This is a genomic window from Mycoplasma sp. Ms02 (assembly GCF_019720735.1).
Taxonomy (GTDB): domain Bacteria; phylum Bacillota_I; class Bacilli_A; order Mycoplasmatales; family Metamycoplasmataceae; genus Mycoplasmopsis.
Genome location: NZ_CP081302.1, coordinates 692,059 through 749,729 on the forward strand (window position 1 = coordinate 692,059; position 57,671 = coordinate 749,729).

Below are 57,671 nucleotides of genomic sequence, written 5' to 3' on the forward strand. Positions count from 1 at the left end.
CTAACACATCAAACGTTCCAAATAAAAACGCTGATGCAAACAATACAAACACACAAGGCAATGATGGTGCCAACGGTCAGGGAAACGCAAATACATCTACAGAAAACACAAACGAAACTGTAGTATCTTATAACTTCGATACTGTTAACGACAATATTATTGATATTACAGCAGGTTTCTCTAGAACAGGTGCTCAAGGGCAAGCCTTAGAAGGAGTTGTTGACTACTATAACAAAAATGTTGCAACAGAAGGAAGTGGACTTTACAAAGTAAGAATCAGAAGTACAAGTGGTTACAGTGTAGATCCAATCGTTAAAGAATTTAAAGTTGGTGCCCAAACAAAACAATTAACAAATTTAGTGCTTAACTACCCAGCAGCAGTTTCAACATTTTTATTCTACAAAATGGGTCTTGCTCTAAATGATGTAGAAGGAACTGATAAATTTCAGCCAGAGTTCCTTGAAATTAACAAACATATTTCGGGGTCAAAAAACAAAAATGATATTTATTCAATACCTGTAGGATCATCGACTTCTCTAGAGTACATCAATTTAGTAGTTCTAGGTAAAATAATTTCTGACTTCGAAAGTATGAATGCAGGAGTTCAAATCCAAGGAAAAGACATTGAAGGAAGTGCTATTAAAAAAGCAGTTGACAAATGAGCATCTGCTGATCAAGCTGAGAAGGAAGTTGTTAAAAAAGTATGAGACGGAATGCATGTTTCAACAGAGTGAGAGAACTTTAAAACTCAAAACTCAGAATTATTATCTTCATTTGTTCTAGATGATGAAACATTCAATAACTATGAAGATTTAATGAAATTTGCACTTATCGTTAGAAAATTCTATTCTTCTAAGGTTGAAGCCCCTGTAGCAACAGATGCCTTCCCTAATGATTTTTACACTGTTGTGGATTCTTTAGGTAAACACTTTATAACAGAAGTTCCTGGAAGAACAGGAGTTTATGACTATAAAGCATTTAAAAAGAACGGATCAGAACAAAATCAAGCATTTAAAGATGCGTTTTCAGTTTTTGATAAAGCGTTCTCTGAAGCCTCAGTAGCAGTTGGTGGTGGAGGAGTTTACGCAAGTGCCGACTTTATCAAACATAGACACGTAGTATCTTTAGGATCTTCTGCAGGATATAACAAAAACTTTATTTCTGGAAGTTCTAATATTACAGAGTATGTTTTAACTGTAGACGGACAAGATCTAAATATTACAGACAAGCACTCTCAACAGCTAACACACTACCCACTCTTAAAAGAAGGTTCTGATTACAAAATTCAAAGTGGTAGACACAAAAACCCTGTTCAGTTATCAACTGCACAAGGCGATGTTCCACAATATTCTTACAGATCAAAATCAGCAGAAGTTGACGCTAAATTGTCTGCTTTAACACCTGCAAACGGTGATCGTATTATTTTTGAAAAAGTTTCTAATACACCAGTTCTTTCAGTTCAGGGCTCTGTAGTGAAAATGAATCAAAAAGATGTTTCAGGAATTCAATCAATTGGTTTAGTTGTTAGTGACAGAGGTGAAGACTATAATGTTTACTTTATGCCATCAGGATCATACAAAACAATTTCATTCTCTGCCTCAGTTAATGTAAACGAGAGCGATATTGACTTTAGATCTGCACCTGCCAAGGCAAGAAGATCTTCAGAAACAAAAGTTTATGTATCTCAAGGACCATCAATAATTGGTATTCATAACAATGCAGAAGAAGATGCTCAAGCTAAGAAATTCATTACTTGATTACTAACAAATACATTGGAATCAATTACAATTTCAGGTAAAACTTACAGCAACGTAACACCTTTTGCTGCTTTCGGACAACATGGAGGATACTTCACTCCTCTTAAAGAATATCTTTCAGGAGAAAAACCAGCGCACATCAAGAAAAATTCAGATGTTTTAGTTTGAAACATCTTTAAAAATGTAGTTAATGATCCTGAACACAACATTTTAGGTCAAGATATTCCTTCTAGATTATCGGACACATTAAGAAAACAAATTGAATCTTCTGCAAAAAGCGTTTACAACAAAGCTGTTACAACTTCAAAACCAAGCTACTCTTCTGAGTTCTTAAAAGAAATTTCACTAGCTTAATATGAAAATTCAAAAAATAAAAAAAGCTGCCTTTTTCTTGGGCGCTTTTACTATGCCGTTAGCAGCTTCACTTATTTCTTTAAGTTGTTCTCAAAGTGCTGCTTATAATGTTGTTGATAAAAAAACAATGAATACAAATGGTTCAGAACAAAATGGTTCGGAAAATAACAAAAATACTTCTGAACAAGAATCAGAAACAAAAAAAGAAATAGTTATAAACGAAGCTTACTTTAATGGTTTAAGCGAAGATTTAAATAAAACATATTCTTACCAAAGAAGAGCCAGACCAGGATCTTCTGAAACTGTCACCAAAACAACTTCACTTCTAGATTCGTTCTTGAATGTCTCGGCAGATACCGAAAGGTTTGCAGACGGTGACACTATTAGTTTTAGGTTCACAAACGAAGAACAAATTGAGAAAGCAAAAGAGAACTTTTTCCCTGTCAACTCTTTCAATGGCATTCCATTTTCAGTTAGGGTTGTGTTTATAGATACTCCTGAAGCCTATACAGGCGACGCATATGGTGTAAATAGAAGAGAAGTTTCTAACGCAACTCACAAAGAGAGACTTTCAAAAATGTCTTCTAATGAACAAAGGGAGGAATATAAGAAAGGCTTAATGATTTCAAGATTGGAAAGACTTTTATCTCATGAAGACACTAACTTTGCTAAACAGTTATTAGCTGGAAAGGATATAAGAGTTGTTTCTGAAAATTGAAACAATAAGTCTTATGACAGATTAACTGGAAGTGTATTTTTTGCAGATAAGGGTCAAAATAACTGAAAATCTCTTGCTGTAGAAATGCTAAAAAATGGTTTCACAGCACCTAGATTTGATAAAAAAGAAGTAGAGTCTTATTTATTCTATAAAGAAAGTGTTGAAGCTGGCGAAGAAGTTTCGGCAGATGATATATCAGCTAGCGACATCCAAATACCTTACATTATTGCAGGACTTCACTATGGTATTGCAAACAAAAAAGGGTTCTACAGCAGAGAAGTTTATGAGCGTGTTCTAAATAAATTTAAAGAACTTTATACAAACAATGCTGAAGACGTTTTACACAACTACGAAGGTATAAACGAGTTCCAACCTCTAAATACTCTAGACGACTTATTAGTTTACTATTCAGAGCATGGATCAGGAATTGCTGATGCAACAGAAACGGCTACAGCACTTCCAGACAGAGCTAAACAACTTTCAGAAGCAGAAGAAATTAATTACTGACTTCGTTTAGGTTTCACATCTAATAAACAAATAAAAATAGAAGAATAAAAGAAAGGAAAAATGAATACAAAAGATCACAAAACACCAGCAATTGAACTTAAGAACCTTGTTATAGACTTTGGTACATCGGTTGCTGTTGATAACGTTTCTTTCAAAATCCAAGAAGGTGAGTTAGTTACACTTCTAGGGCCTTCAGGTTCTGGTAAAACAACTACACTTAATGCTATTTCAGGTCTTTTAAGACCAAGTAGTGGTAAGATTTTCTTCCATGGAATTGATGTTACAAAATACTCTCCTCAACAAAGAGAATTAGGGTTAGTGTTCCAAAACTATGCACTTTATCCTCACTTAAACGTTTTTGATAACATTGCCTTCCCTTTATACAATGATAAACACTGAGAAAGCGATTTCATTCTTGCAAGAGAAAAAGCGATCAAAGAAGTGATTAAAACATACTTAAAAAGCAAAAACGCTAAAAATGAAGAACTATCTGCAATTGACACTTTATTTGACAAGAGAAACGATCTTAAAGAAAAAGACAGAGTTGAACTATTAGCTCTTAAAGCTTCTTTAGGAGATGTTTACCAATCAGAAGCAAATGAATTAGAAACATATGAAGCTAAATCTGCTGCTGATAATAACAGTGTTGTTAAAAACTCTCTAGATAGATATAAAAAAGCAAGCGAAAGACTTGAAAAGACAATTCCTTATCGTGAAAATGTTTCAAAAACAGTTGATCTTTCAAGAGCCAAAGCAGAAGTGCAATCAATTTATGAAAAAGCACTTACAAAGATTTCTGGACTTGCTCAAAAGCTACAAAATGAATTTGAATTAGTCCAAAAACAAGACAAATCTGAGGCTGCTTCAAAATACTCAAATTACAAAGAAGATTCAGAAAAATTATCTAAATTAAACGATGACGTTAACAATTCAAAAATTCCTGAGTCAAAAATTGATGCTTATAAACAAGCGCTAAGACAAAAACACTTTATCTTAGAAAACTACTTTGATAAATTAGAGCTCTTAGAAGATGACTTAGCAGTAGCTTACGCAGATTTTAGAGACGAACTAAGAGAACTTAAAAAAGAACTTTACAAAGGTGTTGTTGCAGTAGACTCTTCAGACATCGTTTTCCCTGAAGAAAGAAAAATGGTTTCAAAAATCAGTGAGGTGATTTACAAAGCTTTACACAAATATACAAAAACCAAATATGCAAAAATTAACGCCGTTCTTAAAAAAGAGCTTAAGTTTAAGAAATCAGTTTCTAGAACTCACAATCTAGTCAAAATGATTTCTGAAAAATCAAGATCCCTAAAACAAAACAGAAAATCACTGGATCTTGAATATGCAGGTTATCTAAAACAAATGATCGTTAAATATCTTGCTCCTTATAAAGATGTTAAACGGCTTTTAAAAACAAAAGATAATGAGCTTTATTTAGATTTATCTGTTGAAGATAAAACTTACATTGAAGATCAGAAAAAAGATATTTTAACAATGAAGCAAGCAATCACAAGAGATGTACTTGAAGTTGCTTCGAGAGTTGATATTACTAAAAACTTAACAAAACTTCCTACACAACTTAGTGGTGGACAACAACAACGTGTTGCAATCGCTCGTGCCCTTGTTAAAAAACCAAAAATTCTTTTACTTGATGAACCTCTATCAAACTTAGATGCAAAACTAAGAATTTCAACAAGAAAATGAATTAGACAATTACAACAAGAAACAGGTATTACAACTGTTTTCGTTACTCACGACCAAGAAGAGGCTATGTCAATCTCAGACAAAGTTATCTGTATGTCAACAGCAAAAGTTCAACAAATGGGATCACCAATTGAGCTTTACAGAAAACCAGCAAACGAATTCGTTGCTAAATTCCTTGGAATGCCAGAAATGACTGTATTTAAGGCAGATGTAAAAAATGGTGATGTTCTAGTTAATGGCAAAGTTATTGCTAAAGTTGAAAATTACAACAAACCATTTATTCACGCAGGAATTAGAGGTGAAGATCTTGTTGAAGCACAAGATGGTGTTTTTGCAGGTACAATCAAAAATATTGAATACTTAGGTAAAGAAGTGCAATCGCAAGTATCAATTTCAAGTCCAGAAATGGTTGCAAATGTTTACTTACATAAAAAAGATGAATACAAGATAGGCGAAGTTGTTTCGTTCAATGTTTCAAAAAGTGAAAGAGTTCACTTGTTTGACATTGATACAACAGAAAGAGTCTAATGAAAACATTACAGCTGTTTTTTAGAGCTAAATATGGTTCTAAAAAAGGTAATACAAGCTTAAGAATCATTGATTCAAAAGCCGAATTATGAAAACCAGCTTTATTATTACTTCCTTCTATCTTAATCATTTTACTTTTTACAATTGTTCCGTTCGTTTTAACAGTTATTGAATCATTTAGAGTTGCTGACGAGTTTGCAGAAACAATAGATGATTATTCTTACGGTTTAGGAAACTATGCCTTACTTTTTGATGAGGATAATGGTATTGGTACAGAATTTAAAGTTGCATTAAGAAACTCAATTCTTTACTCAGTCTTCTCACTCCCAATTTCTCTAACAATTTCGATCCTTGTATCATCAGCGATTTTCCACATCGTTAATAAACACACAAGAGGGTTAGTTCAAACAGTGTTTTTCCTTCCATACGTTACAAATGCAATCGCTGTTGGTTCAACTTTCTTCTTCCTATTCGGTGGAACAGGAGAATCAAAGGGATTAGTTAACCTTGTCTTTGGTTCTGAAATTAGATGACTAAAAAGCGGTGATAAAGAATCAATCTACCCACTAACAGTTATTATTGCTAGAGGGGTGTGAGGTAACTTAGCCTTCCAAATCTTAATCTTAACTTCTGCAATGTTAGGAGTTAACAAACAACTTTATAAATCTGCTTCAATTGATGGGGCATATAAAGCAAAACAGTTTTTCTTAATCACATTACCTTCAATTAAGAAAACAATTTCATTCTTAATTACAGTCGGATTAATTGGTGGAATCAAAGTTTTCCCACTTGCTGTATTCAACAATAACGCCGATGTTGCTGTAAATAATGGTGGATCATCAATTATGCTTTTAATCTATCGTTATGTACAAAGAGCCGACTATGCAAAAGCAGCTGCTTTATCAGCTTGTTTAGTTATTCTTGGAGTTTCTGTGTCTTACACACTAAGAAAACTAGTTTACTTATTATTCCTATACGCAGGAAAGAGAGGAGTAAAACGTGTTCAAAAACAAATTGCTAATAAAGCAAATCTTTCTTAATCGTAGATTAACAAAAAAACAAGATCGTGTTGGTAGTCAAATTGAAACAACTAAGCTTTACAGCAAACTATTGCTTTTAATGTTCAAGATCTTTGTACTAGTGTTTTTTGGAATTGTTGTTTTATTCCCTTTCTACTACATGATTTCAACATCATTATTCTCAAATGAACAAGCAGAAGCAACAAATGATATTCACCTTGTTCCAAGAGATATCAACACTGGAAAAATTCAACTTTACTGAGAAAACTTCAATAAAGCTTTCCAAAACGGATACTTTAGAGCTTTAATTTTTACAGCTGCTGTAACGGCTTTAAGTGTTTGTGGAAAAACTTTCTTCTCAATGACTTTTGGTTATGCCTTCAGCCTCAAAAAATGAAGATTTAAAGAAGCTGCATGATTCTTCTTCTTATCTCTTCTAGTTCTGCCTGAACTTGCACTTCTTTCGCAACAATATATTATTGTTTCGCGTCTAGGTTGAGCTGGATCAGAAAATAACTTCTATATTCTTATTTCACTAACAATTCCTTTCGTAGCCAGCGTCTTTTCTGGATTTATGTTTAGAAACGCATTCGAAGGGATTAGTGATTCAGTTAAAGAAAGTGCAAAAATTGACGGTGCTTCTGAATTAAAATTCTTTGTCAAAATTGCCGTACCAATGATTAAACCTACAATTTGAACAGTTGCGATCTTAACTGCTTTTGCTTCTTGAAACAGCTACATTTGACCTTCTACAATTTTTGCTGGAAGTACAGAAGCTCCCGTTCTATCTGTTTGATTATTCAACACAGGTAAAGACGAAACATTAGGTACAGAAGCAAGATTCTTTGTAAACATCAGAATGGCTGGTGCAATTCTTGTAATTATGCCTCTTCTTGTAGTTTACGTTGTGATCAGAAAAAGAATTATGGCTGCTATTTCAAGACAAGGAACAGCAACAAAAGGATAATATATGTACTGATACTACATCAAAAACTTTATTAAAAAGGATTTAGTAAAAATACTAAAATCAATCCTTATAACTTGTTCAGTTTTAGCATTCATAACTTTCTTAATTATGGTTGTGACAGGTATTGTAAGCCTTCCAACAATTTTATAAATAAAACCAGGATTAATCCTGGTTTTTTATTATTTCGGTTCTAAATGCTTTAATAAAAGTTCTGTAGTTCTAGATTTTCCAATTGACTCAGCAGCTTTTTTACTCCCTAGCATAGCAAACACTTCTTTTGCTCTTGAAACAGCAACGTTTATGATATTAGGATTTTGATCACCTAACACCCATCTTATGCTGCCTTTATTTGATCTAGCTTCTTTGGAATTAGGATCTGATGTAATTCCTAATACATAAATTACGACTTTTGTTTCTTTTCCTTGAAATGTATGTGTTGTACCTATTACATTATTAATCAATGTTTTATCACAACCTTTTTTAATAAAGTGACTTTTAAGTCTATTTTTTAAATTTAAGAATGGAGTAATGATAAAAATATCATTATTCTCGAACTTGTAATTTCTTTGTAATCCCTCTATGTCACTAATCACAAACTCTAGGTTTTTAAAAATTTTATCAAAATCCGATTCATCTGAATCATATCAATAACCATTGCTTTTCTTGATTCCTGAGCCTTGAACCATATTGTTCTCATATGAAAGTTCATTACAAATGTCGAACATAGGAGACCCACATCTTCTATGTACTCAAAGTGGAATCCCTATACGCTCCTGGGAACCCTGAAAGCCGTATTTACTTATTTGATCAAATTTTGTCTGTGCTGATTCTCCAATTTTTATATTATAAGACTCAAAAAGATTAGTTCCTTCAGGACCTTCGTTCACTATTGGTTCTATTTGTTTTGGATCACCGACAGCAGTAACTTTTTTACTCCTAAATATCGATCCAACCAACGCTCACGGGTTTACTTGCCCTGTTTCATCAATGATTAAATGACCAACATATTTTTTATCAGTAGTATCTTCATTGATTTTCATCATCGACTGCACGGAAGCTGTTGTAGAACTTATTACAGGAATAATAAAGTTAAGTCATCTAAAAAGTTTTGCGTCTGAAAACAAATTGTCTTTATCTGTCATAATCCTTTTAATAAATTGCTTATTTTTTATTAAAAATAATTTTCTTATTCTTAAAGATTCTAAAAACAGTTTCGTTTGTAGCTCTCTAAGCCTTTCGTTAGTTCAAGGATTGTCAAAATTAATATCCTCATATGTTCCTAAATGATAAAAATTATCATAACTCCCTTCAGAATCAAGGTCTTTGTTTTTGATAGTTTCTATATCGTTTATATTTGTTTTAAGCTCTGCGTCTTTTTCGCTTAGTTCGTTATTCAATCTATCTAAGTTTTGAGTTATAAGCACCAATTCCTTTTGAAGAGTTAAATATTTTTCTTTTTTAAATTTCAGGTCTTTTATATTTTTAAAGTAGTTTTTAGAAAATATCTTAAAAAAGGATCAAAGAAGGCTTTTTTTCGTTTTGAATAACATTGAATTTATCGATTTAACAGGATTTTTTATATATTCAGAGTAACCCACATAATCAAGATCGTTATAAATGTCTTCCAATCTAGATTCTTTACTCTCTATTTCTTTATTAATATCTAATATTCTTTTTGAAATTATTATATTTCTATCAGATAATACTTTAATCCTTTTAAAACAACGCCTTATTTTGTCAATTTCAGTTTTTGTACTTCTTCAGCCATTTTTTGCAGAAACCCATTCAGCTATACTAAATTTTGCTTTATCTAATTCTTCAAGAATATTATCTAGTTTTAGTTTTAAGTCATCTAAATTTGCCTGTCTTCCACCTGCAGCAGAAATTAATGCCCAATAACCTTGATTTTCGTTAGAAAAATAATCAACATCGAATGCAAGCTGATGAAATTTTTCAGAAATGTTAGCTTTTTTAGGTAATTCTTCGACAATATTATTTACTGCCGAGTTGTTTGAACTTGTTATTAATATATTATCTTTTCAGATTTTCTCCGGGAGATCTTCCATTCCTTTTGGACCTCGATCTAAAATCTCTATTAAATGCTCTGCCTGTCTTGTTATTGAGCTTGCTATAACTTCTTTAATAAGTGTTGTTTTTCCTGTTCCTGGAGGTCCGTTTACTGACTGAACTTCTAAATCGCGATCTTTATCATCAAGAATTATATTAATTGCTGCTTGTTGCATTAAATATGGTGCATATTTCACATCAGAAGGAAACCTTCCGTTTTTATACATTTCAGGGCTTACGACTTTATAAACATTTTCTATTTCTTTTCTAATATCTAAGTTAACTCTGTTGTAACCTTCCCCCGAAAGATACCTAATTAATATTTCACTATCCAATTCCTTTTTAGCTTTTTTAAGTTCCTCTAAATAAAATGTATATTCAGATATCTTTTCTTTAGAATATCTAATTTCAACGTTGTCTCCTGAACCCGAATTTGAAGCTAATAATTTAATTGCACTGTTAAAAACATCTTCGTCAGACTCTTTTTCTTTACTTTTAAATAAATTAAATATTTCTTGCTTAAATCTTTTTTCTGTCCTGTCAGAAACAAGTTTAACATTAAATATTTTTTCATAATAAGTTCATAATAATTCCACGCTTCCATTAACAAAGATGTCTTTCGCTTTTTTTAATGAAAGATCACCAGAAAACTTTATTCAAAAGCCACACTTATTTTTTTGAAATTTTTTAAAATCTTTGCTAATACCTGAAATTGTAAAGTAAATTTTAAAATCCTGATTATTTTCTCGCTTATCGTTATCTCCTCCACATATCAGCGAGCAATAGTCCTCTATATCATTACTTATTTCTTCGATCTCTTCATTTTGATTTCATTCCTTACACTTTTCCAGGTAATCAATATATTTTTGAAGTTGATCTTCTGCTTTTCGCCTCATATCATCAGTAACTCTTGACATATAGCCTCCCTCGAATAGATTTAATATACTAATAATTATACGTTTTTGTAATTCATTTTTTAAAATTGTATATTTGCTGAGTTCTTTAGAAAACTAATAAAACTAGGACTGAAAAATAGCAATTTGAGATCTTTCTGTCCTAGTTTAAAAACAATAATCTAAAAATAAATTATTAGTATAAGATTTATATTATTATAAAACGTTTTTAATGTATTGTTTTTTCAGGAATCGATATATAATCGCTTACAAAATTATTAGCCAAGGGGTCGCATGAATCTTATTTATTATTTTTTTGATTTCAAATTTCTTGTCATGCATTTTCTTTTCTAATTTTAATAGTTTTCTTTTGTTCTAAAGGAATTTGCGAATATAGAGAATTTAAAAAACGAAATTTGGAAACTAAAACTTCAACTAATAACTATAATTTAAAACTAAAAGAAAATGGGTTCAAAGAAGTGTTTTTTCTTAAGCAAGATAAAGATTTTTATGAATTATGTGTAAATATTTTAGAAATTTTAAATTTTTGATCTATAGCGAACCAAAAGGAAAGAAAAGATTTTGTTTCTTTTTTCTCTATTTCACTTCTTTTAATTCTTATATCATCTATAGTTTCAATTGGATTGTTTATTGTGCTTTTTTTAATCAATTTATACCCAGTGGATTTATTAATTTCCATGACAAAAGACACTAAAGAACTTTCTAAACTATTAGATAAACGTACAACCATATTGGTATCACAGGTCTCTATAACTTCTATTTCGGTTTTTTTATCATGCCTTTCATTTATTTTTCCATATTTACAATATAAAATAAAGATCACTTTTTTTGGCGAAAAAATACCATATTATATAAACAGTTTAAATGTTTTGATAAACAAAGAAAGAAGTTATGATTTAATGGATTTATATTTATTAGAAAAAATTTTTATTTGATTTGAAGACGGAACTGCAGACAAAATTTACAATAAAATCAATGATGAAAATTGTAGATTTTTGTTTCTTATAAAGATGAAAGAAGCCGAAGAAATGTACTACACTTTAGTTAAGAAAATTAAGGATTCTGTTCCACAATAAAACGGTTTATAATTAAAAAAAACAGCATTTGCTGTTTTTTATTTAATGAAACGTGATTTTTGAAAGTTTTAATATTTATACTCTTTCACTCAACAGTAATAAAAAAGGTTTTATAATTGCATTTTTTAACATTAATAATTCTCTTATAAAGTTTGATAAGTGGAGTTTTAATGATTATTAAATTAAGGCTAGATAAAATAATTACTTTTTTAACCAGTTAATTTATATTTTATAATCTGTAACTATAAATGGTCTTATTTTCTGATAAAATAGAAAATATAACCATGGACCCAAAAATGCAACTCAGTTACCAAAAGCTTTGAAGAAAAATAAAAGAAAATAATTTTAACAAAACTCAGTTTAAAGAATTTGTCAATATCAGTAATCAAACATTATCTAAACTAAGCAAAAACGAGACAGTAAGTCTTGAAACGCTATGTAAAATTGCTGACTTTTTTGGTTGTTCGATAACTGATATTTTTGAGTACAAAATTGAAAAAATGAAAGAAAAATTATTTGAATCTTCTGATTTGAAGGTAGCGAGCTTTTTTGCTGGCATTGGTGGATTTGAGCATGGTATTCAACAGTCTGATTTGATCGCAAATTTTATTCTTGCTTCAGAAATTGATAAGTTTGCCCTAAAGTCTTACAAAGCGAACTTTCCTGATACAAAATTAATGGGCGATATAAGAGAAATTGATGAAACTGAAGTTGAAAATCATGATTTATTAGTTGCTGGTTTCCCTTGTCAAGCTTTTTCAATAAGTGGGAAAAGAATGGGTTTTGAAGATGCTAGGGGAACGCTATTTTTTGAGCTAGCAAGAATTATTAAAGCAAAAAAACCGAAGATTATTTTGCTTGAAAATGTTGAAAACTTAGTTGGACATGATCGTTCAAATACGATTTTAACAATACTCCAAATTTTAAGTGATTTAGGTTATTCAGTTGACTTTTCTGTTGTCAATTCTTCAGAAATGAATGTCCCTCAAAATAGATCTAGAACTTATATTGTTGGTGTATCGAACTGATTTATAGAGGAATACAACAAAGATAACAGAAGCATTAAGGTCACAAAACTTAAAAAAGAAATAAATGAAAGACAAACTATAAAGTCATTTAATTTTTTTAATTATCTAGAAAGCAAGGATCAAACACTATATATAAAAAGCATTTTAAGCAATGATGTCGATCAAAAATATTTTTTAAGAAGTGATAAACTGCATAAATTCATTGCTCAACAAACAATTGAAAATAATCTTAGAGTTGAAAACAAAATTTTAAAAGTCTTTGATCTTCCTAAAGAGATTCACAATGACCAAGAGAGACAAAGAAGAGTTTATTCAATTTATGGTATATCACCAACGTTATTAGCAAGATCTGATACTACTAAAATTTTAATAAAAGACAGTCAGGGATATAAAATCAGAAAATTAACACCAAAAGAAAACTTAAAAGTTCAAGGTTTTTCTGATCATTTTATTGATAATTTATTGCACTCGGGAATGAGTGATACGCAACTTTATAAACAATCAGGTAATGCTGTCAGTCCACCCGTAATAAAGGCAATTTGTAACCTTATCAAAGAAAGAATATTAGATAAAAAGGAAGAAAATGAATAAATTAAAGTTTATTGATCTTTTTTCAGGAATTGGTGGTTTTAGAATTGCTCTTGAACAAAATGGAGCTCAATGTGTATTTTCAAGTGAAATTGATCCTTATGCAGCAAAAACTTATTTCGATAACTTCAACGAGATGCCCAGTGGCGATATCACCAAAATAGAAACCTCTAAAATTCCTGATCACAATATTCTTTGTGCAGGATTTCCTTGCCAACCGTTTTCATTAGCAGGCAAAAGATTGGGATTCGAAGACACAAGAGGAACACTTTTTTTTGATGTCGCAAGAATCATAGAAGCAAAAAAACCCGAAGCAGTAATTTTGGAAAATGTTTCAGGTATTACAAATCACAATGGCGGAAAAACGCTTCAAGTAATTGAAAACACATTAACCGATCTGGGATATAAAATTACTTGAAAGCTTTTAAATTCAAAAGATTTTGGAGTTCCCCAAAACCGAAATAGATGATACTGTGTAGCAATTAGAAATGATATTGAAGTAGATATCTCAAAAATCTTTCCGGAAAAACAAGAACTAAAAACAACTCTTGACAAAATAATTGATTGAAATCTTAAAGAATCACATGAAATTTCAGATATAGCTCTTAAAAACATAAAACTTCATATCGATAAATATGTTGGCAAAAATAATTCAAAAATAAAGAATGAACCGATAATAGCCAACAATATCAGACCATCCAAAGTTTTGTTTAGCTCGAGCGGTGTTTCTCCCTGTTTGACGGCTAAAATGGGAACAGGTGGTAATAACGTTCCTGTGATCTATGATCTAAAAAGAAAGCTTACGGTTAAAGAATGCTTAGCTTTAATGGGCTTTCCTGAAAACTTTAAAATCAAAGAAAATTACAGTCAAAGTTATAAACAACTTGGAAATAGTGTTGTTGTTCCTGTTTTATCGATGATTGCTCAGAATGTGATTCATGTTTTAAAAAGAAAATAATGCTTAAGATGGCTTAAAAATTATCGTGTAGATACCTCTACTTCTTCCTGATCCGTTATCAATTCTGTAAGGATTAAATGATGCTTTTGTTAGTTTACCTTCGATGTAAACAAATGAGGAATAATAAGGATCTTCAATTCAACCCTTACCAAGAAAAATTGCTTGTTTAATTTCTATATTATTGTCAATCACATTTTTTAATTCATCCTTAATTATTGCATTTATCTTTTTGATATTCTCAAAGTCAAGAAAATTTTTAAGACCAATGTTTAAGTAACGAGAACAAAACTCTTTGTAGTTTTGTTCTTTTAATTCAAGATTTTTGGCAATTTCTGGATTAAGGTCGACCTTTTCTTTTGTTGAATATAAAACTAAACTTTTTGTTTTAATATCGATATCATCAACATATTCAGCAAAAGCATTTTTGAATGATTCAATACTCATTTTTGTAATTGTATATGACTTGGATTTTTTCATTTTTACTGATATTCCAGATTCAGGAACCTTTTGATATTGAATATTTTCTTTTTGCAAAGCAGACTCTGTAATGATATATTGGTTTTTCAAAAGAAAAGTTTTATGGATTTCTTTGCTAGTACAAATCAGTATCAAATCAGATTTTGGACTAACTTTTTTGTTAACGTTTTTTGAGTAGACTTTTGAATTTACATGAACTGCATAATAATTTTTGCTTTCATCTAAAGAGATGTTGTCAGAAAGCGTTTTTCAGTATTTAGATTTTTTGTTCTTGTTCAATGTTTGACAAAGTTTTTCTTCTTGGGTTTTACCTTGTAAGGAATCCATGTTATTTTCGACAAAGAATAACAAGTCTTGGATGTCGCTCAAAAGGCTGCCGTATTTTAGCTGCACTTGACCACGTTTTCTAGAACCGACCTTTGTTGCCATTAAATCGGAATTATAGATTTGGAATGTCATTCTCCCGATATTGAAAGTGCTCTTAAACAAAGGGTTTTCTAAATTATATTTCAGCAATTTTTCTTGACTTATTCAATGACCTCTTTCAGATGTTCCGTGATAAACATAATCGACCTCTCTTTTAGATTTGCCCTGAAAAAGAGCTCTTTTTATAATAAGCTCTTGATTATCTTGTAATAGTTTTTCGATTTTAGCATGCCTTTCAGGATATAAGTGTTTAAACTCCTTAGTTGTGAATCTGCCAATAACTTTACCTTCTGAGTTTTTCTGAATCTGAGAACTTCCATCTAAACTTCCATCAGCTCAAATGAAAAATCGCAAATCATCAAACACAGACTGATCATGAATAACTGCTTTATCAGAACCTTGCAGTCAACTTATAAAAGACTCAACACTTTCTTGGTGAATGCTATTGCCTGATCCAAGCTTAGTGCTTATTCCAAAACAAATGTTTCTTATTTTTATATAAAAGTCAGGCTTAACGTTTATTCTTTTTCCTGTTTGTGAATCAATTTCATATTTGCTAAGTTCAGCTTTGATTATTTCGCTTTCAGAAATTTCTATATTATTATCTTTACAAATCTCTTTTATGAATCGTTTTAAATTTGCATTTAAAATATTTAGACTTTTATTATTTATATTTTCAACAATATTTATTTCGTTTGTAAATCCGTGTGAATTATTTCCTACCATTTCAAACCTCTTTAAAATAATTACTTTAATTATATCGAGGCTATTTTTGGATTACATATTTTTGGATCAAAAATGGAAATAATTCCATACTTAAAATTACAAATCAGTATCGATTTACTACTAAAACTCTTTAACCCTAAGTTTGCTAAAGTTATAAAATATAACTATGAATAATCGTTACAAAACAATTGACTTGTTTGCTGGATTAGGCGGTATTAGAAGAGGTTTTGAAAAAACTGGAAAATTTCAAAATCTACTTTCGGCAGAAATTGACAAATATGCCTGCTTTAGTTTATGAATATCTTTATGGCGAAAATCCTTATAACGATGTTACAAGTGATGAGTTTAAAGCAAAAGTAAAAAAGACAGAGTATGACGTTTTACTTGGCGGTTTTCCTTGTCAAGCTTTTTCAATCGCTGGTCTAAAGGCAGGATTTGAAGATAAAACACGAGGAACGTTATTTTTTGACATTGCACAAATTTTAAACACAACAAAACCAAAAGCCTTTTTACTTGAAAATGTTCAAGGGCTCTTGAGCCATAATAAAGGTAATACTTTTAAAGTAATACTTGAAACTTTGGAAAGTATCGGTTATCAAGTTGTGGGTGCAAACGACTTTTCACAAACACCTCGAGATGCTTACAAACCTAAAAAAGAAAACTTTGTTAGAACTCCTCTTGAATTCGGGATTCCTCAAAAAAGAGCAAGAGTTTTCTTGATGGGTTTTAGAAAAGATCTTTTACCTGATGGCTACGTATTGCCAGAACTGCCTTATGGAAAACCACAATCAATATACAAAGATTTGACTGAATTGTTAGATCAAGATGTTGATTCATCATTTTATCTTTCGCAAAAAATGATGAAGACACTTAAAAAGCACAAAGAAAAACACCAATCTAAAAACTCAGGTTTTGGTTTCCAAATTGTAAACCTTGAACCAGATTCGGTTGCAAACACAATCATGGCAACAGGTGGTTCAGGAAAAGAAAGGAACCTTATATATCAACCAAAACAACATAGTTTAGAATTTTCAAAAGATAAAAATGATCAAGGAATCAGATACATGACTCCAAATGAATGAGGGAAACTGCAAGGGTTTGTTAATTATGCTTTTATAGAAAACGGCATTGACAAATTTAGTATCCCTGAATCTATAAGCAAGACACAAAGATATAAACTTTTCGGTAACTCGGTATGTATTCCTGTTATCGAAGAAATGGCAAAAACAATTTTTAGTGTTTTGGAAGACATTAATAATAAATAAGATTTTGGATTAAAAAGACCAAACGATTTTTTTAAAAAACATTTTTTAAATTTGTTATATAATAAATTAGCCAAGCGCATGAATCGATAAAAAAACTTAAAAAAATATTATCATTCAAATTTTTTAATGCTATAATTAGAAAGCAAACACGGAGAAGTAGCTCAGCTTGGCAGAGCGCTACGTTTGGGACGTAGTGGTCGCAGGTTCAAATCCTGTCTTCTTCACCATTTAATGGGGGGTTAGCTCATTTGGCTAGAGCGCCTGCCTTGCACGCAGGAGGCGGTGGGTTCGAATCCCATACTCTCCACCATTATGGCACTGTAGCTCAGTTGGTTAGAGCATCCGGTTCATACCCGGAAGGTCATGAGTTCGACTCTCATCGGTGCTACCATACGGAATATAACTGTAATTAACAGGACCTATAGCTCAACGGTTAGAGCAACCGGCTCATAACCGGTCGGTTACCGGTTCGAATCCAGTTAGGTCCACCAAGGGTGATTACCCAAGTCTGGCTGAAGGGACTAGTCTTGAAAACTAGCAGGGGATGCAAGTCCCGCGGGGGTTCGAATCCCTCATCACCCGCCATTTGTTCTTTGAACACCAAAACTTTTTATATAGCGGAGTGGAGCAGTCGGCAGCTCGTCGGGCTCATAACCCGAAGGTCACAGGTTCGAGTCCTGTCTCCGCAACCAATGGTCCAGTGGTAAAGTGGTTAATACGCCTCCCTGTCACGGAGGAGAACGCGGGTTCGATCCCCGTCTGGACCGCCATTTACGGCCCTGTAGCTCAGTTGGTAGAGCAACAGATTGAAGCTCTGTGTGTCGCTGGTTCGATTCCTGCCGGGGCCACCAAACTGCTTTAGCTTGTGTATTCTTAATATGCAAACTAAAGCAGTTTTTTTATTTATTTTTTTAGGTTAATATTGTAATAAAAAAATCGATATTATTCAACTTTAAAGCCTTAAAAGATTATTAATTTAATATAATTTAAATTAAATATTATAGGGAGAAATATGAGCTTAAAACTTTTCAAAATCTTTAGCTTAGGATCTCTTGTGGCTTGTTCATCTTTTGCAATTATTGGTTGCGCAGATATCCAAGAAAGATATCAAAAAGATAAAGAACTTTATGAAGCAAGAGACCTCTTAACTCAAAATGACAGTGATGAGCTTAAAAAGTTAATTTCGATTAATTTTCCAAGTCAAGAAGATACAGGTTTATTGCCGCAAAAAACAAACTATACTCCAGAAGCGCTATGGGTTTTAAACGCATATCAAATTAATGGTCAAATGCGTCAAAGCGAAGTGACTCTTAATAATAAAAACTTCATATTAGAGCTTACAGATGTAAATGCTACACCAGGAAAAGATTATGCAGACTTCAGCTTCAATATTTGATCAAGTGACAAGCAAATAAAAAGAAGTTTTGATGCAAAAATAGATGGTTTTAAGCAAACACCTATAAAACACCAACATTATGCAAAACCTAAATCAGATTTAGACAAAATGCAAGACTGATCATTTGCAGAACAGTACAACGGATAGGAGAAAAAATGGATTACAAGAAAACATTAAATATGCCTCAGACAAGCTTTGAAATGAAAGCTAATTTAATTCAAAAAGAGCAAGTTTTTAGAAAAAGATGAGAAGATAATCAAATTTACAAAAAGATTATGGAACAATACAAAGATAAACCTCAGTTTATCTTGCACGATGGTCCTCCTTATGCAAACGGTGATATTCACGTAGGTCACGCTTCAAACAAAATTCTAAAAGACATAATTGTAAGATACAAAACATTACAAGGTTTTTACTCACCATTCATTGCTGGATGAGATGCTCACGGATTGCCAATTGAACACAAAATGTTAACCGAACTAAGTGCAAAACAAGAAGATTTTTCTCCTCTAATTATTAGAAAAAAAGCAGCGACATATGCTAAAAAACAGGTCGAAAGACAAAGAAAACAATTCAAAGAACTACAGTTATTCTCTGATCTTGAAGACATTTATGTGACCTTGGACAAAAAGTTTGTCGCAAAGCAACTTAAACTTTTCAAAAAAATGGCTTTAGACGGCTTAATCTACAACGGATTAAAACCTGTTTATTGATCACCATCAAGTAAATCAGCATTAGCAGAAGCCGAAGTGGAATATCGTGATGTAGTTTCTCCTTCAACATATGTTGGTTTTCCAATTGTCAAATCAGCAAACGAAAAAGTACATTTAGGTGATAGATTAGTTATTTGAACAACTACACCATGAACACTAATCGCAAATGCAGGAGTAGCTTTAGGTGAAAGCTTCCAGTATGCAAGGGTTCAATACGACGGTCAAGTTTATATTGTTGCAAATGATTTAATCGAAAAACTACAAGCCGAATTTAATTGACAAAATATCAAAGTTCTGGACGTTCTAGAAGCAAAAGAACTTGTTGGTTCAATTTATCAAACTCCAATTCTTAAAACAGAAGCTCCTGTTGTGATTGGGCACCATGTTACGCTGGAGGCTGGATCAGGTTTAGTTCATATCGCTCCTATGTTTGGTGAGGACGACTTTTTAATTGGAAGAAAAAACAATTTAGAATCAATTATGCACATTAGTGATTCAGGGATGATTGAAAACTTCTCACAATACCAAGGATTGTTCTACTCAAAAGCTAATCCAGTGATTATTGAAGACTTGCAAAAAGAAGGTCTTTTAGTACTTTCTAAAGAGTTTACTCACTCATATCCACACGACTGAAGAACAGACAAACCAATCATGTTCCGTGGAACACCACAATGATTTGTGTCATTAGATAATATTCGTCAAGCTATTTTAAACGAAGTCGAAAAAGTTAATACACACCCTGAATGAGCTAAAAAACGTCTTTACTCAATGATTGAAAACCGTCAAGACTGAACAATCTCACGTCAACGTTCTTGAGGTGTGCCAATTATTATTTTCTATGATCAAGACAAAAAGCCCGTTATCAGTGAAGAAATCTTTGACCACGTAATTGCTTTGGTTGAGCAACATGGTGCAGACATTTGATGAGAAAAAACAGCTGATGAGTTATTACCTGAAAAGTACCAAAACCAAGGATTTACAAAAGAGATGGACATTATGGACGTTTGATTCGATTCAGGTTCAACAAGTATAGCAGTTGATATCCCAAACGCCCACCCTTCATATGACTTGTACTTAGAAGGTGTTGATCAATACAGAGGTTGATTCAATTCTTCAATAATTAACGCCGTTGTTTATTATGGTAAAACACCATACAAAAACTTAATCAGCCACGGATTCGTAGTTGATGGTAATGGAGAAAAAATGTCTAAATCAAAAGGCAATACAGTCAGCCCATCTGACATTGTTAAACAAAGAGGAGCTGAGATTTTACGTTTATGAGCAGCTAACAGCGAATACTCAAACGATTTCTCGATCTCTGAAGGGATCTTAGATCAAAACTCAGAACTATATCGTAAAATTAGAAACACAATTCGTTTCATGCTGGGAAACTTAAAAGACTTTGATTATAATCCAAATATCAAAAGAGAAGGTATAGATTTATACATCAAAAACCAACTAGAAGCTCTTAAAGCAAGCGTTATTAATCATTATGACGAATACCGTTTTCTAAATGTTGTTAAGGAAATCAACAACTACATTGTTGAACTTTCAAGTTTCTATCTTTCGGTAACAAAAGATATTCTTTACACATATCAAAAAAACTCAGTGCGTAGATTAGCTGTTTTAACCAACCTATACGAAATTGTTGAGTTCTTAATCATCGCTCTTGCTCCGATTTTACCAACAACATCTGAAGAAGCTTATGATCACTTCAACAAGAAAGATAAAAAAGAATCAGTAATGTTCGAAGCATTCCCACAACCTGGAAATGTTGATCATGCTCTGCTTGATCAGTATAAAGAATTCTTTGATTTACGTGATAAAGTAAATGGAATGATTGAAAATGCTGTAAAACAAGGTTTAATCAAACGTAGCAACGAAGCTAAAATTTATTTAAACGAAAAGACTGATCTATTTTCAGAACTAGACCTTAAAACCTTATTAATGGTAGGTGATGTTGAATTTGGTCACGAAGAAGAAAAACTAGAAGTTTTTGATAGTGTTAAATGTGAAAGATGTTGAAATCATTTTATGGCTGAACAAATTCACGAAGGTTTATGTGCTAACTGCTACAGCGTAATAAAATCATTAACTTTATTAGAGGACTAATATGACTCAAAAATTAAGTTGATACAAAATGCTAAGTGCAAAAATTCACGATTTTTGAATGAATTTTGTGCAGTATACTAAAAAACATAAAAGAAGAATAATTTGATCTTATCTTGCATTTTTAACGGTATTTGCAATCCTCTTACTAATCGATCAACTAACCAAGACTTTCATTTTTAAACATGGAAACATCTTCGAGTCCAGATTATATGGTGATTCATATTATGTAACTCTTGAAAACAGAGAAGTTCCTGCTGAAAGTATATATCCATTTAATCGTGAAGATTGAATTGATTGAGGTATTATAGGTTTTAGATCAATTTATCACCGTGGTGTAACAATTCTACCCAAAGGTGTAAATATTACTTTTATTCAAATTTTAAGTGTCGCAATCTTAGTTGTAATCCTAACTGTTTTATACTTCGTAGACTGAAAAGCAGCAATTTTCTTAGCAATTATTGCTGCTGGAGACGCTGGAAATATGCTAGATCGTTTCATTTTTAAAGGACATGTAAAAGATATTTTATGAGTGCCTTTCATGGAAAAAAGCAGAAATTTAGGAACCTTTAACTTTGCAGACATCTGAATCGTTTTAGGCTGTGGATTATACGTATTGTACTTGCTTATAGAAGTATTATCAGACTACATTTCTAAGAAAACAACACAACATAATTAAAAAAACATCACATAACGTGATGTTTTTATATAGTAAAAATTTCCGATTATTAATTAGAAAACAAGAACAACTTAAATGTACATAAAAACCACCTTACAATAACTTTGCAAAGTGGCTTACTGGCTCAAAACCAGTTGGCGTCTAAATGACGACTACTAAACCATGAATTATTTATGAGAGCTAAAAAATATGCTAAATCAAAGAGTGTTTCAATAAATGAAAGAAGAATGAAGCAATGACTTAGTATATTAATAACTGGACATGTGAACCGACATGTCCTTTTTAATTATAAGTAATAGCAATTAAGAAAAAGATTTTTTCCAGTTTTTCCACATTATAAAAACAGGACTCGCCTGTTTTTTATTATCAGATTTTAATTCTCTTTTCGGGAGCTAAATACATTTCATCGCCTGGTTGGATGTTGTAGTGTTCTTGGAAGTCTGCTGAGTTCATTAAATGAACATTAGCTCTCTCTTTGGCTGGAGCATGAACGTCTGTCATTAATAACTGTTTAGCAGTTTCTAAACGATATTTTGCTTTTCAGATTCTTGCTCAGTTTTCGAAGAACAATTCTTTGTTGAAGTCATCCTCAGTTTGGGCAGCTGCATAAGCACATGCGAATCCACCCATATCAGCGATATTTTCAGAAACTGTAAGTTGACCATTTACAGGTCCAGCGGGTGTGATTCTAGTATTGAAAAGTTCAATAACATCTTTCGTTTTTTCTTGGAATCTTTTAAGAGTTTCAGGACCTCATCAATTATTTAAACTTCCGTTTTCATCAAACTGTGATCCATTGTTATCAAAAGCGTGTGAAATTTCGTGAGCGATTACAGCACCTATTCCACCGTAGTTTTCTGATGAGTTAGCATTGAAATCAAAGTATGGCTTCATTAAAATTCCAGCAGGAAAAACAATGTGATTTTTGAATGGATGGAAATAAGCGTTAACTACTGCTGCTCCCATTTCTCATAGTTTATCATCTGTTTCTTTTAGATATTGTTTTCTTCTGTAATCAAATACTACTTTTCCGATTTCGATATCATTGGCAATAAAACTTCCTTGTGCATCCACTTTAATTTCGTAGTAGTAAGGAGCTATTCTTTCAGGATAACCAACCATAACACCTAGTTTGTTTAGTTTTCTGATTGCCATTTTTTTAGTTTCTTCTTCAAGTCAATCATTGCTTTCCAGTCTTTGTTTATAGATAGCAATCATTTTTTCAATCATTTTTTCAAGCTTTTCTTTAGCCTCTTTTCCAAAGTAGTTTTCACCATATCATAAACCTACTGCATGTGAAAAGAATTTTGAAGCAACGTCATAGGCATAATCTTCAAGAGATCTAATAACAGGTATTCCTGATATTTGCTTTGTATAAGCAAACACTCTTTCACGTAAAGCTTCTGAAACCATTGATGCATATAGAACTAGGTTTCTTGTAATTAAATAATCTTTGTAAATTAAAAAGTTTTGATGGCTAAAGATTTCATCAAATTTAGCGAAGAATTTTGGATTATCAATAACAATGCCTTCAATATCTCTTTCAACAAATTCTTGCCCCATTTTTACAAGATCATATTTTTGCGAAAGTGCCTGTGAAGCAGCTAAATCTAAAGGATTATACAAAGCAGTATAGTTAGCTTTTTCTACTGATGTTAAAACGTTTGATTTAATAATTTGGTCAAAATCAAGTGTGTTTTGAGCCATTGATTTTGCTTTTTCTTGATCGATACCATATGATACTAAAACATCTTGCGCTAGTTTATTTCATTCGTTTAACAAGTTTTGAGCTTCTGGTTTTGAGTAGTATTCTACAGAAGGTAGAATTGTTCTTAGTTCAGAAAGTCAAAGCACTTTTTTCTTATTATCAACAAAATCTTCCTGTACTTCAAATTGAAATGGTAAGCTTGATAAATAACTTGCATATTTAACGTGATTTTTGGCAATATCTGCAAAACTGGTTAGATCAAAAAGTTCGTCAAAATATTTTTTAGCAGGCTCTCAAGTTTCCTTTGCCCTTTTATCACCATCTAAAATTAATTTATACAAATTAACATATTCATGAATTAGTTTCATTTCAGGTAATGTTTTTTTGCCTTGTGCTCATTCTTTAGTTGTTGTTTTTAATAAATCTTCTAAGTGCAAATCTAGTTCTGCAAAAGAAGAAATAGATGAACGGTCAGCAGGAATTTCTGTTTGTTCTAACCATTCTTTGTTTACATATTCGTAAAAGTCTTTTTTAAGTAAACTCATTATTCCTCCATTTATAGTTATTAAATTATATAAGCAAATAAATAAAAAAAAGAAAAAACAGGCAAATGCCTGTTTAATGATCGTTTTTAACGAAATGGTACGCCCTAGAGGATTCGAACCTCTGACCCAATGGTTAAAAGCCATTTGCTCTACCTGCTGAGCTAAGGGCGCAGATATTGGTGCCCAGAACTGGACTTGAACCAGCACGATATTACTACCGAGGGATTTTAAGTCCCTTGCGTCTACCTATTCCGCCATCTGGGCTTGTAATGCGTTAATTATTATAACGCATTTAAGAAAAATTTTCGATAAAAAAATGAAATAAAAACTTTTAATCTTAGTGTGCGACACTAACCACAAATGTCGCATAGTTATTTTAGCATGAAAAAAGATAACGACAAAGATTTTTTTGAATTTTTTTGAAAAAGTTTAAAAACTCTTAATTTGTTATAATAAATCAAATTATATATAAGGAGGTTTTATGGAAAACCAATTTAACTATTCACCTGTTTCTAATAAAAGTAGATTAGCCCTAGTTTTATTATCATGATTCTTAGGAGCTTTTGGGGTTGATAGAATATACGCTGGATCAATCGTATTAGGAATTTTAAAATTAATCTTCGGATGATTTACATTTGGTATTTGATGATTAGTAGATTTCATTTTAGCAGTTGCTGGAAAAATGAAAGATTCAGACGGAAACTACATTTCACAATGATAGTAATTTAAAAATAGACAGAAATGTCTATTTTTTTATACGCATTCCATAAATGTGGAAATTTTACATCTTTTGTAATACTGATGATTTCGTTTAAGAATTTCAAACAATCAAAAACATGTCTATATTTAAGGCAAATAATTTGTTGAGTAAAAAATTTTAATATTTATTAAGTTCCTATTAAAAAAATAATCATTGAAAATACTATCACGGTATTACAATTAAAATACTGACTTTAGAGTAAAGGCAGAATATATATATATATATATATATATGACCACATAAAAAGAAAAATTTAGAAATAGGAGTTTTATGAAAAAATGAAAGAATAAATCATTTTTAATTTCTGCAGGAGGAGTTCTTTTATTATCAACGCCTCTTTTTGTCTCAAGTAATTCGCAAGATTCAGGATCAACATCTGGAATGGACTTTGAAAGCTATGAGGGAGAAGTACAAAGATCTGTTCAGGAGACCGATGTAGAAAGAGAATTGTTTGAAACAGCAAACTATCAGGAAGCAAACAACTATGTTCCACATTTTATTTCAATATCAGAATATTCAGTTGCTTCTAGACAACATCCAGATCACAGATCTAAATTTTTAATTGATTCTCAAAACCCAACAAATAATTACTTATTAAATGTTAATAGACAGGCAAAAATTGAAAAAATTGACGCAAGTAATGTTCAAAGATTAGATAGCACAATAAAGGAGTTGTTTGCGAATAAAAATGGAGAATACACATTATGAAGGGCAACATTTAATCAAGGGGTGCTTCATACTGGATACTCAACAAAGAACGATCCTAACTCAAATGCTTATTTTATATATATGTCAGATGACATGAGAATGGTTCCAGGTTCAATTTTTTTCAGAACAATAAGACATGATTTCGGTAAGACTGAGGGTAGGACTTTCCCATACTATAATGATTTAGAGTTCCAAAGTGAAAAAACTACTGGGCCTGGTTCAACATGAGAGTACAAAAAAGCAATTAACATAATAGATGAATATGGAAATTTAGAAGAGCAAAGTACTAACGCAACTGGTGCTTTAGGTATTTTAAAATATGACTACAAATCAGCAAGAAACACATATAACACAAACCCTGATAAAACACTTTATGTAAATAATGACAATAATACAGATAAACTCAATGCACTTAAACAAATACATAGTGAATTAAATGACAAAGCACACTTATGAAATGAAGGACCTAAAACGCAAGAACATTTTACAGATTTAATGGAATCGCTTACATTCTTAAATGAACCTAAATTTAATAATGCTGAACTTAATGGTCCTGGTGGAGTTAAAAGTTTTTCACAAGCCTCAGTAGGATCTTATTTAAGGCTTTACCCAAAAAGTGGTTTACCTAAGAGTTCTGGAGGGATAACAGATTTAAATAATCAAAAAGTAGAAGTATTTTTCATGACTAAATTAAACAATTACTCTCCTTTCATGAATAATGTTTCAAGATCTGGAAATGGAGTCAGATTCAATAAGAAATCATATATTGGGGCTTCTGCTATAATTACTCCCAATCGGCCTGGTAATGGGGATAAAAAGGATGTAACAAAAAGTCATGTTTTAGCTTTTGATAAACAAGACAGAACTTCGTTCGAGGTCAAGATAACAAACAAAGCAGTTATACCTACTAGGGGATTGGTGACAAAAGCAACATTAGACGCAGATAGCATTAATTCTGATTTTAAGCTTTTTTATAAAAGTGAAGATGGATCTCAAGATCAAACCGAACGTGAAATCGGTGTGGTTGAAAATGTTAGAAAAAGTGGTGTTACTCGAAGTGGAATTTGAGTAAATAAATTACTTTTTTCAAACACTGAAAACAACTACGATATTTTAAAAAGAGTCAATAAATACTTTCTAAAAGCCAAGGTTAAAAACGCTGATGAAAATGTAGTTTGAGTACCTAAAATTAAAACAAGAAGTATCAATCAGTTTACAAAGGAAATTGTTGTTGATATTGACTGAACACCAGAATTAACAAGAAAAGGTATATTTAATCTTGTGGTTAAACCAGAGATTGATAAAGTAAGGCAAAACTTGATAACCCAACAACAAACTAATGGAAATTTATTTAATCGTTCTGTAAACGCCTTGTACAAAGAAGTTTTCGACGTTATGGAAAAAGCTGCAAAAGTAAGAATTTTAGAAAAATCTGATGCAGATCAATTAACCAAAGACAACGTTGAAAACTGATTAAATCAATCAGTAAAAATTGTAAATTACAGATGAACAAAAGAATCTGCAGAAAACTTAACAAAAATTTATTCACTTTTAGACGAGTCTAAGGCTGATGTTGAAAAAATGGATTCTGTGAATCAACTTTTAACTCAAAAAGAGTCTGAGTTTAATGAAATTAAACAGAAGAGCTCGCAATCAAGTTATGATAAAAGTCTTTTAGCACAAAAAATAGTTCAACTTCATAATTTTTATAACCAAAATATAACCGAAGATAAACTGGATTCTTTTGACAAAATTGATGGATTCAAACAAAAAAATGACGAAATAGATACTTTTATAAATCGAAATACAAGAACTAACCCTGCTGGTAAAATTTACGATGAACCTAAAGGAAAGGCATTTGCAACTTTTTCAGAAAATGTACTTTTTGATAATCAAAAAACAAGCTTAACCACTCCTATTGAAGAAAAAGAATTAAACTTTTCAAGACACTCAATGTCAGATATCAAAAACTATTTCTTTGTCAAAACGAATGATTTACTTTTATCATTTAGAGATAAACTTAATTCTTCGAAATTAACTATAACAAAATTGAATGAGAATTCTAATTTCTTAGACTCTCAAGCAAAAACGCTTGTAACTGAAATGATTGCTAAAATTAAAAATTCAAACAAGTTAACCAACACTTTGAAAACTTCTCTATTTGGTCAATTATTGTCTTCTCAATCTTCAAACTTCAATAACGGAGAACCAGTATCAGAAGAATCTGTAGATTGAATTCAAATTTTGGAAAACTATCAAAGTGTTTCTCAAAAATTAAGGGATTATGAACAAAAGACTGATTTAGCTAGACAGGCAATTCAAAAGTATATTGACATTAGACCTAAAAATAAATACAAGTACTCTACTGATGCTCCAAAAAACGCTTTGGACAAAAAAGTTAATGATCTAGCTAAAAAACTAGAATCTTATGAAAATACCACAACTGGTTTTCAAGGTGATGGATTCCAATCGGACTCAGCTTTTGATACTGAACATGTTAAGGTTTTGGACGCTAACATCTTAGATGACTTCTCTAATATAGTGTCTGAAGTTAATTCGTTAATTCAGGCACTTGATGGTGATAGATTGGACAAAGAAACAACTAGGCAAGATATTAACTCTTCACGTTTAGGTCAAGAGAAAAAGCATGAATTGGAAGTGCTTCTAGATTCTAAAAATACACAACATGAAGTTGATGCAATCAGACACATAGATCTCCCCCTTGCTATATTTGAAGCTGATAAAACTACCAAAAAATATAGATTAGCTTCAGATGAAAAAAGAACTGCTTTCGATAATAAATTCCAAGAATTAAAAACGAAAGCAGATCAAGCTAAAACGGGAAATAACTTTGAAGAAGTAAAAAGATTAAAAAACGAACTTGACAACTTATATAACGCTCTTGATGGTGATCAAAACTATCAAAGAGTAATTGACAAAGTTAAAGGTCAATCTCTTCCAGGTAGTCTTAATTCAGTAAACAACCCAGAAACACAAACGCCTTATCAGGCAGATTCTCAGACATTTAGCTCTGAAAATCAAACAAAGTTAGAAGAGTATCTAAATGGATCTTCTTTAGATAGTGCTTCATTCAAAAACTTAGAGAGTAAGCTAGATGAATATATTAAAAATCATTTAGATAAAAAAGCTGCTTCAGTCAAAATAAATTCTGCCAAAAACACTGACTTGTATAACTTTGAAAAAAGCGAAGCAAATAAAAACTCTTATGACGCTGCTTTAACGGAATTTAGTAATTTGCAAAAATCACAACCTGCTGTTACCGATTTATCTTCTTTAGAAAGTCTGAATAATAAATTAAGCGAAAAATTCAATGCTCTCAAATCTGCTCACGATTCATTAGATGGAAACAGAAACAAACTAGTGCAGTATCTAAATTCAATGGAAACTCTTTCAGAGCAAGAAAAAGCAGACTTTAAAACGCAAAATATTGATAATTTAGAAAAACTAATTAATGTTTCTAAGAGTCAAGAAGTTGTTTCTAAAATAAAAGAAAAAGTAAAAGAACACTTTAATTCAACAATCGAATCTAAGCAAAATCTTAGTCAAGGTTCAAAAACAAAACTTAAAGCGTTATTGGAAAACAACTCAATAACAGAAGTTTTTGACAATGGTGCAACTAAAAACGATTCTGTAGTCTCGTTGACTCTTAAAAAAGCTGATGCTATTGTCGAAATTGAATCAATGCAAGATTTAACAAGTTATCAAAAAGAAAAGTTTATAAAAGAATTGTTGGATAAAAATGATAATAATTTTGAAAGCATAAAACAAAACGCAAAAGCTTTAAATGATAAAAATAAAGCTCTTAAAGAATTAATAGCAAATCAAGACAAATCATCCAATAAATACAAATTAGCTTCATCTACAAATTCATATGACACTCTTTTACAGTTTTTAAATGATTACATAAATAATACGAATGATCAGTCGAAAGATTTAGATCTTACAGCGTTAAATTCTAAATACGATCAACTTTCTCAAAAGTGAAACGAGTTAGACGGAGAAACTAACCTTGCTACTGCAAAAGAAAATATTAAAGCTTTAAAAGAAGCTAAAAAGCTAACAGAAAATCAAAATAACAGCTTGAACTCTCAACTAGATTCAGCTATATCAAAAGATAACTTAGACTCTATTGTCAAAAATGCAACTGATTTTGGAAATGCTTATCATGATCTGAAATCTAAAGTTGCAAAAGCAAAAGAACTCAAAGAAACTCTTTTATATAAAGGGGAAACGCAGGATATAATGCAACAATTAGATTCAGAGTTATCTTCAGCTGAAGAACTCTTAGTTGAATTAGAAAAAGTAGACTCAGTATCATCCACAAATATAACAGCTAAAAAAGATTTAGCAACTACCAAGGCTTCAAGTTTACAGACAAAAATCGATGCCTTAAATGGAATTTATAAAAATGCTCAAAATAAACTTTCTAACAAATTTGAGTTTATACAAGATAATGAAAAAACAAGATTACTTAGTTTAGTGAATCAAAAAGCCAAAACAATTAGTCAACAAGATCATGATTCATATCTAAATCAAGCATTTACGTCTTCTCAAAACAACGTTAAGGCTATGATAAATGAAACGAATAATCCTATTTCAGAGCCTGAAAAGCGCCGTTTGGTTGCATTAGTAAATTCGGCTACAAAAGTAAATTTAAATCCTGAAGAATCAGGAAATGTAGACGAGCAACTAAAATCAGTAGTCACAGATCTTAATGAAACTAAAGCAAAATTCAAAGAAGTAAAAGACCTAATCAATAAACCCGATTCACCTTTAAATAATGCTCAAAAAAGAACGTTACTTAGTGACTTGAATCAAACGGAAAAATCTAATGTTGCAGACAAAAAATTGCAGACTCAAGAATTAATAAATTCAATGCAATCTCTGAAGGATTATGTTGAAAAACTTAAGACTGAGAGTCTTGTTGATCCAAAAAATAATCAAGATTTCGCTGATGCAATACCAAGTAAAAAGTCTGAGTATGATGCTGCTCTAGAACAAGCTCTAGAAGTGCTAAACTTAGAAAATGGTTCTTCTAAAAATAAAACAGAAGTTGATGCTCTAAAGCAAAGATTAGAACAAGCGAGAGAAAGTTTAGACGGAAATGAAAGACTAACTAAAGCCAAACAAGAAGCAAAAACTGATATAGAGGCATATCCAGAAAACTTTAAACGTAAGTTTGCCGATGAATCAAACAAAATGATTAATAATGCAACTAACTTAGTTGAAACACAAGCTAATAAGCAAAAAATAGACAATGTCAAAGATAAGTTTCTGAGCCTTTCTGAAACGGTTGCTAACGACTCGACATTAAAAAGCCAGCTTCAATATACAGGGGCTGATCAAAGTGATAAAGATGCTTATGAAGCAGAATTAAACAAAGCTAAAACTCTTTTATCGTCAAATCTAACACTGGATTCGTTAACCAATTTAACAGATCAAGTAAGCACTCTGAATGAAAAGATCAATGCATTAAATGGTGAGCAAAAAATCAAAGAGAAAAGAACGCAAGCACTTGCAGAACTTGAAAAATTAAACAATTTAAATAACAATCAAAAATCATCCATAACAAATCAAATCACAAACACTATCCAAAATTCAGACATCAACGATTTAATATCCAATGCAAAAGAACTAGATGCAAAAATGAAACTTTTAAATAATGAAGTTAATAAGTATGAAAAAAGTACTAACCCAATTCAAGATAAAGTGGATTATACAAATTCAAGTTCAGATCATGCAACTGAGTATGATAATGCCTATAAAAAAGGTTTATCAGTCTCAAATCAAGAAAACGGAATAGCTGAATTATCACCTCAAAAAGTTTCTGAATTAACAGAAGCTCTTAAAGACGCAGAGTCTGCTCTCGATGGAGAAGAACGGCTTGCAAAATCAAAACAAAATGCTCTTTTAGAAATAGAAGATATGAAAAATCTTACAAAAACTCAAAAAGATAAACTAAAAGCAAGTATAAATTTAGAGTCAACTAATTCTAATGCTAAAGTTGAAAATATAATGGTTAACGCAAGAGAGTTAGATCGTTTAATGAAAGATTTAAACGATATTCTTTTACAGACAAATCAAATTGCACTATCTCAAAATCCAGATTATCAAAATGCTGCACCAGAAGACAAAGAAAATATCAAAACTAAAAACGATTTTGCGAATGAGCTTATAAACAGTGTAGATTCATCAGATTCAATCAGCCCAAAAGCAGTAGAAACAGCAAGGGTTGAGCTAGAAGAAGCTCTAACCAAGCTAAACGGAAGGCAAAGAACTCAAGAAGCTCAAAAAGAGTTTAAAAATTCGTTAGAGAATTTAAGACATGTAACTCCTAAACAAAAAGAAGCTCTTCAGGCAGAACTAGATAAAGCTGAAACGCCAGAAAAAATTGCAAGTTTAACAACCAAAGCTAAAGAACTTGATGATTTAATGGAAAATGTAAATCAGACAGTGATAGATTCAGAAAAAGTTAAAAAGACAACTGATTATAAAAATGCAGATCTAGCTCTAAGGCACAATCTTTTAATTCAAGATCAAAATCTAGACAAAATTCTTAACTCAGATGATTTATTAAATGTCGAAGAAATCCAAAAAACTAATGAAGCTTTAAGAAAAGCAATTAACAGTTTAGATGGTGATGAAAGACTGAAATACGAAAAATCACGTGCTAAAAAATCTATTTCTAGTGCGCAGAACTTAAACGATAATCAGAAACTCAAATTGATTGAAAAAGTAGAAAATGCTAACTCAAACAAGGAACTGGACCAATTAATAGAATTAGTTAATGAACTAGATCAAAAAATGAAAGCTGTTAAAGATAGTTTTGAGTCTAAAAAAGATCAAAACCTTTCAAAAGATCAAATTCAAAATTATCAAGATGCGTCATCTGATAAAAAAGAGATGTATGGTGCCGTACAGAATCAAGTTTCAGAATTAATAAATAACGATCCAAATATCGATCTGAATTCAATAAAAAATCTTTTAGATGACTATCAAAATGCTTTTGAGTCCCTTGATGGTTTACAAAGAAGACAAGTACTGCTAGATCAACTGCAAAAAGAAGTTAATGGATCGCAAGAAGTGCTTAATACTCAAGACTTTGCAAACAGTTCCTTAAAAGATCAAGATAAATACAAAAAAGCTGTTAATGATATCAAAACAATCTTAAATAATTCTTCTGATTTAGTGATTGAAGACCTTCAAAATGCATTAGATAAAGTACAAAATGCTAAAAAAATAGTTCAACCATCATTAGAAGATGCACTAGAAATTCTTAATGAATTGACTAACATAAGCGATAGCGATAAAAAAGCATTAACTAAAGAACTTCAAGAAAATGCTCAAAATCACAACTTAATTTATACAATAAACAAAGCCACGGAATTAGATAATAAAGTGCAAGAGTTTCTTGATTTAGTAGATTCTCTTGACAATTTAGGATCGAAAGAAAAAGCAGTAATCAAAGCATTATTGAAATCTACTCCTAGTTTAAACGAAGGAACTGTCGATACAACGAAGTTAAGTAACATACTCGAAAATGCCAAAGATCTTAATGATAAGGTTTCTAATTTTGAAAATGAACTTAAAAAATACATTTCAGGAAATCAAAAAAATATTTCGAATGTGAAAAGTGCATTTGATGAAATCAAGAAAAACACTTTAGCAGCTGTAGACCAGTATCAAAAGGTTGTTGATTACCTTGAATATCTTAAAAAGTCTCAAGATCTTTTAAAAGATTTACAGGATTCGGATTCAAGTTCAAAAGACTATTCAAAACTTGTAAATGATATTAAAAAACACGTAAGCAATCAACCCGAAAATGCTGATTTATCTTTAAATGTTGAGTTAAACAGAATTGCAAATAATGCTGTAGAACAGTCTCAAAATACAAATGCAATTTTAAATGCTTGAATTGAATTAGTTCACTCAATCCAAATTAAAGATAAAACAAAGTATGATCAATCTCTGAATGTTTTAATCGAAAAAGTCTCTGATAAAGAAGTGTTAGTTAAGATTAAAGAACTAAACTTAATTGAAATATTAAGTAATAAAGAAAACACAAAAGATAAGATTAAAAATTTAACAAACATAGTTCAAGATCCAAAAACAAATGAATTATTGAAATCTACACTAAAGAACTTATTTCCAGGTGTACTTCCTGAAGGCCCTATTTGACCACATATTTTAGTAGCTTCAATTTCAGCCTTCTTTGTTGCTATTGGACTATGAATAAGACATAAGAGTAAACAAATATAAACAATAAGCACAAATCTAATTTGTGTTTTTTGTTTGACTTTTTTACCTATATAGCAGGAGTTTTGGTCTATAATTGTTTCATGAATCTACAAGAGCTATTTACAATGCAATTAGAGCTAGATAATGCAATCGGACAAAAAGCAAAAGCAAAAGATCCAAGTTGAAATGCTGATGAAATGCTAAAACAGGGAAGCATTGCGATATTAGTTGAGCTTGCTGAATTTGCAAATGAAATTCAGACCTTTAAATACTGAAAGCAAAATAAAACAGTGAACAAAGATTTAGTTCTTGAAGAATATGCTGACATATTACACTTCTTAATTTCTTATTCAAACCACTTTAAATCAGAGAGTGAAATCAAGATTTTATATAAAACAAGAGACGTTAATCAACATATTTTGGACTGTTTTTCAATCGCTTCGAAATGATCCAAGAATCCTAATAAAAGGGTTCTAAAAAAACTATTTGGTTACATTTTAGGATTCATTACTATTTTGAATATGTCGGAACAAGAAGTCGTGGCAGCTTACAAAGCAAAAAACCGTAAAAATCATGAACGTTTAAAAAATAATTATTAATCTTATATAATTATTATATGCCCATGTGGTGGAATGGTAGACGCTGCGGACTCAAAATCCGTTGGAGAAATCCGTGCAGGTTCAAGTCCTGTCATGGGCACCATCGAACTAGAGCCTATAAGGGCTTTTTTTATTTAAAAAAAGACCAAATATTGGTCTTTTTATCTATAAATTGGGATCTTCTTCGTCTTCAGCATGTTCAACTGCAGTATGCATATTGCTGATTTGTTCGATCCGTTTTTTGACAGAGTAATACAGCTCAAGTATTTCCTCATCGTTTTCTTGCTTAGTTTTATTGTAATCAAAAATATATGAAGTTTGCAACTGTTGGAATAAAGCGTCGTCACGAACTTCTCTTGGTATTACATTTTTCATACCTAAAGAACTGTTGAAAACATATAACATAACCTCAAATGCAATGTCTTCTAACATTGCCTCAAAAAACTTAGTACCTTCATCTGTATAAACTTGGTATGGATTTTTTTGTGCATATTGAACTAAGTTAATATTTGAACGAAGTTTATCCATAGTGTTAATATGACTTTGTCATTTATCATCTAGAACACTTAAAACAATTCTTCGTAATTCTGATTCCACTGATGATTCATCAAGGTTGTCAATTGCATTTTCTTTTCATTGTTCATAAATATGAATTAACTTATCTGAAATATAAGCTGATATATCTTCTTGGTGAATTTTTTTGATTTCTTCTAAGTTAAATTCGTATTTTGTGATGCTTCCTACTTTTTCATTCAAAAACTTAACAAAAGCTTCATAGTCAAAATTTCCACCGTGCAAATGATAAGATTCATGCGAAACAATCGAGTTTACAGAGTATTTAATCATTCTTTCAACAATAAAAGAAGGATCTTCGGCTAGTAAAATCAAATCACGTTGTGAATAAATTAAATCACGTTGTTGCCTGATGACATCATCGTAATTTAAGACACTTTTTCTTGAGTCGTAGTTAAATCCTTCAATTTTCTTTTGTGCCTGATTGAATGCGAAATTTAACTGTTTTGAAGTGATTTCTTTACCTTTTGAATCAGCATAAGCAGCCTTAAAGTTTTCGTGGTTACTAAATCTTTGCATCAAGGGATCATCTAAAGAAATATAAAACTTACTTGTACCAACATCTCCTTGACGACCTGAACGACCTTTAAGTTGGTTATCAATCCTTCTTGATTCTGATTTATCTGTTCCTAAAACATATAACCCACCAAGAGCTAATGCTTCTTTGCTTAATTTAATGTCTGTACCACGTCCAGCCATGTTGGTCGCTATTGTTACTGAACCTAGTTCTCCAGCTCTTGAAATAATGTCAGCTTCTGCTTGGTTTTGCTTAGCATTTAAAACTAAGTGTGGGACACCTTTTTTTGCCAATCTTTCGTGCAAAATTTCTGAATCTTCAATTTGAGCAGTACCGACCAAAATTGGTTGTTTTGTAGCATGTATTTCGATAATTTTATCCACTACAGCATTTCATTTATCGTTTGCACTTGCAAAAATTGCGTCTGCCTCATCTACACGAGCAATTGGTAAATTCGTTGGAACAACATTAACACGCATATTGTAGATATCGATAAACTCTTGCTCCTCTGTTTTACCTGTCCCAGTCATTCCACATAGCTTTTTAAACATTCTAAAGAAGTTTTGGTATGTGATTGTTGCAAGTGTCTTAGTTTCAGGTTCAATTTCAACCATTTCTTTTGCTTGAAGAGCTTGTTGTAGACCTTCGGAGTAACTACGACCGTCCATAATTCTTCCTGTAAAGGTATCAACTAACTCAATTTTCCCTTCACGAACAATGTACTCAACGTTATTTTTCATAACTTTATGAGCTCTTAAAGCGTTTGAAATTCTATGTACCATTTCACTATTTGAAATGTCATACAGATTTTCGAATTTGTAAAAATTATTTGCTTTTTTAATTCCTGAGTGTGTTAAACTAATCGCTTTAGATTCGTCATCAATAACATAATCATCTGAAGTTAAAATTCTGACGAATTGATCTGCTGCATAGTACAATTGCGTATTTTCGCCTTCACCACCAGAGATGATTAAAGGCGTTTTCGCTTCATCGATTAAAATCGAATCCACCTCATCAATTAAACAGAAATTAAGTCCTCTTTGAACTTTTTCTTCCATTGATCCAACCATGTTATCACGAAGGTAATCAAACCCCATTTCGGCATGAACTGAGTAAGTAATATCAGCAGCATAAGCAGCTCTTTTTTCGATTGGATGCATTTGAGCTTTGTTTAAACCTACAGTTAAACCTAAGAAATTAAAAACTTGCCCCATTTCGTTCGCATCACGTTCTGAAAGGTATTCGTTAACTGTTGAAACAATTGCCCCCTTACCTTCAAGCGCGTTAAGATAAACAGGGGCAATTGATGTAATAGTTTTGCCTTCTCCTGTTTTCATTTCGGCAACAGAACCTAAATCTAGTAAGATTCCGCCCAACATTTGCACGTCATATGGTCTTTTACCTAAGATTCTTTTTGTTGCCTCACGTGAAACTGCAAAAGCTTCAACGCGAATATCTGCTAAAGTTTCACCGTTTTGTAGTCTTTGTTTGAATTCAAGAGTTTTAGCTTTAAGTTCATCATCACTAAGAGGTGTAATTTGGCTTTCTAGATCATTAATTTTAGTTAATGTTCGATAAGCTAATTTCATTTCATTTGAAGAGAATAAGTTGTTTAAAAATTTCATAATTAAAAATATTATAATATGTTTTTAAATATATTAAAATTATATAAAACCCACATTTACAAGCGTTTTTGCTGTTTTTTGAAGCTTCATTTTTTGTGCTTTTAGCAAAACGGCTTTCTTGTTATTTGTGTTATAATTTTTTAGCAATTTATAAACCGAGATAAATTTGCTCACATTTTTAGAATTAACGAAAAAAGGAGAATGCAATGAGACAAACAACAATTGTTACAAAATTAACAGCAGATAAAAAATGATACATCGTTGATGCCGAAGGTCAAGTTTTAGGACGTTTAGCTGCACAAGTTGCAACAGTGTTAAGAGGTAAAAACAAGCCTACATTTACACCTAATGCAGACATGGGAGATAACGTTATTGTTATCAATGCAGAAAAAGTTGTTCTTACAGCTAAAAAAGAAACTGATAAAGTTTACTACTCACACTCGGGATACTCAGGTGGTCTAAAAAGCATCACAGCAGCAAAATTAAGAGCTAAAAAACCTACAGCACTAGTAGAAAAAGCAATTTACGGAATGTTACCTCACACAAAATTAGGAAACAAACAAAGACGTAACCTATTTGTTTACGCAGGAACAGATCACAAACACGAAGCACAACAACCAGAAAGATTAGAGGTTAAATAATTATGGCTAAAGTTGAAATGGGATACCGTGGACTAGGAAGAAGAAAATCTTCAGTTGCACGTGTTATTATTAAACCAGGTACAGGTAAATTTGTTATCAACAAGCGTGATGCAAGAGAATACCTTACATCAGACATTTATTTAAAAGATGCTAATCAACCATTCGTGTTAACAGAAACAATGGGTCAATTTGACACAAGTGTTAATGTTGTTGGTGGAGGACTAAGTGGACAAGCTGGTGCTATCCGTTTAGGAATCGCTAGAGCTTTACTAGAAGCAAGTGCTGACTACCGTGCTAAATTAAAACCTGCAGGAATGCTTACAAGAGATGCTCGTGCTAAAGAACGTAAAAAACCAGGTTTACGTGCTGCACGTCGTGCAAGACAATTCTCAAAACGTTAATTTTATTTAAAAATAATTTTCCTACTTATAATCTTTATGATATAATAAGTAGGCAATTGCGAGCGTAGCTCAGCTGGTTAGAGCACACGACTGATAATCGTGAGGTCGATGGTTCGAGTCCATTCGTTCGCACCATTTCAGAAATGACCAAAATACAGACGAAAGTCTGTATTTTTTTATATCTGCAAAAAAACTGGAACAAGTGTAATACGATTAATAAAAGTTTTATAATAAAAATGTTATGAAAAAGAGAAAAATAAATTGATTGTTATGAGCATCGCCAACAGTTATTGCGTTGCCAATGATTTCAATTGCTTGTTCAAGCAATGAAACGCCTAAAAAAGAAACTAAACCAGAAACACCAAAAGTTGAGGAAACTACAAAACCAGCTAAACCTGCAGAAACACCTGCAACACCTACAAATGAGGCTCCTGCACAACCGACAACCCCTGCAGAAACACCTGCAGCAGAAAATTCATTAAGCCAAGCAGAAGTTGAAGCTCTAAAAATGCCTTTTACGGAAACTAACTATGAAGGGCTTTTAAAATCTGCAAACGCATCTATCGAAAGAGGATTTAATGATGCAAGAATATATGTAAGCGACAATGATCCTAGATTACTTACATTTGAAAAAGATTCAGTAGCAAAATTGAAACCAGAATTAGATCTTTCTAAAGTAGAATTTAGACAAAGTAGTAGAGGTGGATCTTACTTAACAATTACTTTTGAAAAACTAAATCAAAACATTTTAACACTCCACCTTACATACAACGGTAAAGAATATACACAAGAAGTGCAAGGTTCAGCGACAACTACTACACCAGCTGAAACTCCAGCAACTACACCAACAGTATCAAACGAAGTAATGTCAAGAGATTTATTGACAAACATTGTTTGAGAAAAAGCCCTTAGTTCAGCTAATTCATCAAAAGAAAAAGGTTTCCCTGATGGAAGATTATTCATCGGTGAAAACGGTGTAACTTTCAACAACGAAAAAGTTGCAGACTATGTTGATGGAACTGATGTTACAAAAATTAAAGAATCAGGTACAACAAAAAAAGGTGATAAATTCTTAAAGCTTACTTTTGATAGATTAGATTCAGAACAAATTTTAAGCGTACACTACATTTACGATGGTCAAAAATATGTTCAACACTTTAATGCACAAGGTACAGTAGCATCTCCTACTGAAACGCCAGCACAACCTTCAGCTCCAACTGAAACAACACCTGCTGATCAACCTGCAGACCCTGCAGAAGAAACAACTTCTGAAGAAATGACATTAACAGAAGCCGAAGTTGAAGCTTTAAAAACGCCTTTTGTTGAAACAAATTACAAAAATATTACTATACCTGCAGAACAATCTTTAACAAGAAACTTTAGTGACACAAGATTGTTCCAAAACAAAGAAAACAAAAGAGTGTTTGACTACAAAAAAGCAGTCGGAGCCGTTTTATCAGATGCTTTAGATCCTGAACAAATTACAATGAAAGCTAATAGCTCAGGAAACAAATACATCGAAGTTGATATTACAAAATACAAATCAGAAAACCTATTTACAATTAACTTAATTTACAAAGGTAAAGAATATAAACAAGTCGTATCTCTTCCAACTACAGCTAAATCTAATGATTTAATTGCCAAAGCCAAGCAACTCTTAGAAGATGAAGACAGTAAAGAATACAAAGCAAGAACATCAGTTGAAAGCAAGGTTGAAGCTCTACAAGCAGATGTTGAAAACGAAGAAAAATACAATGCACTTGCAACTTCAACAAACACTTTAGAAAACTTTGTAGCAAAAATTAAATTACAAAAACTTTACGGATATGAAATTAAAAAAGAACTCCCTTTAGCAGAAGATCAATTAGAAAAAGTTAAAACTGACACTGAAAGAGCCGAATTAAAATCTGCTCTTGAAAAAGCTATTGAAGCTGCAAAACCAGTTGAAGAGAAAAAACATGAAATGGAAGTTGCAGAACTAGAAAAGATTCTAGAAAATCTAAAATCAACTAAAGAAGCTGTCATTTCAAGCCTTTTAGTTTTAACTGAAGCAGAAAAAGCAGTTTTAGGTGAAACTGTGACAGCGTTTGTTAACCTAGATAAAGCTAAGTTGAAAGCTAAAGCAGAAAATTCAATTAAAAAATTCACAACTTTAAGAACATACCAAGATAAAAACGATTTATCGCAATTTGTAATTTCAAAAGATAAAATGTTCAAATTAAATGAAGCTCTAGATGTTAAATTCCTTGAGCTAGGCGAAAATAAAGGAAGCAAAATTTTTGATATTGATCTATCAAAATTAAAAACAGAAAATAAATTATTATTTAACCTAACATACAAAGGAAAAACGTTTACACAGGAGTTTAGCTTAGAAGATACAGAAGAAGAAAAATCATTAAAAGCTTTACAAGAAGTGCTTAAATCTAAAGAAGTGTTCTCAACTTCAAGTCTTACAAAAGAAGACTCAGATAAATTAAGAAAATTCGCTGAAACTGATTCTTCAAGAAAGTTAAGCCTTGAAGAAAAAGATGAAAAAGTTCTTTTAGTGTTAGGTGATGATAAAGCTAAAGATGACATGACCAATGTTTTATCATTAGAGTTATCTGACAAACTAAAAGAAGTAAAAGTATTCACAGCATCGCTTAAAAAAGAAGGTGAGCACGACAAATATACTCTTAGATCGAGTCAGTCAGGAAATTGAAATTCACTAAAATGAACTTACACAATTTCAGAAGATAAAGCTGTATTTGATTTAATTATTGTAGGTAAGTACGATAAAGAAAAAGACACAGTAAATTACGGTAAAACACCTAAACAAACAGCTACAAAAGTTGAAGTACAACTTACACCAGTTGAAAAAGTAGTAGCTCCAGACGAAAGACAAGAAGATCCAGTTATGTCTGACACAGAGAGAACAGAAGATCTTCAAGCTGATGAATCAAGAGAAACAGTTGTTGCTGAAGAAGTAAGAAAAGAAAATCACGAAAAAGTATTAGAAATACTAAAAACAAAGGATTTATCTAGAATCTTTAAATTAACAACTCTAACCAGAGATCAATATAACACCCTTGAAGCTCAAAAAAGTAAAAGAATTGACTACAGCAAAGGCAAATACATTATTGGTGGTAAGAAAAAACCAGTAGATTTTCCTGAATTTGACTTCTCTGAAGAGTTACTAGCCCTTGACTTTTTCTCAAGAAATAAAGCAGAAGGAAAAGTTATTGTTGCAGCAGCAGATGGAAATAACAATAGAAACTCTGACAGACTAGCTTACACAGTTGAAGAAAACAAAGTTGTATTAAAAGTCGCTGTTTTATACGGAGAATATGACGGATCATATGAAAATATTTCTGAAGCTGTAACTCTTGAAATCCCAGTAGCAGCTGAATAATACAAAAAACGAGCTATGCTCGTTTTTTTATTCAAGTCCATTACGGTTTTTATACACAATCTTAATTGGACAACCTTTAAAATTAAAAGTTGCTCTTAATTGATTTTCTAAAAACCTTGTATAAGATCAGTGGACAAACTTTTTGTTGTTTACATAGAAGTTAAAAGTAGGTATTTTGTCTAAGGTTTTACGCACAAAGTAAACATTCAATCTTCCTCCATTATATGGTGCAGCAGGTTGAATCATTTGCGTTTCCATAACAAATTTAGAAAGTAATGATGGTTTTAAGTCACGCTCTAGATTTTCTCTTACTTCGTTTAATGTGTCTGTTAGTTTGTTCAATCTTTGGTTATATTTAGCCGAGATAAAGACAAAAGGAACTCATGGTACAAAGTGGAAACGATTACGTAATGACTTTTCGTACTGTGCCATTGTGTTTGTTTCTTTTTCTACCAAGTCTCATTTATTAATAACGATGATAATTGGTTTTTCATGTTCTAATGCATAACCAATAATTCTTGCATCAAAGTGTGAGATTTCAGCAGTTGCATCTATCACAATTAATGATAAATCGGACTCATCAAGCGAACTCATCGCTCTCATTAAAGCATAATGATCAACACTTTCAACAAGTTTTGATTTTCTCATAATTCCAGCTGTGTCAATAACACGGTAAAGTTTATCTCCTAGATAAACATTTTCTTTAACGCTATCTCTCGTTGTACCAGGAATGTCTGAAACGATTGAACGATTTTCTTTTGCTAAATTATTTAAAAGTGAACTTTTTCCAGCGTTAGGACGACCGATAATTGAAAGTTTGAATAAAGATTGATCTTCTTGATCGCTAAAATCAAGATATTCAATACATTTATCTAGAACTTCCCCGATACCTTCACCATGGGCTGCTGAAATTGGATAAATATTGTCAAAACCTAAACGGTATCAAGAGTAATCAAACATTTGATTACCTTCAAGTTTATTAGCTGCAACGATAATTGGTTTACCAGACTTACGCAGAATGTTCATGATAAATAAATCATCATTTGTACTTTCGGCTGTTCCGTCGATTAAGAAAAGAATTACATCAGCTTCGTCAATTGCAATTTTTGCTTGAATCTGAATCTGTTCTTGGAATGGCTTATTTTCGATCTCGATACCACCTGTATCGATAAAGTTCATCTTTTTACCTGTTCACTCAATTGTTTCGTAAAGACGATCACGTGTTACACCAGGTTGATCGTAAACGATTGATACTTTTTTACCAATTAATTTGTTGAAGAAAGTACTTTTACCAACGTTTGGTTTACCAATAATTGCTACTGTATTTTTCATTACGCATTTGCCCTTTCTTCGATTAATTCAATGATAGTTGAAACCACTTCATCAAATGTCATGTTTGTACAATCTACTTCGACTGCGTCTTTAGTTTTATGTAGTGGATCGAACTCACGATTCATGTCTTGTGCATCACGCATCTTTGTTTCGTAAAGTACTTCTTCATAGTTAGTTTTGTATCCTAACTTTTCGTTTTGAGCACAACGTCTTTTTGCCCTTTCCTCAGGGTCTGCTCATAAAAAGATCTTAACTTCGGCATGAGGTAAAAGTTTGAAGGTTGTATCTCTTCCGTCGACAATGTATCCCTTATTTTCTTTTGTCATTGCTTGAACATGTTCAACAACAAAGCTTCTTACTTTTTGGTGTTTAGCAACTTTAGCTGCACCTTGGCTTATCACGTCATCACGAATTTCATTTGATACATTAACACCGTAAAGTCACACACTTTCGTCATCCTTAATTTCCACCATCCCTTTTTCAAGAGTGGCAAACACGGCTAATTCATCTTCAAGGTGAACCTTTTTCATTACGGCGTTAAAGGCAATAGCACGATACAAACTTCCACTGTTTATAGGCGTATAAGACAGTCTCCTTGCTATTTCTTTACTAACAGAACTCTTACCAGCGCCACTGGGTCCATCAATTGCAACATTAACTTTTTTCATGTTATCTCCTACAGCTCTATTTTTTTAATATTCTTGACTACAGCACTCTCTTTTTCGTTTTCCTGCTTTGGAACGCTGCTAGTTTCAAAGTACTTATACAAATGATTTAAATCATCACTTTCAAAAGTATATTCTGAAAGAAAGCTTTGCTCATGCAGTTGCTGCATTATTCTCTTATGTTTATGCTCTAAAGTTCAAAGTTTATGTTCATCATCCTTTAACTTTATAACTTCTGAAAATTGAAAAATTGCGTCAGGGTCAGTGTCGACTCTAACCGCAATTTGATCTGGTACTACACTTTCGTAATCGGGCAAAACTTTTTTTAAGTAAGTTTCTTTTGCCTTAATCTCTTTATTGGTTGATAAATACAAGGACGCTAATCCCTCAAGAGTGATAATTTTTGCATCTTTATCATCCCAATTCATCATAAATATATTTTAATACAAAAAACGACAAAATAAAGCTCAAGAAATGTAAAATAAAAGTATGAATTTTTTTAAAAAAATAACAAACAAACTGTTTAAATCAAAAGACTCACAAGACGAAGAAAAAAAGATCAAATATGAGGCTTCTTTAAAACAAACAGCAAGTTTTGGTCAAAAGATTTTAGAACTTCAAAATAGACATCATAAAATCGACGAGGAATATTTTGAAGAACTTGAAGAAATTTTAATCATGTCTGACATAAATTTTAACGTCGTGGAACAAACAATGGATTTGATCAGATCTGAAGTTAAGGCTAACAAAATTACAGATGTCAATCTAATTAACGAAATTATTTCTGAGTCTATATTTAAGGTATATTTGAATGATACAGTGGTTGATACTTCGCTTGATGTTCAAGAAGGCAGACTAAACGTTTTTATTATGGTCGGTGTTAATGGATCAGGAAAAACAACATCGATTGCTAAATTAGCAGCTAAATATAAAAAAGAAGGTAAAAAAGTTTTAATTGCAGCAGGTGATACCTTCCGTGCAGCTGCAGTTGAGCAACTAACCGTTTGAGCTCAACGAGTTGGAGTTGATATTGTTTCGGGAGATGATAAAACTAAAGACCCAAGTGCAGTTGTCTTTAAAGCCCTTGAAACAGCTAAAAACGGAAATTATGATCTTTTAATCATTGATACTGCTGGTAGGCTACAAAACAAAGTAAATCTTATGAATGAGTTAAACAAAATGGTTTCAATAATTCAAAGATTTGAGCCTTCAGCACCTCACGAATCACTTTTAGTTTTAGATGCTACAACTGGTCAAAATGGATTATCACAAGCAGCAGTTTTTAAAGAGGTCGCAAACCTAACAGGAATTATTTTAACTAAGTTAGATGGAACAAGCAAAGGTGGAATTGTTTTAAGTATTAAAAATGAATTTGATTTAAATGTTAAATATGTTGGTCTAGGTGAAAAAGTTGATGACTTACAAGAGTTTGACTTAGAATTATTCATCTATCAAATGACTAAGGACTTAATCAAAAATGACTAACAAATCAATTGAAAACATCGAAAGATATACATATTTGTTTGATAAATACAAATCATTTTTAACGCAAACACAAATGCAAGTTTTTACGCTTTATTTTTATGAAGATTTATCATACGGTGAAATTGCTGAGATTACTGCAACAACTCGTTCTGCAGCATATGACGCACTTTCTAAAGCGCTAAAAAAGTTAGACAAAATTGCAGTTCAGATGGAAGAGGCGTAAAAATTACGAAAAAAGGCTATTTACAGCCTTTTTTTCTTAAATTTAGTACTTTTTTAAAATGTGGTAAAAATGTGTTAATATTTCCATATTACTTTTAATTTTTTATAATTTAAATGTTATGAAAAAGAGTGTAAAAAAATTATTTCTACTATCATCATCTTTTGCAAGTATTGGAGCTGGCGTAGCCCTAATCTCTTGCTCAAGTAGTTCGAAAGTAGAAACAAAAAAAGAAGAACCAAAAGCGAACATAAAGAGTGAAAATATTGATATACAACCAAATGTTGAGGAAAAAAATACTTCTGATTATGAGTTAACAGACCTAGACAAAGAATATATTGAATTAGTAAAAGAGAATAGGGAGTATATTGATTTTGCTTTAGAAGCGCTTGGAAATAGTAAACAATATTTGATGTTTGATGATTTTCAAGAAGTGTTTGATGTTGTTGTAAAGGTTTGAAAAAATATTTTGGATAACCCAATAAAGTATTTATCAAAACTACCGTCAGAAACAAAGACAGGTCTTATTAACCAATCAAAAGCTTACTTCAAACAATTAAAATTTTTAAATGAACTTGAGAAGAATCCAGAAAAAAAACTAGAAGAATTTCTTTCAGAACAAAATAGTGATGAACCACTATCAGAAAATCCAGAGGTTTCTAATCGGGAAAACGAAGTCCAAAATGATACTTCAAATCAAGAAACTTCGACTCAAACTGAAACATTAAATCCAGAAGAAAATAACGTTAAAATAGAGTCTGAAAATTACAACGAATCAACAACCACAGAAGAAGGCAATGTTCCAACACAACCTAAAACAGAAACACCAGAAGAAAATAATGTTCAAAATGAACCCGAAACAGTACCAAGCGAACCTTCAAATCCAGAATCAAAACCAACAGAACCCGAATCTCAACCAGAAAGAGTCAGTAATGAGAGGGTAACAGAACCTGCGACTTCTGAAGAGGATTCCAATGTTGAAGAGACAGATGATATTGATGAGTCAGAATTACCAGTTAAAACAAAATTAAAAGTTTTAGATGCTGAAAAAGTTGAACAAGAAGTAAGGAAGACGATTCAAGGTAAAAAATACCAAACATCAAGAATATACTCAGTAAGCCAATTAGATCCACATGAGCTTGGTTGAGGAAAAATAACAGCTATAAAACTTGGTGAAGAGTACGAATCAGATAGATTAAATTACCAAATTAACAGAAAATACAATAAGAAAAAGAAAACAGAAACAATTAGCAAATACTTCGATTTATCTTGGGAAGTTGAAAATTCTACCGTTAAAGTTTATCTAAATCTTGTTTACAATGGGCAAAAAGAAAAACTGTTTGTAATTCAATACCAAGATGGAATAACATTTGGTAACGAAAGTGAAGAAGATTTTTCATTGATTGATAACGGTTCGTCATCTACAAACGAATCAACAATTTCTTCATCTTCAACTCCAACATCGTCTCCTGCCAAACCAGTTGTAGCAACAACGATACTTGATAATTCATACTTATCAAAATTACAATATGATGCTAGTGATAATTATTATGAATCTCTTCAAGGGCTTAAAGGTCAGGAACTTTTTGAAGCTTTAAATAAACTGCAAAGTTCAAAAGCATCAAACTCAAATGGTAAAGGATACGATTCACTAAAAAGTTTTTATTCAAATTCTGATGCATTTAAAGATAATTATTTTGAAAAAGATGGAAGTTTATTAGATATCTATTCAGAGAATCCGAGTGGAAAGGATCCTTATGTATATTCAACTTACTTACCAGGAAGAGGTGCCGAGGAAAGTCAAGGAACAAATAGAGAACACTTAATCCCACAGTCTTGATTCAACAAAGCTGAACCTATCAAATCAGATTCATTATTTGTTTGACCAACAGATATCAAAGTAAATGGTCTGAGAGGTAACTTACCACACGATGATGTTCAAAGCGTCTCAAAAGAAACTTTAAACCATTCAAAATTAGGTAGAAATGTTAATGGTGATCAAGTTTTTGAAGTCCTAGATGCATTTAAAGGTGATGTCGCAAGGGCATACTTATACTTCCTAGCAACATATGCTAAAAAATCGATAAGAAGTGGTAATTCTATCTTTGAATCAAGTTATCCATACATGAAAAAACACTATTTAAATACATACATAAGATGAAGTGCAAATGATGTTCCTGACAAATGATCAATTGACAGAAACAACATTTCATATAAAGAATACAGACCAGTAAGAAACCCTTTCATCGACTATCCTGATTTAGCTAGCTCAATTTTTGGAGAAGATCCTAAACCGTTCGTCAACAAAGGGATTCTAGTTGGCATAAGTGAATAATAACGTATAAACCTGTAAAACAGTAATCAAAAAACTTGCTTAGGCAAGTTTTTATTTATTAGCTTCTCTCATTGAACGCATAATTTGTCTAATTTGAGTTTCTGAAGCTTTACGTCCCATTTGAGAAAACATAATTCTAATCATTTTTTCTGTGATAGGCGGGTTTTCTCTAAGTTGTTTTGCAAACATTCTTCTTGTTAAGAAGAATGTAATTAAACCTGTCACGATTGCTGTAAGAATTACTGCTGCAATAACAGTAATAACAACTGTAAGTACTGACATATTAACTCCTTCTATTTATTTAATTTTATCAAAAAGATGAATAAGCTTATTTATAAGAAATTTCGTCATATGTTTCTTTTGATAAGTATTTAATGTATTCAACAAGTAAATCACCTGCTGACATTAAATCCGAAATTGCACAAACACCAATTGGTGAGTGTAAATAACGCTGAGGTAATGAAACTGTTATTGTTGCAGCTCCACCTTGTGCGAATTGTAATTCAGCAGCATCTGTTCCACCACCTGCAGCAACAAATTTGTAGGCCTTAATGTTTTTATCTCTCGAGATTTTTGCCAATTGCTCTACAAGACCTGGATCCATCATAGTTCCACGGTCATTGACTCTTAGTGCAGCACCTCCAAATAACTTTGTGGTTCCTGGTATTGTTCCGATTGTATCATGTGATGAAGTTGTATCCAATGCAATAGCAACGTTAGGATTAATAATTGAAACCGATGTTTTAGCACCACGTGTTCCTACTTCTTCTTGAACTGTACCAACTAAGTAAAGATCACAATCTAAATCAAGATCTTTAACTTGGTTTGCAATATAATCAAGCACTGTAACACCTGCACGGTTATCCATTGATTTACCACCAACCAAGTCTTCATTGTCAAACAAAATCGTTTCACCTGATAGATATACACGATCTCCAATTTCTACACCTTTTTCAATTGCTTCTTGTTTTGATGTAAATCCAAAATCAGCATAAAGTTTATTGTTAGTCATTGCTTTAGAAACTTCTTCGTTTTGCATAATGTGAATACTTGTGTGACCAAAAACACCCATATACTCTTTATTGTCTCTATTTGTAACTAATTTTGCTCTCGTACCAATAACAACAGATGGTCAAATTCCACCAACTGGCGAAAGAAGTAATTGACCTTTTTCGTCAATCATTCTTACTAAGTAACCAACTTCATCCATGTGAGCTGCAATCATAAGTTTTGGAGCATTTGCTTTTTTACTTTTTTTGTGAATGATTAATGATCCCATTTTGTCACGTGTGTATTCAAAATTTGGACTCATTGTATTTTGCTTTAAAGCCTGTGCTACAGGTTCTTCATATCTTGACATACCCTCAATTTCAAGGTAGCTAATTAATCTTTTTTTAAATTCTTGCTTATTCATTTTTAGTCCTCTATTCTAAAATTTTCAAAGATTTCATCTAAATCTTCAAAATCAATCTCTTCATATTCTGGTTCATCTCGATAAAAAGATGCTGGTTGGTTGTATCTTATTGAATAAGAGCCACCATTATTATGAACAGATCATTGACAATCATTTTTTTCAGCCATTGTTTCAACTGTATACTTAAGAGCACCAGATCCTAAACCTGTGACTACGTATAAAACGTCGAGTCTTCCTCTTTTTAAATCAAAGAGCGAATTAATTAAAATAACCTGTGCCTCTTCTGTAGTTAGTCCGTGTAAATCGATACTTTTGAACATTAAATAATTTTTAATCCTGCATTTGCCATTAGTTTAAGTGCAAATTCGTGAAATTCAGCTGCGTTATGATCAGGAGAATCAAAAGTCGAGACACCGTCTTTAAACACGTATACAGGTTTATTTGAACCAATTTTGTTTAAGTACATCTTTAGTGAAAGTCCAAACTGTAAAATACAAATATCTGTACAACAACCTGTTAAATAAAATTCATCATAACTTTCATATACTGCTGGAGAAACTTCAAAAAAACCATTCGTTGTATCTTTATAGACATAGTGATCGACATATTTTTCTAATTCCTGCACAACTTGAGATTCTTGTGAATCTTTTAGACAGTGAATGGGATATTGTTGCATTTCAATATCGTTTTCTGAGTGAGCGTCGCAAATAAAGTAGTTTGTGTATTCATCGGTAGAGAGTTCTCTTTCAATAAAAGGGATGATTTTTTTAACATTTTCAGAGCTTAAAGGACCTTGATTTGCAAATCCATTAAGCATATCAATAACAAACATAGCTTTTCTATTCACTTTGACACCTTTCACAATATGTTGTCCCTCTTCCATTTACTTTTATTTTAGTTAATGGTTGTGAGCATTCAGGACACTCAACACCTTTTTTACCGTAAACCTTAAGTTTCTCTTGGTATGAACCTTTTGATGCATTTACCGATGTGTAGCTGTGAACAGAGCTACCTCCAAGTCTTAAACTGTCGTCCATTATTCTTTGAGCACTTGTGAGCAGTTTTTCTCAATCTTGAATTGTCAACTCGTTTGTCGGTCTCAATGGTGAGATTCTAGCAGCAAATAGCGACTCATCAGCATAAATATTACCGATTCCTAAAACAATCTCTTGATTCAAAATTGTCTGTTTTATAGCCGTTTTGGTATTCTTGGTTTTTTCCATTATCACTTTTGCATCGCTTGGATCTGGTAAATTTGCCAGTTTTGCAATAGCTTTTGCATTTTTCACATCACCCTTAACAAATTCTAATGTCCCAAATCTTCTTGTATCGTTGTAAATCAACACAGAATCATCCGAAAAATAGAATCACACAAGATCATGTTTTTTGTTTCTTAAGTTATCTTCGCTTTCTTTTTCAAAAAAGTACTTACCTTCCATTCTTAAATGGGAGATCATTTTTAAGTCATTAGATAGTTCAAAAATTATGAATTTACCTATGTTATAGACTTTTTCAATTTTTTGATCAGTTAATTCTTTCTGGAAGGCATCAAATCCATTTACTTTGAAAAGTTTTGGTGTAATTGTTGTAATACTAATAATTTTTTTATCTTTAACAAGGCTGTTTAAAGTCCTAGCCACGACTGTTACTTCTGGAAATTCAGGCATATATTAATTATAATTTATATTAAAATTTTAAAGATATGCAAAATCGTGATATTTACATCTTTACAACGGATACGGTCTGTGGTATAGCAACACCTGTTAAAGGTGGCTCTCTAGATAAAATTTATGAGCTTAAACAAAGACCTTTTGAGAAAAAAATAATGATTTTAGTTGGTTCTATTGATCAAGCAAGAAGCTTTGAACAATGGACTTCAGGAGCTGATAAATGGGCTTTAAAATTCTGACCAGGAGCTTACAGTATTGTTGTTAACGATCAAGGTTTTAGAATGCCAAATAATCAAAAGCTTTGCGAATTCTTATTAGAAAAAGGACCTATGTTTGCTACGAGTGCGAACATTTCAGGCGATAATCCAATTGAAATAAAAGATGCAAAAACAACTTTTCCAACTGTTCCTCAGGAAAATATATATGATTTTGGAAAAGGTTCAGGTCAGGCTAGTTCAATTTACATTTATGATAAAGACCTATGGATAAGGAGATAACATGAAAAAGAAAATGTTAGTTTTAACTTTTGACAAATTTAACGATGTCGAATTAATTACTTTTGTATCAACTCTAAAAAGAGCAGATATTTTAGATCAAATTACCTATGTATCAGCTAAAAAAGGAATTTTAAGATCACAATATGACAATTTCGATTTAAGTGTCGAAAAATTTAGTGATGATATAAGTGAGTATGATGCAGTTTATGTACCAGGTGGTCCTGCTGCTCAAGAACTTCGTAGTAATTTAGAAGCTCAAAAGCTTGTTCAAAAGTTTGTTGACCAAGGTAAGTTTGTTTTTGCTATTTGTGATGCACCAAATGCTTTAAAAGAAGCTAATGTGCTACAAGATTTAAAATACACAGCATTTCCAAGTGATTGATCTAAAGATTCAAGAGATGAGTTTTACAACCCAAATAAGTTAGTGATTCAATCTAATGACAAAATTGCCACAGGTAGAAGTGCAGGAGCAACTTTAGAGCTAGCTCTTCTTGCAGTTAAGATGTTATCTGACGAAGAATCATATAAAAAAGCCTATTTTGGAATGTTAGGTGAAAATGCTTAATAAAATTAAAAGAATTAAAAACGAAGAAGAGCTGTTACGTTTTTACCTTAAAAACAGACCTAAAGACTTAGATGAAGTAAAAACAATTTTCAAAAGTATTTTAAAAATATGGCTTGCAAGCTTTTTGTGTTTCTTCATTCTTTATTGTGTTGATTATTTATTTAAACTCGATAATACCGATCCGATAAAAGGGGCAGCTTGATTAATTTTAGTGATAAACATTACTTCCTTTTACCTGCTTTCGGTAATTGGTTTTGGATACTCTTTATGAAAGTTTCTTGTTTACAGAACTTTTAGGCAAAAGTTATCAGAATTCAGAGATTCCAAAAACGTCAAAACACAGTATTTGATCAAAAAGTACTCGGTTGTTGATCTCAAACATCAAGATCTTAAATTTAGAAATAAAAGCGATTTTAAAGCTTTTGATTTCGATACTCAGTTAATATTATTGCAATTCAAAACTGAATCAAATTCTCATCTGCAAGCAAGAAAGGTTCAAATTATTTCAGATTTGTATCATTCAGCTAATGCTATTTCACAAATTTTAAGAAGATCCAGCACGAATGCAACTAAAACAACAGTTAAAATTTATGATTTGTTTTTCTGAATTTTAATTGCATGATCTTTAGTTTTATTATCGGTAATGTTATCTTTCGGCTTAATAAGCATACCAGAAGGAAAATTTAAAGATGCTATCCAGTCAGGTTTTTTAGATATTGCTTCAATCTTATCTGCAGCAGCATTCGTTAAAATTTGAGTTACCTATACTTCAATAAATAAGTCTAAAAAGCAATTTATTGAACATATGTACACCTGCCAAGATAATATCAAAGAAATACTTGAAGGTGATTTAAATGTTAATTCAGAAGATTTTTACGAAGTTTTAATCAACTTAAGGTGATTGTCAGACAAGACCTTCTATCGTCTTTACAAATCTCAGAAAAACCGTGAAATTGTAATTATCGATAACTTGTTAAAAGAAATTTCATCAAAGATTAAAGAACTTTACTCATAAACAAAAAAAGCCTGTATCACAGGCTTTTTTGTATATTGATCTCTTAATATTAAGATGTTCTCGATTTATTTCTAACTTCTGTTCATTGTTGTCATGTTGGTTGTTGTTCAGGTGTTTTTGTAAAGTATTCAGGCATTCCTTGGTAGTTGTAACCTTGTGGGTTTTTATACTTGAATAATGTCATTAAGTAGTTTGAAAGATCTAATTTAAGGTAGTCCACTGCATTTCTTTCTTGTAATACTAAATCTAAATCTATTTCCATTAATAAACGTGATGTTTGTGCAGTTTTAGGATCGTATCCTTCTTCTAAGTAGAATGAATCTTGTTCTGCTGCATCTATATTAGTAAGGTCAACTATTTTTCATCTTCCATCTAAGTAAACTTCGTTTCAAGCATGACCACCATCATCACTTACTCCAGGCTGAGTTAGTAATCCACCCACTTGCCTTACAGGGATTCCAAGTAATGTTAGTGCCATCGAAACGTTTGAAGTGTATCCGACACATTTCTGTCTAATATCGTTTTTAAAGATTTGGAATGGTGAATAGAATCCGTATCCCTCGAGAGTAAAGTCGATTTGATCACCGTCTAGTTCATCTTTCATATACATCGTATTTGAAGCAATAAATAGGGCTACAGCTTTAACTTTCTTTTCATCGCTTCAATTTTTGTCAACAATTTTAGGTAAAACTTCTTTTCATTTCGCGATTCATTCGTTAATCAATAATTTTGGCAATACTGATTGTTCTTTTAAATCTCTTCTTTTATCTAAATGATCAACGCTACCATAAACTGGTTTCGTAATTTCGATAGTTTTATTATATGTCATAGGTTTTAAGTAACCTTCATAGTTGTTTAATTGTTTATAAACTGAAGTTTCGAGGTTGTTTAAATCAGCATCAGGAAGTTTATACAATCAAGTTGGATTTAAGTGATAGTCATAAAAGTATCCTGGTTTATCACTTAATAGTTGAGCGAAGAATCAGTTATCATCAGTTCTTTCGAAATGAAGATCTCCGTTTTCGTATTTTTGTCATTCACCATAATAGTCTCTAAACTTTTTGTAATCAACATTTTTGAAGAAGTCGTGACTTCTAACAAAAACGTTATCAAAAGGCTGTTCTTCTTGAAGTTCGAAGTCGGTGCCATCGAAATTACCAAGTTTTAAGAAATACTTATCTGTAAACTCTGCATAGTTTCTCATGAATTGTCTTTTTTCATAAGTAGTGTCGTTAACAACATCATTTTCAATAGGATCTTCAATAACATCAAAAGACTCATAACCATTTAGGTCCATTGTAAGATAATCATTTATGTATTCTTCTTGAGTATTTACTCTTTTAAGACCGTATCAAGTTTTAGGGTGCAGATCAAGGTTTGTTTTTAGTAAGTCCTTTGAATTCTGATCTGTATATTTATCAACGACTCTGTAGATATCTAGATCATCTGTATTAATGCTAAAGTTTGGAGCATTTGTGTTTAAAAGTTCAGCATACTCTAAATATTGCCCTAATAATGCAAATAAGTTTAAGGCATTAAACTCAATGACTTGAACTGACTGCATTTTAAATATAGTAGGTTCAAGTGATAATTGTTTGTTATCGTCATAACCTCATTGGAACACAACTGGGTTACCAAAATCACTTTCAATTTTCTTGATAATATATTTCAATCTGATTTCAATTTGCTTGTAAAGGTGATCTGTCGCTTCAAAACGGATTAAAACTTTCTTAAATTCTTCTAATAAGTAAGTTTTAAATTCATCACTAACGCTTTCAATCATTTCTTTGGCTGAAGATGAATTAACCGAATTGTTTAAAATCTCATCAAACTTTGCAATTATTCTTGAAGGTTTGTAATTAACTAATTTATGAGCTTCTTGACGCAATTCGTCACCCTTAATCCTTGTAACCATTTCATCTAATTGTTTAAATGAGTATTTTTTAAGAATATCAAGTTCTGATGCACTCTTAAACTCTTGAATAATATTTTGACTTGATGGAGTGTATGTTTGATCTCTTTTTGATTCAAAGATTGAAATTGAATTTTTAATAGCTTTATAGTAAGCAGAAAGATCATTTGAGAAAGAAACTAGTCTGTTAATAACTTCATTTTTCATATCGTCTCAATATGTTCAATTGTTTTGTGCTCAGAATTTAAGCACTTGTTTTCCTGGATTATCATAAGATTCAATTTTAAAATCGAAGTAAGCACCATTAGATGTTAAACGATTAAAAACAAGCATTTCTAAAACTTCATCATAGTTTGGCAATATCTTTTTCAGTAAAATTTCAACAATTTTGATACTTAATCTTTCAAACCTTTTTCTTGAAAGACTGTAGTTAGATGAGCTTTCAGCGTTTGATAGTTCTATAAGCTTTGCGTAAAGATCTGAGTTAATTTCATCAATTCTAGCGTCATCTAGAGAAATCTCTTGATTGTTAATACCTTCAAGAACATCATCGAGAACGTTGCTGTTGTAAATATTTGCAAAGAATCTTGACATATCCTCTCTTGATATTTTTTCAACTTGGTTTAGCAGATTTTGATAAACATTAGATGAGTCAGGATGCGTTTCTTGTGTATTTGCCTCTACTTCTTCAGAAGGTGTTTCTGCATTTTGATTTTCTTGTTCGTTTGAAGTATCGTGTTCTGCGACAGAAGAATCTTGATTTTCTTTTTCTTTAACATCAGAATTAGTGTTTTGATGATCGACATTTTCTGTATTTTCAGAAACAGTTTCGTTTTGTTTTTCTTCTGTAACAACCTCAGGTGTTTCAGAATTATTAACCGATTCGTTAACTTGATCATCCTGTGAAGGATTAACTTCCTTCTGTTTGTTTTCGGAATTTTGTTCGCTAGTGTTTCTTTCTGTTTCTTGGTTGTTTGCAGAATCTTGGTCATTTGTGTTATTTTCTGCTATTTGGTTGTTTACAGAATCTTGGTCATTTGTGTGGTTATTTATCTCAGGATTATTAGAATCTTTTGTGGTTGATTCGTTTTGGTTTTGATTTTCATTTTGGCTATTTGAAGATGTATTTTTTGTATCTTCCTGCCTTGTAGCATTGTTTGAGTTTTCTTCGTTTTTACCATCTTTTTGAATTTGTGAATCTTGTTTTGGTTTGTTAATAATGTTTGAACTTGAATTATCATTCTTGCTGTTCTCGCTTTGCCCAAAGAGAGAACATGAAACGATGAATGCAACAGGTGATGCTGAAGCTATCGCTATCAAACTTTTAACTAAATTACTTTTTTTCATATTTACCTCTTAAATTTCATCAAAATCAAAAAACGGAACTTCATGTTCTCACAAACTATTTTTAGTAAGTGGTACGCATTTTAGATTTTCGTCGAAAAGTTTCTTAGTTACTTTGTAACTAGGAATTAGTTTTTCTAAAACATTATAAAAATTTTTTGAATGATTTTGTTGATAAATATGAGCTATTTCGTGCCAGATTATAACGTCAATATACTCTTTTTCATAAACTGCCAGGTTGTAACTAAAACTAAAGGTTCTTTTGTATGGTAAGTTTGTAATATTTTTTTTACAAGATAAACTTGCTCATTTACTTTTAGAGCTTTTAAATTGAATATTATAACCACCTCAATCAGGGAAAGAACTAGCGTCAGTTCTGGATAGGAAGAGGTCTAAAGTGCCTGTTATATATTTCTCTAAGCTTTTTTGCATGAATTTTATGATATTTTTACTTATTGTTTTTTTTGAACTTTTGATCGTCAGTACTTGATTTTCTAAATAAATAGAAATAACACCAAAATGTTCTTGAAATTTATAAGGTATTCTCTTTCCAAAAAGCCAAAAATAGTTCTTTTCAATTGGTAAAAGTAATTTAGTTCCTATATAAGTTTCCATCAAATCATGGATTAAAGCTATATAAACTTGACTGTCTTTAATTTTTTTAAATTTAGAAAATGTGTAAAATCTTTGATTTTTAATTATTGATAATCTATCTTCTTTTAGACCTTTGGGTCAATTTTGGATATATACAAAAAAGATGTTTTCTTTTGATCTTCATAAAGCATTTTCTTTCTTAAGATCGCTTTTTAAAAAAGCTTCCAGAAACGGTTTATAAACTGAATCTGAAAGCGTTTTAATATTAAAACCATATTCATTTAAAACATTAAATAAATGTCTTAATTTATCTAATTTTTGTTTCTTATTCATTATCATTTCTTTTTGCAGTAATACACATCAAAATCTTGGTAAGCATCAACCTTTTCGACTGTGAACCAGTCTCAAAAGTAGGTATTTAACACTTTATCACCTTCATAATCTTCTTTGATTAAAGTTATTATTGCTTCATCTGCATATTGCAAAGTTTGCTCGTAAACTTCTAAACCACCACAGATGTAAAGATCTTTTTCGCCTGTTTCATAGTGCTTTAAGACTTCTCTTAAGTTGTTTATGTATTTAACATTGGGGTCTTCACTTTTTAGTTCTTTATTTCTTGTTAAAACGTAAACCTTTCGATTGCCTCATTTAATTTTCAAGTTATCAAAAGTGTTTTGACCAAACAGTAAAATTTTCCCATCTGTTACACGTTTGAAATGCATCAGTTCTTCTGGAATGTCTCAAGGAAGTTCGTTACCTTTTCCGATTACGCCGTCTTTTGTCATTGCTAGTATTGCTTTTATCATAATTACATTTTAACAAGTTTAAAGCGAGGTTAAAAAAAGAAGATTAAAAGCAAATAATATAAAATATTTATATTAAAAAGGGGGAGTAGTGGTTAAGAAAGTTTTAGCAAT

The 57,671-nt window shown here is 31.6% G+C and carries 42 protein-coding genes and 12 tRNA genes (2 of these 54 only partly in view); 37 read left to right on the forward strand and 17 right to left on the reverse strand.

Going from position 1 to position 57,671, the window contains the following annotated elements:
- The 6 genes in view from K4L35_RS02665 to K4L35_RS02690 are tightly spaced (at most 12 nt apart) and all read left to right on the forward strand, a layout consistent with a single transcriptional unit that may run on beyond the window.
- A protein-coding gene (locus tag K4L35_RS02665; protein ID WP_221617397.1) for a P68 family surface lipoprotein crosses the window boundary here: on the forward strand, positions 1 to 2,111 show its 3' portion. The gene continues 97 nt to the left of window position 1, outside the view; 2,111 of the gene's 2,208 nt are visible here — the last part of the coding sequence; its start codon lies off the left edge, out of view; its stop codon occupies positions 2,109 to 2,111.
- Position 2,112: 1 nt separating this feature from the next.
- A complete protein-coding gene (locus K4L35_RS02670; protein WP_221617398.1) occupies positions 2,113 to 3,384 on the forward strand; it encodes a hypothetical protein in 1,272 nt (423 codons plus the stop codon).
- 12 nt (positions 3,385 to 3,396) lie between these two features.
- Positions 3,397 to 5,571: an ATP-binding cassette domain-containing protein gene (locus tag K4L35_RS02675; protein ID WP_221617399.1), complete on the forward strand. Its 2,175-nt coding sequence runs from the start codon at positions 3,397 to 3,399 to the stop codon at positions 5,569 to 5,571.
- Entirely contained in the window at positions 5,571 to 6,611 is a 1,041-nt protein-coding gene (locus tag K4L35_RS02680) for a carbohydrate ABC transporter permease (RefSeq protein ID WP_221617400.1), read from the forward strand. Before K4L35_RS02675 ends, K4L35_RS02680 begins: the two co-directional genes overlap by 1 nt.
- Complete coding sequence (locus tag K4L35_RS02685) at positions 6,571 to 7,557, forward strand: carbohydrate ABC transporter permease (RefSeq protein ID WP_221617401.1); 987 nt, start codon at positions 6,571 to 6,573, stop codon at positions 7,555 to 7,557. The genes K4L35_RS02680 and K4L35_RS02685 overlap by 41 nt, the downstream gene beginning before the upstream one ends.
- A gap of 3 nt (positions 7,558 to 7,560) precedes the next feature.
- A complete protein-coding gene (locus K4L35_RS02690) occupies positions 7,561 to 7,707 on the forward strand; it encodes a hypothetical protein (protein WP_221617402.1) in 147 nt (48 codons plus the stop codon).
- Positions 7,708 to 7,736: 29 nt separating this feature from the next.
- On the opposite strand, the gene K4L35_RS02695 is transcribed toward K4L35_RS02690, so the two are convergent.
- Positions 7,737 to 10,541, reverse strand: coding sequence for an AAA domain-containing protein (locus K4L35_RS02695; RefSeq protein ID WP_221617403.1), 2,805 nt, complete (start codon positions 10,539 to 10,541; stop codon positions 7,737 to 7,739).
- Positions 10,542 to 10,933: 392 nt separating this feature from the next.
- Between K4L35_RS02695 and K4L35_RS02700 the strand changes: the two genes are divergently transcribed.
- The 3 genes from K4L35_RS02700 to K4L35_RS02710 all read left to right on the forward strand — a co-directional run bounded on the left by K4L35_RS02700 (position 10,934) and on the right by K4L35_RS02710 (position 14,188).
- A complete protein-coding gene (locus K4L35_RS02700; RefSeq protein ID WP_221617404.1) occupies positions 10,934 to 11,614 on the forward strand; it encodes a hypothetical protein in 681 nt (226 codons plus the stop codon).
- 248 nt (positions 11,615 to 11,862) lie between these two features.
- Positions 11,863 to 13,233 carry a DNA (cytosine-5-)-methyltransferase gene (gene dcm / locus K4L35_RS02705; protein ID WP_221617405.1) on the forward strand — a complete coding sequence of 457 codons (1,371 nt, stop codon included), beginning with the start codon at positions 11,863 to 11,865 and terminating at the stop codon, positions 13,231 to 13,233.
- Positions 13,226 to 14,188 carry a DNA cytosine methyltransferase gene (locus K4L35_RS02710; RefSeq protein ID WP_221617406.1) on the forward strand — a complete coding sequence of 321 codons (963 nt, stop codon included), beginning with the start codon at positions 13,226 to 13,228 and terminating at the stop codon, positions 14,186 to 14,188. The genes dcm (K4L35_RS02705) and K4L35_RS02710 overlap by 8 nt, the downstream gene beginning before the upstream one ends.
- A gap of 3 nt (positions 14,189 to 14,191) precedes the next feature.
- Here K4L35_RS02710 and K4L35_RS02715 read toward each other — a convergent pair whose 3' ends face one another.
- Positions 14,192 to 15,817 carry a hypothetical protein gene (locus tag K4L35_RS02715; protein ID WP_221617407.1) on the reverse strand — a complete coding sequence of 542 codons (1,626 nt, stop codon included), beginning with the start codon at positions 15,815 to 15,817 and terminating at the stop codon, positions 14,192 to 14,194.
- Between the two features lie 166 nt (positions 15,818 to 15,983).
- On the opposite strand from K4L35_RS02715, the gene K4L35_RS02720 reads away from it, so the two are divergent.
- The 13 genes from K4L35_RS02720 to K4L35_RS02780 all read left to right on the forward strand — a co-directional run bounded on the left by K4L35_RS02720 (position 15,984) and on the right by K4L35_RS02780 (position 21,979).
- Complete coding sequence (locus K4L35_RS02720; RefSeq protein WP_221617408.1) at positions 15,984 to 16,142, forward strand: DNA cytosine methyltransferase; 159 nt, start codon at positions 15,984 to 15,986, stop codon at positions 16,140 to 16,142.
- Entirely contained in the window at positions 16,096 to 17,082 is a 987-nt protein-coding gene (gene dcm, locus K4L35_RS02725) for a DNA (cytosine-5-)-methyltransferase (protein ID WP_221617409.1), read from the forward strand. Before K4L35_RS02720 ends, dcm (K4L35_RS02725) begins: the two co-directional genes overlap by 47 nt.
- Before the next feature lie 150 nt (positions 17,083 to 17,232).
- A tRNA-Pro gene (locus tag K4L35_RS02730) sits at positions 17,233 to 17,309 on the forward strand.
- A 6-nt stretch (positions 17,310 to 17,315) separates the two neighbouring features.
- Positions 17,316 to 17,392, forward strand: a tRNA-Ala gene (locus tag K4L35_RS02735).
- A gap of 4 nt (positions 17,393 to 17,396) precedes the next feature.
- Positions 17,397 to 17,473: transfer RNA gene (locus tag K4L35_RS02740), tRNA-Met, on the forward strand.
- A gap of 24 nt (positions 17,474 to 17,497) precedes the next feature.
- A tRNA-Ile gene (locus tag K4L35_RS02745) sits at positions 17,498 to 17,573 on the forward strand.
- A 1-nt stretch (position 17,574) separates the two neighbouring features.
- A tRNA-Ser gene (locus tag K4L35_RS02750) sits at positions 17,575 to 17,667 on the forward strand.
- Between the two features lie 31 nt (positions 17,668 to 17,698).
- Positions 17,699 to 17,774 (forward strand) — tRNA-Met (locus K4L35_RS02755).
- 2 nt (positions 17,775 to 17,776) lie between these two features.
- Positions 17,777 to 17,852: transfer RNA gene (locus K4L35_RS02760), tRNA-Asp, on the forward strand.
- Between the two features lie 5 nt (positions 17,853 to 17,857).
- Positions 17,858 to 17,933 (forward strand) — tRNA-Phe (locus K4L35_RS02765).
- 161 nt (positions 17,934 to 18,094) lie between these two features.
- Positions 18,095 to 18,625 carry a hypothetical protein gene (locus tag K4L35_RS02770; RefSeq protein WP_221617410.1) on the forward strand — a complete coding sequence of 177 codons (531 nt, stop codon included), beginning with the start codon at positions 18,095 to 18,097 and terminating at the stop codon, positions 18,623 to 18,625.
- An 8-nt stretch (positions 18,626 to 18,633) separates the two neighbouring features.
- The gene (gene ileS, locus K4L35_RS02775) at positions 18,634 to 21,303 is read left to right on the forward strand and encodes an isoleucine--tRNA ligase (RefSeq protein ID WP_221617411.1); all 2,670 of its coding nucleotides are present in this window, start codon (positions 18,634 to 18,636) and stop codon (positions 21,301 to 21,303) included.
- A 1-nt stretch (position 21,304) separates the two neighbouring features.
- Positions 21,305 to 21,979, forward strand: a complete 675-nt coding sequence (locus K4L35_RS02780; RefSeq protein ID WP_221617412.1) for a signal peptidase II — start codon at positions 21,305 to 21,307, stop codon at positions 21,977 to 21,979.
- Positions 21,980 to 22,342: 363 nt separating this feature from the next.
- Here K4L35_RS02780 and K4L35_RS02785 read toward each other — a convergent pair whose 3' ends face one another.
- The 3 genes from K4L35_RS02785 to K4L35_RS02795 form a co-directional block, all read right to left on the reverse strand.
- Positions 22,343 to 24,232, reverse strand: coding sequence for a M13 family metallopeptidase (locus K4L35_RS02785; protein ID WP_221617413.1), 1,890 nt, complete (start codon positions 24,230 to 24,232; stop codon positions 22,343 to 22,345).
- Between the two features lie 95 nt (positions 24,233 to 24,327).
- A tRNA-Lys gene (locus K4L35_RS02790) sits at positions 24,328 to 24,403 on the reverse strand.
- A gap of 6 nt (positions 24,404 to 24,409) precedes the next feature.
- Positions 24,410 to 24,496, reverse strand: a tRNA-Leu gene (locus tag K4L35_RS02795).
- 217 nt (positions 24,497 to 24,713) lie between these two features.
- Here K4L35_RS02795 and K4L35_RS02800 point away from each other — a divergent pair.
- The 4 genes from K4L35_RS02800 to K4L35_RS02815 all read left to right on the forward strand — a co-directional run bounded on the left by K4L35_RS02800 (position 24,714) and on the right by K4L35_RS02815 (position 34,661).
- Complete coding sequence (locus K4L35_RS02800; RefSeq protein ID WP_221617414.1) at positions 24,714 to 24,953, forward strand: TM2 domain-containing protein; 240 nt, start codon at positions 24,714 to 24,716, stop codon at positions 24,951 to 24,953.
- 309 nt (positions 24,954 to 25,262) lie between these two features.
- Complete coding sequence (locus tag K4L35_RS02805) at positions 25,263 to 33,980, forward strand: GA module-containing protein (protein WP_221617415.1); 8,718 nt, start codon at positions 25,263 to 25,265, stop codon at positions 33,978 to 33,980.
- A gap of 80 nt (positions 33,981 to 34,060) precedes the next feature.
- Positions 34,061 to 34,558, forward strand: a complete 498-nt coding sequence (locus K4L35_RS02810) for a dUTP diphosphatase (protein WP_221617416.1) — start codon at positions 34,061 to 34,063, stop codon at positions 34,556 to 34,558.
- Positions 34,559 to 34,577: 19 nt separating this feature from the next.
- Positions 34,578 to 34,661 (forward strand) — tRNA-Leu (locus tag K4L35_RS02815).
- 62 nt (positions 34,662 to 34,723) lie between these two features.
- Here K4L35_RS02815 and secA read toward each other — a convergent pair.
- The gene (gene secA / locus K4L35_RS02820; protein ID WP_221617417.1) at positions 34,724 to 37,273 is read right to left on the reverse strand and encodes a preprotein translocase subunit SecA; all 2,550 of its coding nucleotides are present in this window, start codon (positions 37,271 to 37,273) and stop codon (positions 34,724 to 34,726) included.
- A gap of 206 nt (positions 37,274 to 37,479) precedes the next feature.
- Here secA and rplM point away from each other — a divergent pair, with 206 nt between their 5' ends.
- From rplM to K4L35_RS02840, 4 genes are all read left to right on the forward strand, one after another.
- Complete coding sequence (rplM, locus tag K4L35_RS02825) at positions 37,480 to 37,914, forward strand: 50S ribosomal protein L13 (protein WP_221617418.1); 435 nt, start codon at positions 37,480 to 37,482, stop codon at positions 37,912 to 37,914.
- 2 nt (positions 37,915 to 37,916) lie between these two features.
- On the forward strand, positions 37,917 to 38,315 hold the full coding sequence (gene rpsI, locus K4L35_RS02830) for a 30S ribosomal protein S9 (protein WP_221617419.1): 399 nt from the start codon (positions 37,917 to 37,919) through the stop codon (positions 38,313 to 38,315).
- 58 nt (positions 38,316 to 38,373) lie between these two features.
- Positions 38,374 to 38,450: transfer RNA gene (locus tag K4L35_RS02835), tRNA-Ile, on the forward strand.
- A 106-nt stretch (positions 38,451 to 38,556) separates the two neighbouring features.
- A complete protein-coding gene (locus K4L35_RS02840) occupies positions 38,557 to 41,706 on the forward strand; it encodes a hypothetical protein (RefSeq protein WP_221617420.1) in 3,150 nt (1,049 codons plus the stop codon).
- Between the two features lie 27 nt (positions 41,707 to 41,733).
- Here the strand turns inward: K4L35_RS02840 and der are convergent, their stop codons facing one another.
- From der to K4L35_RS02855, 3 genes are read right to left on the reverse strand one after another with little or no spacing between them, the layout of a single operon-like run.
- A complete protein-coding gene (der, locus tag K4L35_RS02845; protein ID WP_221617421.1) occupies positions 41,734 to 43,038 on the reverse strand; it encodes a ribosome biogenesis GTPase Der in 1,305 nt (434 codons plus the stop codon).
- Entirely contained in the window at positions 43,038 to 43,706 is a 669-nt protein-coding gene (gene cmk, locus K4L35_RS02850; protein ID WP_221617422.1) for a (d)CMP kinase, read from the reverse strand. Before cmk ends, der begins: the two co-directional genes overlap by 1 nt.
- 8 nt (positions 43,707 to 43,714) lie before the next feature.
- The gene (locus K4L35_RS02855) at positions 43,715 to 44,134 is read right to left on the reverse strand and encodes a hypothetical protein (protein WP_221617423.1); all 420 of its coding nucleotides are present in this window, start codon (positions 44,132 to 44,134) and stop codon (positions 43,715 to 43,717) included.
- Positions 44,135 to 44,192: 58 nt separating this feature from the next.
- Here K4L35_RS02855 and ftsY point away from each other — a divergent pair, with 58 nt between their 5' ends.
- The 3 genes from ftsY to K4L35_RS02870 all read left to right on the forward strand — a co-directional run bounded on the left by ftsY (position 44,193) and on the right by K4L35_RS02870 (position 47,743).
- Positions 44,193 to 45,188, forward strand: a complete 996-nt coding sequence (gene ftsY, locus K4L35_RS02860) for a signal recognition particle-docking protein FtsY (protein WP_221617424.1) — start codon at positions 44,193 to 44,195, stop codon at positions 45,186 to 45,188.
- Positions 45,181 to 45,411 (forward strand): sigma factor-like helix-turn-helix DNA-binding protein, encoded by a 231-nt coding sequence (locus tag K4L35_RS02865; protein WP_221617425.1) that lies wholly within the window; start codon positions 45,181 to 45,183, stop codon positions 45,409 to 45,411. The genes ftsY and K4L35_RS02865 overlap by 8 nt, the downstream gene beginning before the upstream one ends.
- Before the next feature lie 118 nt (positions 45,412 to 45,529).
- Complete coding sequence (locus K4L35_RS02870) at positions 45,530 to 47,743, forward strand: endonuclease (RefSeq protein ID WP_221617426.1); 2,214 nt, start codon at positions 45,530 to 45,532, stop codon at positions 47,741 to 47,743.
- A gap of 51 nt (positions 47,744 to 47,794) precedes the next feature.
- Here the strand turns inward: K4L35_RS02870 and K4L35_RS02875 are convergent, their stop codons facing one another.
- Genes K4L35_RS02875 through mutM form a run of 5 tightly spaced genes read right to left on the reverse strand, consistent with a single transcriptional unit; the run spans position 47,795 to position 50,824 of the window.
- A complete protein-coding gene (locus K4L35_RS02875) occupies positions 47,795 to 48,025 on the reverse strand; it encodes a YneF family protein (protein ID WP_221617427.1) in 231 nt (76 codons plus the stop codon).
- Between the two features lie 46 nt (positions 48,026 to 48,071).
- On the reverse strand, positions 48,072 to 49,157 hold the full coding sequence (locus K4L35_RS02880) for a M42 family peptidase (RefSeq protein WP_221617428.1): 1,086 nt from the start codon (positions 49,155 to 49,157) through the stop codon (positions 48,072 to 48,074).
- Positions 49,158 to 49,159: 2 nt separating this feature from the next.
- The gene (locus K4L35_RS02885; RefSeq protein ID WP_221617429.1) at positions 49,160 to 49,477 is read right to left on the reverse strand and encodes a Smr/MutS family protein; all 318 of its coding nucleotides are present in this window, start codon (positions 49,475 to 49,477) and stop codon (positions 49,160 to 49,162) included.
- A complete protein-coding gene (locus K4L35_RS02890) occupies positions 49,477 to 50,004 on the reverse strand; it encodes an isochorismatase family cysteine hydrolase (RefSeq protein WP_255558977.1) in 528 nt (175 codons plus the stop codon). The genes K4L35_RS02885 and K4L35_RS02890 overlap by 1 nt, the downstream gene beginning before the upstream one ends.
- Positions 49,997 to 50,824: a DNA-formamidopyrimidine glycosylase gene (gene mutM, locus K4L35_RS02895; RefSeq protein ID WP_221617431.1), complete on the reverse strand. Its 828-nt coding sequence runs from the start codon at positions 50,822 to 50,824 to the stop codon at positions 49,997 to 49,999. The genes K4L35_RS02890 and mutM overlap by 8 nt, the downstream gene beginning before the upstream one ends.
- Positions 50,825 to 50,859: 35 nt before the next feature.
- On the opposite strand from mutM, the gene K4L35_RS02900 reads away from it, so the two are divergent.
- From K4L35_RS02900 to K4L35_RS02910, 3 genes are read left to right on the forward strand one after another with little or no spacing between them, the layout of a single operon-like run.
- Positions 50,860 to 51,324 carry an L-threonylcarbamoyladenylate synthase gene (locus tag K4L35_RS02900; RefSeq protein WP_221617432.1) on the forward strand — a complete coding sequence of 155 codons (465 nt, stop codon included), beginning with the start codon at positions 50,860 to 50,862 and terminating at the stop codon, positions 51,322 to 51,324.
- Between the two features lies 1 nt (position 51,325).
- Positions 51,326 to 51,889: a DJ-1/PfpI family protein gene (locus K4L35_RS02905; protein WP_221617433.1), complete on the forward strand. Its 564-nt coding sequence runs from the start codon at positions 51,326 to 51,328 to the stop codon at positions 51,887 to 51,889.
- Positions 51,882 to 52,904, forward strand: a complete 1,023-nt coding sequence (locus tag K4L35_RS02910) for a hypothetical protein (RefSeq protein WP_221617434.1) — start codon at positions 51,882 to 51,884, stop codon at positions 52,902 to 52,904. Before K4L35_RS02905 ends, K4L35_RS02910 begins: the two co-directional genes overlap by 8 nt.
- A 49-nt stretch (positions 52,905 to 52,953) precedes the next feature.
- Here the strand turns inward: K4L35_RS02910 and K4L35_RS02915 are convergent, their stop codons facing one another.
- The 3 genes from K4L35_RS02915 to K4L35_RS02925 are packed head-to-tail and all read right to left on the reverse strand — an operon-like array spanning position 52,954 to position 57,560.
- On the reverse strand, positions 52,954 to 56,163 hold the full coding sequence (locus K4L35_RS02915; protein WP_221617435.1) for a transglutaminase-like domain-containing protein: 3,210 nt from the start codon (positions 56,161 to 56,163) through the stop codon (positions 52,954 to 52,956).
- Between the two features lie 9 nt (positions 56,164 to 56,172).
- The gene (locus tag K4L35_RS02920; protein WP_221617436.1) at positions 56,173 to 57,087 is read right to left on the reverse strand and encodes a YgjP-like metallopeptidase domain-containing protein; all 915 of its coding nucleotides are present in this window, start codon (positions 57,085 to 57,087) and stop codon (positions 56,173 to 56,175) included.
- Positions 57,087 to 57,560 (reverse strand): dihydrofolate reductase, encoded by a 474-nt coding sequence (locus tag K4L35_RS02925; RefSeq protein WP_221617437.1) that lies wholly within the window; start codon positions 57,558 to 57,560, stop codon positions 57,087 to 57,089. The genes K4L35_RS02920 and K4L35_RS02925 overlap by 1 nt, the downstream gene beginning before the upstream one ends.
- A gap of 88 nt (positions 57,561 to 57,648) precedes the next feature.
- On the opposite strand from K4L35_RS02925, the gene K4L35_RS02930 reads away from it, so the two are divergent.
- Positions 57,649 to 57,671, forward strand: partial view of an acetate/propionate family kinase gene (locus tag K4L35_RS02930; protein WP_221617438.1) — the beginning only. It continues 1,180 nt past the right edge of the window; the window shows 23 of its 1,203 coding nt (coding positions 1-23); it begins with the start codon at positions 57,649 to 57,651; its stop codon lies beyond the right edge, outside the window.